Genomic DNA, 55,893 nt, shown 5'->3' with positions numbered 1-55,893 from the left:
CGCAAGAGAAGAATCCCGGTCGACCATCGCCTGCTAGCGCACAAAAATTGTGCGCAAGAGAAGAATCCCGGTCGACCATCGCACGCTAGCGCACAAAAATTGTGCGCAAGAGAAGAATCCCGGTCGACCATCGCCTGATAGCGCACAAAAATTGTGCGCAAGAGAAGAATCTCGGTCGACGATCGCACGCTAGCGCACAAGAATTGTGCGCAAGAGAAGAATCTCGGTCGACCATCGCCCGCTAGCGCACAAAAATTTTGCGCAAGAGAAGAATCCCGGTCGACCATCGCCTGCTAGCGCACATCTTACTCCAAACTATGCAATCGTGCGGTTGCAACAAGAAAAGTCAGCATTTTTGCGTATTCACAAATAAGGAATTGTCCTATATACTCCTAATTATCGATAATGATTATCAGTATCATCTAGGGGGATTTATTATGATTCAAGCAAGAAAATTAGTTAATTTCACAGCAGTACTACTCGTGTCTTCTTTATTTCTAGCCGGCTGTGGTGCCGGTACAGATACGAAAAATGGAGCCGCGCCTGCAAGTACGACCCAAGCCATAGTGACTCCGGCAGCAAAAGCACCGCAAGAGCGTGTCCTGAAGGATGCAATGGGACATGAAGTGAAAATCCCTGGCGAGGTTAAGCGTGTGATTGCACCTTTCCTAGAAGATGGATTAACGGCTATTGGCATCAAACCAGTTGCACAATGGTCAGCGGCTGGTGAACCTCAGCAATATTTGCAAAATGTGTTGAACGGTGTTCCTGTTCTGGCCATGGAAGGTGGACTCAAACCAGAGCAAACGTTAAGTCATAATCCAGATCTCATAATTCTTGCCGCTCCTACTTATATGAAGAATGGCACATATGAAGATTTCTCCAAAATTGCTCCTACTTTCGTCTTGTCTAATGATGAGACCGACTGGCGTGGAAATGTTGCCAAGCTAGGTGAAGTGTTGGGCAAATCAACGGAAGCTGAACAAGCCGTTAAGAAATATGATGAGAAGCTAGCTGCTTCCAAAGATAAGATTCGAACAGCTGTAGGGGACAAATCAGCCGTATTATTCCAATCCGCAAATGAAAAAGGGTTTAAATTGTTCGGAGCGAATTTCTATAGTGGGAAGTTATTGTACCAAGGCTTTGGATTCAAACAGCCGAAATTGCTAAAGGGTGACTATGATACGTATTCCTTGGAAACATTAGCACAACTGGATGATGTTGATTACATTTTCGTCCTCTCTGGCAAAGGTCGTGCGAAGCCTCCTGTGGATAATCCATTATGGCAGCAACTGCCCGCGGTGAAGCAAGGTCATGTGTATGAGGTAGATTCAGGTCACTGGTTCAATCAAAACGTAGTGGCCAATCAATTAATTATCGATGATGTACTACGTAATTTAGTTAAATAGCTCGAGTGAAGACGGGGGATTCCCTCGTCTTTTCCGTGTTTAAATCAGATACATAGGAGCGGAAAAATATGAAGCAAGAAGTTACTCCGCCGGAAGTAGAGGACGAGAGTTCATTGAACTCGATGTGGTATAAGCTGACAACCATTGAACGAATCGTGATAAAGGATCTGCAATGGCCGGTTGAACGAGATTTCATTAAGGCGGACTCGCTCATGCTTGTCGTTTCAGATACGTCGGATGGCCGTTTGGTCATTAATGGTCAGTATTACCCGCTTCGATTAGGCACAGTATTTATTTGCAAGCCGGGACAACTGATTGAAGTAGGTTTGCCTAAAGACGAGGATCACGGCGTTTATGTGCTTAGGTTTCAAGCAGTAACGGTTCTGCAAAAGGAAACCATAGAGGCTAATATTCAGCCTGTCAACACATTCCCAGGTGAAGGTGAGGCCATTCATCTTGCCGTGTCGACCGTCATTCCTCTCGTTAAAATGATCGTGACGTATTGGGGAAATGGTACAATTGCGGATCGCTTCCGGGCAGAGGCGGGATTTTATGAACTGCTCAGTCTAGTCTTACAAAATGAGGAACACAAAACGTCGATCGCTTTGGAATATGCGAAGTTCATGCTGGAGCGGGATTATACGGAAGAAATTACGATTGAAGCACTGGCGGCAAGAGCTGGTTTAAGTCGCTTCCATTTTATGCGATTATTTAAAGAGAAATTTGGTAAAGGCGTCATTGAATATGTGACAGAATTACGTTTAAGTAAATCAAAGGAACTCATGCGTGAGCTCCCGAATGCCTCAATTCGAGAAATTGCATTCCAAGTCGGGTATAAGAATGAAATCTATTTCAGCAATAATTTCAAGAAGCATATGGGGATGGCGCCTGCTGTTTATTTGAAAAATACGAAGATGAAGGTCGCCGCTTATAGTTGGGTGAATATTGGACAGTTGCTGGCGCTTCAAATTATTCCATATGCCGCACCTATGGATCATTATTGGACTGATTTTTATCGGAATAAATATGCCTATGATGTAACGGTCCCATTGAGTCATCATTATGAGTTCAACCTCACAGCCTTACAGCAGTCGTCACCTGATTACATTATAGGAATTGACGCATGGATTCCCAAAGATGAGCAAATGAAGCTATCGGAAATAGCCCCGACCTTATTTTTACCATGGGATCGGAATTGGCGCGAGCATTTGATCCTAATCGGTGATTTCGTTGGGAAATCGAAGGAGGCAGTGAAGTGGCTTCAAGCCTACGACATGAAAGCTGCTGATGTAAGAGAGAAGGTCAAGCTGAAGATGAAAGATGATAAAGTAGTAGTCGTAATTGTCCATCACAATGACTTATTGGTGTTGGGGAGACTTGCCGGCACGGTCCTGTATGATGATTTGGAACTAAACCCAGCGAGTCAATTGCGTGATATTCATTGGACGAAACCGTTTCAAGTAACAGAGTTGGCAGGTTTTGAGGCTGATCATTTGATTGTGAATATTTGTAAGGATCCAATTTCCCAAGCGACTTGGGCTAACCTAAATAAACAGGGGGATTGGCGCGGTTTAACGGCAGTCAAGAAGGGGCAGGTACATTTAACTCCTGGGTATGCTGGCTGGGAATCACCTTGGAATGAACATACGGCCTTCAATCATGAGCGTGTTTTACAGCAGATTGCACAAATCCTACTTCCAGCAACGTAATTGTTGCTGGATTTTATTTTGATTCTATTCGAATCTCCGAAATCATGATAGAATTACTGGAAATTGGAAGAGTCTGTGGGTGAAGGTATGAAAAAATTGATTCTGATTGCGATCATAGCCAGTAGTTTTGTCACGCTGTCATTTTCGTTCTACTATATGCTCAAGATTTACCAAAGCGATTTGAGTATGTCGACTGCAGGGGAACCTATGGAGCATGAACATGCCGAACGCATCGTGATCATCTCACAGGAGCAAGGCAGCTTTATGATGAATGCCATTCAAAAAGGGGCACGTGAGGCCGCAGAAGAACATCATATCCAAATTGATTTCTGGGGTGTTTACCGTTCGAACTTGGAAGGGTTAATTAAGCAAATCGATATTGCAATCGCTTCCAAAGCGAGTGGGATTGTTGTTGAAGGTGTGGATCATCCAGATTTTAATCTAATGGTGAAGAAGGCGACGGAGAAAGGAATACCGATCATTACGATTAATTCCGATGCTCCGAGCAGCTTGCGCAAGTCCTATATCGGTTCCGATCATTATCGAGAAGGGATTATTATGGGGGAGTACATTGCGACCCAGTTGAATGGAAAAGGCGAAGTCGGTGTGATTAAGAGCATATCCTCACCATCAACAGATGACTTGCGTTTGAAAGGTTTGACCGAAGTTTTTAAAAAATATGAAGGACTAAGGGTCGTAATTGCAGCTAATGATCCTGATATGACTCAACCTAAGATGCAAACGAACGATATTTTGAATCACTATCCGAATGTGAAGGCCTTTATCGGACTGTCGTCTGAATCGGGAGAGAGTATCGTTCAAGCGGCGCATTCGCGCTCGCGGACCAAAGAATATCCGATTTTTCAATTCGATGATTCTCCCCAAACCATGATGCTTATTAAAAATGGACAGGTGAAAGCTGGGCTCTCGCAGCATTATGAAGATATGGGTATTCTCAGTGTTAATTTGATGAAACGTTGGTTAGATGCTGCGCAGCTGCCGCTTGAGAATAGCTACTTCACGCCAATTAGCGTGGTGACTTCATCTGGAGAAGAGGAGAAAGCGCCCTGAAAACTATTCGTAGTAAAATGATGATGCTGTCGATCTTGATCTGGGTAATTATGGCGATTATTTGGCTCTCCATGAGCATTTATAATCAGCGAACCGTCGAAAAGTATAATGAAATTCTTCAGCGCTATATGCAAATGAATCAAGCCTCGCAATTAAGCCAACAATCTTTAACCACTCTGAATAAGTATCGAATGTCACCTACGTTAGAAAGCTTGAATCAATATGTCACAGATAACAGCAGCCTACTTCGAACCAAGACAGAGATGAGTTGGTTGCGAAATGCAAGCAACATGATGCTGCTCGATAATTTACAGAATATGCTGGAAAGTCAGTCAGAGGCGATGGATTTGGCCGTTCGCTTCCAGAAAGATAATGATGAAGAAAACGCAGCGAAACAATTTGACGAAGCCTCCAATATCTCCAAATATATTTCAGAAGCGACACTCACCTTAATTAGTGGTGAACAGAACACCTACGATGCCTTCTATAGAAAAATTATTAAGCGAAGTGAAAATATTAAGAAGATGGGACTCTGGACGTTGGCGCTCGTTTCTTTGATGCTTTTGCTGTTTTCCTATCGATTTGTGGATAGTGTGACACAGCCATTGCTGAAATTAACGCTGTCTGCGCGAGAATTGTCACGGGGGAATTTTAAAAATCCCATTGATCTGGGCAATAACGATGAAATATCCTTTTTGGCTAAAACGCTGGACAGTATGCGACTTAAGATCGGTCATTTTATCGATGATATTCAAAGTAAAGCCCAATTGGAATATGATCTTCATCGACATAAGCTCATGCTGAAGGAGAGCGAGCTGAAGAGCTTACAAAGTCAGATTAATCCCCATTTTCTTTTCAATACGTTAAATATGTTGTCGAAGGAAGCTTATTTGGCAGGCGCGGGAAAAACAAGCGAATTAATTAGCTCGGTTGCCGGTATGCTTAGATATAATCTCCGCAAGTTGGATAGCCGAGTGTCTTTAAAAGACGAGCTCGAAGTACTTGAGGAGTATTTAACGATTCAGAAGGCTCGCTTCGGTGATCGTTTGCAAGTCGTTCGTGAAATTGATGAGGATGCATTAGGCATTGAGCTTCCTATTCTTATTTTGCAACCGCTTGCAGAGAATGCGTTTATTTATGCGATTGAACCAGCTGAAGAAGGTGGCACGCTTACGATTCGAGTCAAGCAGGAAGAGAAACACATCCTTGTTCAGGTACAAGATACAGGTCAGGGCATGGATGAAGAGCAGTTAAATCGATTATTATCTCATACGGAAAATTCCATCTATAAAGGCCATTCTACGGGGATAGGCATATGGAATGTGATTCATCGCTTACAGCTATTTTATGGGGTTGAAGAGATCATAGAGATAGAATCCCATCTAGGAGCTGGCACTTGTATTACATTGAAGCTGCCGAGGGGGCATGTCGTTTGATTCGTATGTTAATCGTGGATGATGAACCAATTGAGCGAATTGCGCTGCAACGAATTATCGAAGAAGGTTCTCCAGATGTAGAGGTCGTAGGCCAGGCCGCGAATGGCAGAGAAGCCATTGAAGCCGCAGAGCGGTTACAACCAGACCTGATCACGATGGATATTAAGATGCCCGGCATCAATGGACTACAAGCGATAGAGAAGATTAGAGAGACTAACAAGGCGGTTAAGTTTATTGTTGTCACTGCATTTGACACGTTTGAATTTGCTCAACAAGCCATTAAGTTAGGCGTCTATGACTATATGTTGAAACCAAGCCGAATTTCTGTCGTGCTGGAGACAATTGGCCGGGTAGCGAATGAGATTAAAATGATTCAACAGGAGTTGGCGAGTAGAAGTTTAGAGCAAGTACGGCTGCAGAAGATGACGCCTCTAGTGGAGGCTGATATTGTGGAGCAGCTGCTATTTGATTATGTGCAATCGGCATCACTTGCTGAGATGATTGACTTAATTGGGCTTCCATCTGGGCGAGACGGTTTTGTGATGACCTTGCAATTCTCGCATGATATGGCGGAACCTTCGCATTTACGGGATTACGATGATATGTATCTACAAGTAAGTGAGTTGCATCTGGATGTATCCAATCCGATCTGGCTAGGGAAAATGTCAGGCAATCAAGTACCAGCAATTGTCTTTATGGATGGTGAATTCTCCTATCGCGCACAGGCTATAAGCGTAGCGAAGAAATGGATCCAAGCGTTGGATACGAAGGGTGGATTTCGTCTTTTTATTGGCATAGGCGGATTATGCAAGGACCTGAGGGACTTGCGCAAATCCTATCATGAAGCGTTGTTGGCATCGATGGATAACACACTGCCTGCTCGTTATAGTTTATTTGAGAATCTCACACGAGATGATATCCAGGCAATTGGCAGTCGTACCATTGAGATGGAGAAGCGTGTGCTCGAAGAGATTAGACGCGGAAATCTTGAAGCAGCTGGCGATCAGATTGCCAAAATCATTGATATCTTCGAAGGTGCTCAGCAAGGCGTTGGATTATCGCAGCAACGAGTTTTTGAAGTGTTAATCGTTGTGACCCGCATGTTGCAGGAAATGGGGATGGATGTCCATACTCCTTATTTTCCCTATTCAACGACAAGCTATATGCAATTGAAAGCAGAATCCCGGCAATTAATTCAAAACTTAGTTCAGGTTGGAGACGTCGTTGAGACAGATTTACTCCAAACGATGAAGTTATATATCCAGAAGCATGCTCATGAGGAATTGTCCTTGGAGCGGATTGCAGCTACGGTTGATCGGAATCCTTTCTATGTCAGTAAGCTGTTTAAAGAACATTTCGGAATGAATTATATTGACTTTCTGACGGAATTTCGGATCGAAACGGCCAAGCAATTGATGCAGGAAACGGATAAAAGTCTCAAAGAAATTACGTTTGAAGTGGGATATAACGATCCGAATTATTTCAGCCGTGTATTTAAAAAGCTAGTTGGACATTCACCGACGGATTATCGGAAGATGCTGATTCGACCAACCAACAAGAAGCATAGTTGAATACATGCTTACGAAGTTAGTTTTCTGACGAAAACTTTTAGGAGGGGTTTGCGCTGAAACATGTCAGAAAGAGTAGTGAAGTGGTTGGCTTCACCGTGATTATAGCCTTCGTGCTATCGGCTTGTTCGTTCATCGGAACGAACAGTGCGCCAACGGATAAAGCTAGCCCGCCAATCGAGAGTAAGCCAAGCCCCAATCGGATTATGCAAACTGACAACAAAGTGGTCGTGGGTTTATCGATCGATACGCTGTTGGAAGAACGGTGGCAGAAGGATCGGGATTTATTCAAAGCTGCTGTTGAAAAGCTCGGTGCGCGTATTGAGGTTCAAGCCGCGAATGGCGACGATGCCTTGCAGCTTGCGCAAGCAGAGAACTTGATATCACGCGGGGTAGATGTACTCGTCGTTGTGCCTCACAACGCAGAGGTATCCGCAGCGATTGTGGAGAAGGCACACAAATCGGGTATCAAGGTTATTTCGTATGACCGATTGATTGTCAATTCGGATGTCGATTTATATATTTCCTTCGATAATGAGAAAGCTGGCGAATTGCAAGCGAAAGCGATCGTGAAGAAGGCTCCTAAAGGCAATTATGTCTTAATCGAAGGCGCGGATACGGACAACAATGCGCACATGTTCAAAAAAGGTCAAATGAACATTCTGAAGCCTCTCGTCGAGAAGGGGGACATTACTATCGTTTATGATCAAGCGACGAAAGAGTGGAAGCCTGCGAATGCGTTGGCGAACATGGAGCAGGCTTTGATCGCGAATCAGAATCGCGTAGACGCGGTTGTTGCCGCGAATGACGCGACTGCAGGTGGCGTGATTCAAGCCTTAACAGCTCAGAAGATGGCCGGTCGCATTCCCGTTTCTGGACAAGATGCAGAGCTTGCAGCTGCGCAGCGAATCGTCGAAGGCACACAGACAATGACAGTGTATAAGCCCATTAAGAAGCTTGCAGAAACCGCTGCTGAGCTTGCTGTGAAGATGGCGAAGGGTGAAAATGTTCATGCGGATAAAAAAGTAAACAATAAGAAAATAGATGTGCCATCCATTTTACTCGAACCGATTGCTGTGGATCAGTCGAATATGGATGCCACGATCATTTCAGATGGCTTCCATTTGAGAGAAGACGTATATAAAAACGTGAATCAAGGGCAAATAGCAAAATAGTATAGCATTGTTAAAAAAAGTGCTAATATAAACCGCTTACATTGGAAAATCCCGGTGATATACTCAATTTGTAGTTGGCGCACAGCCAAAACAAATGAGAGGGGTATTACAAATGAAGCGAAGTGTGAAAGCGATTTCTTTGATGTTAGTGGTAATGTTTCTAGCCGTGATGGTTGCAGCATGTGGGAACTCCAGCAGCTCGAAAGTAAGCGTTGGAATTGTATTGCCTACCAAGGACGAGCCAAGATGGGTTCAAGATGAGCAACGTTTCAAAGACGCTTTGAAAGGTTCGAAATATACAACGGAAATCTTATTCAGCCAAGGCTCCTCAGCGAAAGAAAAAGAAAACGTTGATGCTTTGATCGCCAAAGGAATCAAAGTGTTAATCATTTGTCCGCAAGACGGTGATGCAGCAGCAGCTGCTGTTGAGTCAGCTAAGAAAGCCGGTATTCAAGTTATCTCCTATGACCGTTTGATTACCAAAACAGATGCGGTTAACTACTATGTGACTTTCGACAGTATTGCTGTTGGTAAAGCACAAGCACAATACTTAGTAGATAAAGCGAAACCAGGTCAACCTTTGTACTTGTACGCAGGTGCTGCATCTGACAACAATGCGTTCTTGTTCTTCGAAGGTGCATGGCAAGTGCTTCAACCGAAAATTGCCGATGGCACATTCAAAATTGCAAACTCCAGTGAGGCTGCTGCTTTGAAAGGAACTGCCAAATTAACTCGTGAGCAAATGAGTAAAATTATCGGGCAAGTCACGACGAACTGGGATGCGAACGAAGCGAAAAATAAAGCACAAACCCATTTGACAGCTGCAGCAGCAGACATGAAGGGCGATGTTGCCATTCTAGCTCCAAATGATGGAACAGCTCGCTCTATCGCGGATGTATTTGCTTCAGATAAAGCGGTTACGAAGTTCCTAGTTACGGGTCAAGATGCAGAGAAAGCATCGATTCAATACGTAATTGACGGCAAACAATCCATGACCGTGTTCAAAGATGTTCGTACACTCGTTAAAGATGCAATGGGTATGGCTGTTGCCATCCTGGATGGTAAAACACCTGAAACTACAGGATCATATAACAATGGCAAAATTGACGTGAAAGCAAAACAAACGAATGTAATCGTCGTTGACAAAGCAAATGTGAAATCTGCACTTGTGGATTCTGCGTACTATCAAGCATCCGATTTCAAAGGCTTGTAGGTGTAAGATCACATAGCTTGGAAGGAATAGTGATAGATGCGTCTATCACTATTCCTCTATTCCGAGAGTCGGTTGGCTAAGGAGCGCTTGATGATGAGTAAATATATTTTAGAAATGAACAATATATCCAAAGAATTTACGGGTGTGAAAGCACTTGCGAACGTTAATTTTAAAGTGAATACAGGCGAAATTCATTGTTTGGTGGGTGAAAATGGCGCTGGCAAGTCCACCTTAATGAAAGTACTTAGCGGTGTATACCCAAGCGGCACTTACGCAGGAGATATTGTGTTCGAGGGCAAGGTTCAGCAATTCTCGAGGATCAGTGACAGTGTGAAGACGGGCATCGCCATTATTTATCAAGAGTTAGCGCTATTTCCGGATCTTACAGTGTATGAGAACATTTATGCAGGCAACGAAGTAAGAAAAGGCATGATGGTCGATTGGAATCAAACGATTCGTCAGGCCAAAGATATGCTTCATAAAGTGAAGCTGGATGTAAACCCAGAGGTTCTTGTTAAAGATTTGGGCGTAGGAAAGCAACAACTCGTTGAAATTGCCAAAGCCTTAAGCAAGGATGTGAAGCTGCTCATTCTGGATGAGCCGACAGCTGCGCTTAATGAGAAAGAAAGCGAGAATCTACTTGAACTCTTGCGAGAGTTGAAAAAACAAGGCATTACGAGCATTATGATTTCTCATAAGCTCAAAGAAGTGACGGCGATTGCCGATCAACTCACGGTTTTACGAGATGGTAGGACAATATGTACGCTGGATGCTGCAAAAGGTGAGATTTCGGAAAGTGTCATTATCAAAAACATGGTAGGTCGCGAGATCGACGATATTTATCCGAAAAGAATGACGAAGTCATTCGGTACGAACATTCTTGAGATTCAAAACTGGACGGCGTATGATCCTCAATTGGGTCGAGACGTCGTGAAAGATGTGAATTTGCATATTAAAAAGGGTGAAATTGTCGGCATTGCTGGGTTGATGGGTTCAGGTCGAACGGAGCTAGCGCAAAGTATTTTTGGAAATCCCAAAGCGTATAAGCTTCGCGGAGACCTCCTTATGGAAGGTACTAAACAAACATTCGTCCATCCGAAGGATGCCATCAAGGCGGGTATTGCCTATGTAACGGAAGATCGTAAAGGAGACGGATTGTTCCTTATCCAAGATATCAAGCAAAACATTGCTGTTGCCAACCTGCATGAGATTTCGGAGAACGGCATCATTAATCATAATGAAGAAGTGAAAATTTCGAATCATTACAAGCAATCATTAAATATTAAAGCGCCTTCCGTGGAACAAATTGTAGGTAATTTGAGCGGGGGAAATCAACAGAAAGTCTCACTCGGCAAATGGTTATTTGTGAATCCGAGCCTGCTCATCTTAGATGAACCTACGCGCGGCATTGATGTCGGGGCCAAATATGAAATTTATACGATTATGAACAAGCTGATAAGTGAAGGAATGAGCATTATCATGATCTCATCAGAGCTTAGTGAAGTTTTGGGCATGAGTGACCGCGTGTATGTCATGGCTGAAGGTCAAATCAAAGGCGAGCTATCCATCGAGGATGCGGATCAAGAAATCATTATGAAGCTTGCGACGCAATAGGAGGAAGACCCGTGCAATTTTATAGTGAAGCGAAATCGCTAATTAAAGTGAATATCCGAGAATATGGGATGTATATCGCCCTATTCATCATCATGCTGACGTTCTCCATCATGACAGATGGCTTGTTCATGTCATCACGAAATATAAGTAATCTGATTGACGCAACGGGGTATATTGCGGTTCTAGCCGTGGGCATGACGCTCGTCATTGTCATTCGACATATCGATTTATCCGTCGGATTTGCGGCAGGGTTTCTAGGCGCCATTGCTGCTGTACTTCTCTCACAAGCGGGAGTTCCGTTCTATATCACCATTCCCATCATTCTCGTGCTAGGTATCATCGTAGGGTTATTCAATGGGTTGTTGGTCGCTCAGTTCGGTATTCCGTCCTTTGTGGCTTCCCTTGCGGGCATGTTGATTTTCAGAGGCGCGCTGCTGCGTGTAACCGAGAAAACTGGCACAATTATCGTAAAAGATGAGAATTTCAACGCGATCGGAAATGGTTTCATCCCCGCGATTACCAAGGTAGGGGGATTAAATCTACTCTCCTTAATTTTGGGAGCCGTCATGATTATTCTTTATATTTACAGTGAATTTTCAAAACGAAATAACAAGCTGAAATACAATTTCGAAGTTGTTTCTGCTAATATTTTCACCGTCAAGGTTATTTTCGTCTCGGCGATCATTGCGTATATTACATGGATTCTAGCTGGGTATAACGGCTTTTCCTGGACGGTTATCGTAGTCATGATTGTGGTGGCTGTGTACCACTTCTTGACGACTTCAACAGTATTAGGCAGACATATCTATGCCGTCGGCAGTAATCCAGAGGCAGCGAATTTGAGCGGAATTAGTGTGAAAAAGATCACGTATATCGTATTTGGATCGATGGGTATGCTATCCGCACTTTCCGGGATTCTCTTTACGGCGCGGCTGCAATCCGCTACAACGACGGCAGGTACTTTGTTCGAGCTCGATGCAATCGCTGCGGCTTATGTTGGCGGTGTTTCCGCAGCAGGCGGCGTTGGTAAAGTGACAGGCTCCATTATCGGCGCGATTGTAATGGCTTCCCTATCGAGTGGGATGAACCTTATGGGAATAGGCATTTCGTATCAGTACATGATTCGTGGAGCGGTACTCGCAATTGCCGTTATTTTCGATGTCGTAACGAGGAAGAAGAGAGCTTGATGGATGGCGGCGCAAAGGAGAGACAAGGTATGGCTATTTACACGCCACAGGGGCTTAAAATAAGTCTGGACGTACCAACAAGCTTTGGTCTTATGGCGAGATTGTATCCAGATATTAAACCGTATAGCATTCTCAAAACCACGGAATCCATCAGTGTGATGACGTCATCATTAGGTTTTGTCACAGGTATCCTGTGCTTTGCGCTGCAATTAAGCCCTTCGAATATTGCCATATGTACGTTGTTTGCTATGACGATTGGCATTCTACTCACATTTAGTGGCATCGTGTGGTTCCCATTTATTCAGTTAGGTGCTATGTTTTCGCACATATATGGACTCTTTCTCCCGACGTTCATTGCCGTTGTGATTGGATTCGTTTTGACCGGGTGGGCTGGTGTTGCCTCCTACATGGTCTCTCGCATCTTAGCGTCAGTTGTTTCTCTACTTGTTAGCATAGGGTTTACGACGCAATCTGCCATCTATAACGGAAGTCGGATTAGCACAGCGGAAAGAAATTTTTTCAATGCTTATCGGTATCATGCTTTACAATTAGGCAAATCGACGAGTCTGGAACTGTCGAGAGACGAGTTAAATGAGGCTTATTGGGGTCAAATGTATCAGGAATATAACGATGCTCGTAGTTGATGTATTTGTTAACATGGAATAAAAGCGACTCCGACATACCATCCTATGTGTAGCTGTTTAATATTTGTGTAAGCAGTTTACAGTATACACATAGGGGGGATTTACTTGAAATTAACTTCGGAGCAGATGATTACTCTGCATGGCTTTAATAATTTAACCAAATCGCTAAGTTTTAATATGTATGATATCTGTTTCACCAAAACAAGAGAAGAGCGCGAAGCCTACATAGCTTATATTGATCAGCAATATAATGCCGATCGTTTGACAGCTTTATTGAATACAGTTGCCGATATTATTGGAGCTCACGTCTTGAATATCGCGAAGCAGGACTATGTCCCACAAGGAGCAAGTGTAACCATGCTGGTGTCTGAAGGTCCTATTGAGCAAGAACCGAACGAATCGTTCGAAGAGTCGCCAGGGCCTTTGCCAGACGCGGTAGTCATGCATCTTAACACTAGTCACATTACTGTCCATACGTATCCAGAATATCACCCGGATGAGGGAATTAGCACCTTCCGAGCAGATATTGACGTATCAACGTGTGGAGAAATATCGCCGCTTAAAGCATTGAATTTTCTTATTCGTTCATTCGATAACGACATCCTGACGATGGATTACAGAGTCAGAGGGTTCACGCGCGACATTAGCGGGCACAAGCTTTTCATCGATCATGAGATCAGTTCTATTCAAAATTATATTCCGGAGGAAATTCAAGATTTATATCAGATGATCGATGTGAACGTGTATCAAGAAAATATTTTCCATACGAAATGCAAGCTTCGCGAGTTTGATCTGAATAACTATTTGTTCGGATACACGAAAGATACGCTCAGCAAGGAAGAGCAGCTGGAAATTGAGAAAAGCGTCAAATGGGAGATGGATGAGATCTTCTATGGGAAAAATATGGTGTTTAATTGATGTTTAAAAGGGTTTGGATGCAGGGATAACTGCTCCAGACCCTTTTCGCATTTGATCAGAGTCAGAGTCTGGGTGAAATAACGAAACTTGGCTGAATCATAGAGATATCATACTTGGATTATGTTAAAATAAAGGCTGTTTGAGGAGTTGCATTCATCATATATACGTACTGAATGGAAGTGGGGGATTTTATTGAATCGTAACAAAATGTTGTGGACATTAATTATGTCACAACTCGTGTACGTCATATTTGTACTTGTTTGGATGTTTATCGCGGGGATGTCTGTCATGATGTTTGACGATCCCGATGCGATCAGCCACGCAACAACATGGCTTATTTTCATCGCTATCTTGCTATATCCAGTTGGACTACTCGCAGCAATTATCGGCGGATGGGTAACCTTTTCACGTCGGCGTTACAAGGCATCATTGATCTGGAATTGTATCCCGCTTCTCTGGGTTGTGCCGTTAGGCGGTTTCTTAGTCTATTCTATTATCATGTAAAAAGTAGTAGGAGAGCTTGCCCGAGGTGGCAAGCTTTTGACTATTTGGCGATAGAAGCTTCTTCCTCTAACCTCGGAGGCAAATAGATGTATTTTCTCCAGTTAATCGTTGGGAATTTCCTCATTTATTCTAAATAAATGGATTTTATCCATTTAAATTCAAACATTATTGACGAAATGACCGAATGAAGGAGAAATAACTACATATTTTCCATCTAAAATGAAATTTAGGGTGGATTTCGTGAGATTAACTGTACAATTTCCAGTTATTAATTTTAACAAGCCAAGGAAACTAGTTAAACTCACCATCCTCTACGAACTCATTGTCAAACTAACCTCATCATCCTCTGCGAACTCCTTCATCAAACGTATCCAGCCCCCAAAACACCAGCTATTCCAGAGTTCTTATTTAACTTGTTCCAACAGATAGGGGGCCACGGTTTGGCGGAACACATGGAGAGGAATTTTGCTCTTTTTCCGTTGGTCATTGGTCAATACAACGACGGTTTCAATAGAAGGCAGGATATAAATGCACTGGCCTCCGAATCCATACGCATTAAAGTAATGTAACGATTGAATAGGTGAGTCGTTCTCCGCACGGTCTGGGTAAGTATCTGTCCACCAATGCCAGCCATAGCTGCCGCGGCGAGGTGCCTCCGCTCGTATCGCGGGTTGCGTGGAAAGAGTGACAAGCTCTTGGGAAATAAGCTGAGTATTTCCCCATTTTCCTTGTTGGAGATAGAGCTGGCCAAATTTGAGCATATCTATAGGACGAAGTGACAATCCGAAACCGCCCGTATGAATACCTTGAGGGTCCTGTTCCCAACTATACGATTCAATGCCAAGCGGTTCGAATAAAGTCATCTCAGCATAACGAGCAACTGACATGCCTGTTGCTTGGACCAGGATCGCAGATAATAATTGAGAGCCGCCAGAATTATATGACATTTTCGTACCAGGCAAATCGGATAAGGGTTGATCCAACACGAAATCAACCCAGTTCGGTGTTCTTGTCATGCGTGGAAACGAATTCTGTCCTCCAAATTCTGTCCAATCGAGGCCTGATGTCATCGTTAATAAATGCAGCAGCGTTATTTCACTTTTATGTGATGCTGGATCTTTCGCAAGCTGAGGAAAAAAAACGGATGCAACTGTTGCAGGAGCTGGCAACAGTCCCTGATCCATAGCGATACAACAGAGTGCAGAGAGGATGCTTTTGGTGCAGGAATTGATTTTTGCTATAGTTTCAGCTAACTGCGGTTCTCGGTATTGCTCGAAAGTAATTTGACCCCTTTGACTAATAAGGCAGCTTACAAGATTGGCTGGTTCTAGTTCTTCTAATAAATTTGAAAAGTTCATGACATCCTTCTTATTATTACGACATTTTATTTGATTTAGGGAGGATTTACCTTTTGATCGAATAGTTTCATGTGATAAACTACAACTAACTAAGCCCACTCGCGCGCAAAATACGACTTCTAGATAAAGATTCCACCTCAGATGTAGTGTGTAGTCTTTTTATCATACCATTCGACGTTTTTTCTGGAAATGATTGTGTTAGGAGCTGCCGGAATACATGAAAATTTTCAGGAATATAGGACTGATCATCCTCGGATTAATTGGCATTTATGTGATTTATTATGGGATAAACTTTATGCTGGGAGACACCCCGAGATTGCAGCGGCAATCAAGCAGTCAATACGGTCAGACCATGCAAGTGACAGAAAATCGCAACTTATTAGTGGAATTTATACAGGACAAGCTTACAAGCAAGCATGGTATTAATACGAATCTGAAGGATACAGATCAATTGGGTGCTGCTGCTTCTGGTCATGAAGTTCTGAGTGAATCCGCGGGTCTCTTGATGCGTTATTACGCTCTCACGGGTCAGAAAGATAAGTTTGATGGGCAGTGGCAGCAAGCCAAGCAAGTATTTGATACCCCATTTGGATTCAGCTATCGGTATAGTCCCAAAAAGAATAAACAGTATCCGATGAATGCCATTGTAGATGATTTGCGTATCATTCGGGCACTCGATGAAGCTTCCGTCGCTTTTGGAATAAAGAAGTACAGAGAAGAAGCGGAAACTTACGGCAAGCGACTCTATCAATATAATGTTGTGAATGGACAAATGCGAGACTTCTACGATCCAACATATAAAATGACAAATTCATTCCTAACTTTGTGCTATATCGACGCTGCCTCGTTGGAGCTTGTACCGCTATCACGGAAAAAGAAGGCGGCACTTGAAGCTAATATGCTGCAAATTGTCCAAGATGGCTATTTGTCGGATTCGTTTCCATTTTACCAAACTCGCTATGATTTTGATAAGAAGGGTTATCAATCTGAAAGCATAAACACCGTAGAATCGTTACTAACTATTCTAAACCTAGCAGAAGTTAAGCTGGAACAGCCAGCCAGTATCCGTTATATCAAAGATCAGGTTAAAGCAGGAACCTTATATGGTCAATATGATCGGGAAGGGAAACCACTGAACGATGTAAGGTCAACTGCAATCTATGCAATATCAGCCATGATTGGATCGGTTATTAAGGATCATGAGCTTTATGCCGATAGTATTCACAAGATGAATGAATTTCAAATCCATAATCCACAGAGTCCGCTGAATGGCGGCTTCGGAGATGTCAATGCCGCGCAGGCCTACTCCTTCGATAATTTGATGGCACTTCTAGCCTACACGTACTGATCAGAAAGGAGTGCGATCACATGTGGAACAATCGTTTCATCCAAGTGCTGCTTAGCAAGATGTCCCCAGCTGCTTTCGCTGCCATCGTGGTGTTCTTGATCACAGTGATCGCACTATTTACGCCTCCTTATATTGGGATGGCTGATAATGGGGATTATGCTCGAATTTTGAATGGACTTTACGTGAAGGATGCGGACTATACAAGCCAATACTTTGGTTACTTTGTCAAAACCTTTGGTATATTTCAATACTATAATGAGAATAGTGCCTCCATATTTTCCACACAAACATTTTTCATGAAAGCTGCAATTCTCATTAATCAACTTTTTTATAGAGAAGATACCTTTGATATTCGTTTTCAAGCGGGCATGTACTTGATACTTTATGTAGGCGCCATTTATTTACTAGTGGAAGCACTGACTTGGAAATTGTCAAAGAAATTAGGCTATGCAATGGCCGCGATCGTAATTTTCGTATTAGGCGATACTGGATACACGGCATATTTTAGCTCGTTTTATGGCGAGAGTGTTGTACTTATTATGAGTGTTTACATGGTTTCATTTGGCTTATTGCTCTATCGGAAAAGATATAATGATTACCTTATGATGATATTATTTATCCTAAGTGCCATGATTTTGACGGCTAGTAAACAGCAAAATGCTCCTGTTGGTATGATCGCTGCACCGATTGGTGTCTTTTTCATTTATATACGGAAAAATACGCTGTATCGCTCTATCACTTCGATTTTGCTTATTGCATTACTCGGAGTTGGTGTTGGCACGTACATGCTCATTCCGAAAGAATTTGTCAATATTAACAAATACCATGCCATGACGCGAGGCGTACTTATGGGCGCGGTGGATCCAGAGAAGACCTTAAAGAACTTTGACATCGATAAGCAATATGCCATATTAAATGAAACGGAATACTTCGATGCTTATACAACAGTAAATGTGGAGTCGGATATTCTACAAGACGAATTCTATAGTAAATACGGTTTCGTCTCCATTTTGACCTATTATATGATGCATCCGAACCAAGCTGGTCAGATGTTGAACTTGGCTGCACGTGACGGTTTCAGTATCCGACCTAACGCAATGGGGAATTATGAACGTTCTGTGGGCAAACCTTTTGGCGAACAAACCGTGTTCTTCTCGGGTTACAGTTTGTTAAAGAAAGCCATTGCTCCTAAAACGTTTGGCTTTGTTTTATTATGGATTTTAACGATTCTCGGACTCTATCTACCTTCATTTGTCATGGCGATTCGGTCACGATTATGGCGAAATGCAATTAGGTTGCCGTTAATTTTGATGCTTATAGGGATTGGGCTTTCCGGAATTTTTGTATCCATTATTGGTGCTGGGGATGCGGATCTTGCCAAACATGAGTTTTTATTCACACTAATTTTCGATTTAGTATCATTGATTACCATCATAGATCTCATTTCCAAGAGGTTATGGAGCCAAGAGAATTGAGCCTTTACTTGGTTGATTTCGCGGGAGAGGGGGAATAGGTATGTTTAAACGATACCAAATAGGTACTTCATTATTATTATTAGTCAATCTACTGTTCTTCATATGCTTTCCCCAAATAACGTCTGCCGCTCAAGCTGAGACTACGCCTGTGCTAGTTGTTTACGATAGCTTAGCAAATGGAACACCTTTTGAAGGTAATATAGATGCTGTACAACGTATCCTTGCTTCATTAAATGCCCAGGTAACGATAACTTCCTATGATAAATACGAAGCTGGCATGCTCGCCAAATTCAATAAAGTGATTAACATTAGTAATTTGGAAGATGTTTCGCATTCACCTGAAATCTTTAACCGTGATATGAATGGCTACTTTGGGGATTATATGCATATAGGGTATCAACTCCCACAGCATGTTCAACAAGATATGGGTATTGAGGTTCAAAAGCAAGCTACGGACACATTGAAAATTTCAATCGGTCAATTCACTCAAGCATCCATAATTGCAAGTAATATCTCGTATACAACAAAGTTCAAGGGGACCTCCTACGGTACTATTTTTTCTGAAAATAGGAAAGTGAGCTATCCGTATGGGATCATTCACGGTAAAAATGCTTATATCCCTTATTTGTTAAAAGGGAATTTAAGCGAGCTGGCCGCTTCCTTCGTATTGAAGGATTGGTTGCATGTGACTAGTACAGGACAGAACTTTGTTGTACTAAATGAAATCTACCCATTCTCTGATTTGGATTTACTTAATGAAGTTGCAGATCGCTTATATAGTGCTGGCATACCATTTATTGCAAGTGTGCAACCTGTGTTTAGTAATTTTCAATTCCCCGCGATGCAACGATATTTGGAGACACTTAAACATATTCAGTCTCGAAATGGAAGTATCGTGGTGAATGCGCCCGTAGTAGCTTCAACAATTAGCCCCGACATCGCAGGATTAAAAGCACAGTTGAGTTCTTTTCTCGATGCATTAGCTGAATACGAAATTGTTCCACTTGGTATTGGTTCCGAATTATATTGGACGTATGATCAACATTATTCGGAATCTGGCTTATCGATCTTTGATTCAGGCATAATTTATGATAATCAAAACATCAGACACCATACGCAAAGAAATAATTCGAGTGTATTTAATTCCGCGATGTATACAATCAAGGGTAAGGATTTAAACAAATATATAAATTCAAATCAGTCACTTAAATCACTACCAATGAATACTGCATTTGTTTATCCTTTTCCAATAAATCGTCAAGAAATGGAAGAAACATTAGACACTTTATTAACAAGTTGGACGACATTTGCCGATTATAAGAATGAAGAGCATAGTGTGCGTACGGAAAAGAACGAATTAACCTCACATAGCGGCCATTTGCAAATCAATGGACAACCTATCGCTTTAAACAATACGATCGCTGAGATCGACTCTGCTCACACCTATGTGCAAGAAGTGAAGAAGAGCTTTACGACCTTATTTTCGGTGCAAAATAATATCTTCATTGTACTTATTCTAACGACGCTTCTTATTTTTATGGTATTTCTCATCATTGGGTATCGCATGTACAAACGAAAATTCACCCATCAGGAGAGGTCATTATGACAGTTGCAGATATTTTGATGCTAATTTCCGTCATCTGTATTTGGTCACTGTTATTGGTTAATGTGATTCTAATCGTAGCAGGCTACTTGTACTATATTCAAATTGAGAACAAACCGGTTGCACCTATAGAAGGTGAGTATCCATTTGTTAGCATCATGGTTCCGGCACACAATGAGGCAAAGGTAATAACAAAAACGGTGGAATCCTTACTCGCGCTATCGTATCCGCATGATCGATATGAGATTATCGTCATCAATGACAATTCCTCTGATAATAGCAGTGTCCTATTAGGGAATCTCCAAACGAAGTACCCGAACCGCAATTTGATCATCTTAAATACGGATAATGTGATAGGTGGGAAAGGGAAGTCCAATGCTTTGAATTTGGGTTTTAAACTAAGCAAAGGTGAACTTATTGCCATCTATGATGCAGACAATACCCCGGAGAAAACGGCTTTGACGTATCTAGTTTCCGAAATAACGCATGATGCTAGCTTAGGAGCCGTCATTGGGAAATTTCGAACACGCAATCGGGATGCAAGCCTCTTGACTCGTTTTATTAATGTTGAAACATTATCATTCCAATGGATGGCACAAGCGGGGAGATGGAAGTTATTCAAGCTGTGTACGATTCCTGGTACGAATTTTATTGTTCGGCGTTCGATCATCGAGCAAATGGGTGGTTGGGATGTGAAGGCAATTGCAGAGGATACGGAAATTAGTTTTCGCATTTATTTAATGGGATACAAGATAAAGTTCCAGCCTAAGTCAGTCACATGGGAGCAAGAGCCACAAACAGTTAAAGTATGGTTTAAGCAGCGAACGCGATGGGCGAAGGGAAATATTTACGTCATCGTCAAAAACATCCCCTTATTATTCAAACGTTCAGCTCGAAACATTCATTTTGATATTTTATACTATCTCTCGATATATGTATTGTTGTTAACCTCGTTAGTCATGTCCGATTTACTTCTCATATTGCATGCTTTGGGTTATGTAAGTACTACCATTGCTAGTTTTAGCTCATTCTTGTGGGGGCTTGCCATTATCTTATTTATTCTTGGGACATTTATTACGTTAGTAACAGAAAAGGGTGAAATGAAGCTTTCGAATGTTTGGATTATAATGCTCATGTACGTCTCTTACTGCCAGATGTGGATGGTTGTTGCAGCATATGGTATGTACGCCTTTTTGAAGGATTTGGTTTTCAAGCGAGAAGCCAAATGGTATAAAACCGAAAGGTATTAGATAGGGGAGAATTTATGAAGAAACGATGGCTGTTGATTACGACCGTTTGTCTTTTATCCCTGTTTACATCGTTAAGCTCATCAGCAGGGGCGGAAGAGCTTTCACCAACTGGGAATAAACAATATCAAACTAATTTTGCAGATACGTCGTTACTCGGCGGCGTAACTTATACATCACAGTACTTTCAGATTGAGGATTATTGGAACGTAGCTAGTGTTGAAGTTCATCTCGATTATGAGATTTCACGCCTACTTCAGAATGACCGATCAAGTGTAACGTTATCGATAAACGGAAAGCCGTTTCACTCATTTCGTCCGGTCATTCAAGAAACGAAACAACAGCAGTTGACCGTCCTTGTTCCTGTTTCGTATCTCGTGAAAGACGTAAATACGCTAACTGTTCAAGGAAATTTCGAAACAACTGCGCCGCTCGCTGTGAATGCTTGTTTGCCGACAGCTACGCGAGATAATTGGTTGCAAATATCCAAAACCTCCCGTATCTCAGTGAATTATGCAAACTCGGCAATTCAGAAGAATATCCGGGATTTCAATGATCATTTTATCGGATTGGATACGATCAAAGAAGGTCTGAATGCGATCCTGGTCACAGAAGGGGAAAGTAACTTGGCTGTACTTGAAGCGGCTACCTACGCGCTTTCTGGATTCGCTAAGGTGAATCCTCTTTCGGATAAAGGGATTCCTATTGTCGCATACAGTGCGGATAGTATGAAAACAAAGCAAGCCCTTATTCTCATCTCCTTCTATAATGATCTGCCTCAAGAAGTGAAGTCAACGATTCCAACCGATGATTTAGATAATAAAGCCTACATTAAGTTGGTTACCTTTGCGGGAAAACCGACGTTAGTGGTCACTTCTTTGGATACTGCTTTACTGGTGAAAGCAGGACGATTACTAGGCAATCAGTCGTTGCTTAGTCAGCTCGACACGGATACGAAAGTAGTCGACGCCACTACAGAGGTAGAATCCCCGACTGTGAATATTAGCCGAAACATAACATTAACGGAAACAGGCGATAAAATCGTTGGTGACCGTCATCGTGAGAAATTTTATTTCGTCTCACTTCCAGGTAATCGTTCAATCGCGGATGCGAGCAAGCTCAGCATTAAGTATCGTTACGCGAAAAATCTAGATTTCGATCGTTCTATGGTTACGATCCTCATCAATGATACACCAATTGGCAGCAAGCGCTTGTCTACAGAGCTCGCAGACAATGATCATATTGATATTACAATCCCCAAAACATTAAATATTAGCGGGAATTTCACAGTGAAAGTTGCTTTCGATTTGGAACTCAAAAATGCAGGCTGTATTGAGAATCAGGATCAAATGCCATGGGCATTTGTTGATAAGGATTCTATGTTACAGCTTAATACCAAAGATAAAGCGGACATGCTGTTTAACAATTACCCTTATCCATTTCTGCGAGATGGCAGCTACAATCAGTTGGCAGTCGTTCTGCCCAAAGAGCATGATACATACATATACCAAACGATTTCGAACGTTTTTAATTTGTTAGGGCGTTACGCGCAGACCAATACCGGGGAAGTGCTCTTTTACCAAGATAATGTCGCGGCTTCACAACTGAAGAACCGCGAGATCATCGCTATCGGTAGTTATCTGAATAATCAAGTGATCCGTACGAATAATGAGAAGCTGTATTTTCAATATGATAAAAGCGGCACAGGCTTCGTCTCCAATGAAAAAATGAGTATCGAAGCGAAGTATGGCACTCGCATAGGCTCGCTTCAATTGATCGATTCACCTTATGGGAATGGCTTCGGGCTGCTCGCCGTCACAGGAGCTAGTTCAGAGTACGCTTATTTGGCCTCTAAACTTATCGGTTCGGAAGGGACGTTGTGGAAAGTATTCGGCGATGGAGCTGTAACGGACATTGACGGGCAAATTCATGCATTTCGTTTTAAAAAAATAACGACAACTGAGCCAACGACAGTATTGAACGATGTCATGAATCGCAAAGATGTTCTGGGTTTCATGGTTGCTGTTGTCCTTGTTGCCTTATTGGTTATTCTCTCGCTTATCCTGCTCATTCGTAAATACCGAAAGAAGCGGAGGGATCGTGGATGAGGCGTTTACAAAGCAATATGGTTTCGGATGGCGCATTTATTTTCCTGATTATTGTCTGTTTCGTATGTATCGTATTTACCGCGGGTAACCCCAATCTCTATATCCAAAATATTATTTTCTTGAACCTAGCGTTGTTAATTTCAATCGTCACCTACTTTACAAACGTGACAACGGGATTGATTTTAAATATCCTTTTCATCTTCGGGTACGGCACGTTCACGTTGTATCAAACGGTGGTAGTGGGCGGAGTAGTCGGACCTCAGAATTATTTCTGGCTCATCATGACGCCACTTTTTACGATCTCAACGTGGCTGCTTACTTATGGTAATCGCCAGCTTCAGTTGGAAAATGAACAATTGCAGAAGGCGAACAAGTCACTCGCAACAGTAGATGCCAAAACGAGCTTAAAGAATACATTTTCGTTCCAATCCGATGCAACGATCTTCATGGCCCTGTCAGTTCGTTATCACATCCCATTAACACTTCTGGTTTTCAGTGTGAAATACTGGGATGAAATTCGGCGTATTATTGGAGAAGAGCAACTAATGGAGGCCGTACTTGATCTGTCACAAATGAGTCAGACCAGCATCCGTACGAATGATTCACTCTATTTGCTCAATAAGGAAAATCCAATGTGGGGTATGCTGTTATTCACAGATCGACCGGGCGCTTCTATTGTCATTGATCGATTGAGAAATAGCGTGGAGGAGCGAAACCGGGATGAGTTTAGGGAGAAATACCGAGTCGAGCTTATCTTGAAGATGGGCGCGATTGAATATGATGCGAAGGAAATTCCCAACCCATTGGAGTTTATAACGCTGGCTAAGAAGCAATTGGAATTTGATGTCTAAATATCAGGTACAGATCTCAGCTATTGAGAATCTGTACCTTTTTTTATCATGATTAACAAGTCAAAAGTATGCAAATACTACTTGAGAACTATTAGCATAATTGGAAGGGAGGAACTGATTTGTCTATCGTGACCAGGTTGAAATATCATTTTGAACAAGACAGGGAGTATATTTCACGCCAAATATGGATAGGCAGTGATCCTATACTCATTCTAGGACTAAGGACACTCGTTAATTTCCCGAGATCACTTACCATGGTGCGCGAACAGCTTCACACAGTAGATGATATAGATCAACCGATACAAGATAGGCTGAAAGGGCTTGGTCACAATGTTTCCAATTGCACACTGGAAGAACTCATCTCAGAAATATTAGATGGCATGCTCATTGCCATTCATGAGCCATCTGGCACTTATATTAGCATCATACCAGTTGCACAACCGCTCAATCGTTCAGTAACAGTGCCATTAACGGAAAATGTAGTTAGAGGGTCAAGCAGCGCTTTTAACGAGGATATTGAACTCAATGTTGGCCTGCTTCGGAAGCATATTAATTCAAGTGATTTACAGATTGCGACGTATAGATTTGGGGAAGTATCCAAAAATTGCGTGGTTTTGTCCTATCTAAATAAAAAGATTGATCCTACACTTCTTAAATCTATCATTAACGCGATCGAGTCGAATTTACATGTGGAGATTAGTAATGTGCAAGAACTATCCAAAATGTTTGGATTCTCAAACCTTACGCTAGTTACTCGTTACAATACAACGGAGCTGCCACAAAGTGCTGCACGAGCTTTGAAAAATGGTAAAGCGGTACTTTTCATTGAGCGATTGCCCTTTGCATTGGTATTACCCAGTCTTGTTTCAGATCTGTTCGTGATAGCAGATGATTCCAATCATCCGCCAGTGTTTGCTATGATGCTGAGTTTCATCCGCATAATAGGAGCGCTTATAACCCTAATTATCCCTGGTTTATATGTGGCATTAGTTTCTGTAAATCCGGATGTGCTTCGGTTCGAGCTGGCGCATTCAATCGCAAGAAGTCGTGTAGATGTACCCTATCCTGCGATCGTAGAGACCTTGATATTGTTGTTTGTACTGGAATTAATTTTGGAAGCCATTGTTCGACTTCCCCCGAGTATTGGACCGACACTTACCATGGTAGGGGGGATTGTACTTGGACAAGCCGTCGTAGAAGCGAAACTAGTTAGTAGCCTACTTATCATCGTTTTAGCGGCCACGACCATCTCCAGTGCGACAGTTGTTGGATATCAAAATGGTTTATCCATCCGATTGTTTAAATATGTGTTATTAGTCCTTTCTGCCATCTTTGGCGTCCTGGGTCTTTTATTCGGGATCGTCATTATCTGCTCCTATTTAGCAGGCGTCAAATCACTTGGCGTTCCTTATTTGCAATTCAAGCATCCAGAAGGTGAATGAATGTTTAAAAATATGCAGGTTGCAGTCGTTTATATCATTACGCATCTCGGATTGATCTTCTTTCTATATCCAACGGATATCATAGCGAGTACCCAGGAAGCACATTGGGCACCAGTCTTAGTAGGGTACGTAATTCATATTACCGTTGTTTTTATTTATCTGAAGGGACTTAGCTATTTTGGCAACCAAAACATCATTCAAATTTTGATCAACAAGAATAAAGTCATTGCTTGGCTGACATTATTTCCAGCTTTTCTATATTTGTCATTGGTTATCGTGATTACCATAAGGGCTTATGCGGAAATCATTTCGATTGTGATTCTTGCGGATACGCCGATCTGGCTCCTCATGTGTCTATTACTGGGTGTTCCTGTATTTATGGTCATGCATGGAGGAATTAAAGCGCTATTGAGAACTGGGGTATTATTAGGTATCTTATTTCTGCCGCCCATGCTTTTCGTCATGGTGTCATCTTTCCAAAACGTTGATATGTATTATGCGCTTCCAATTATCCCAAAGGATCCTACGAAGCTTTTCTCATTTCTAACCCATTTCTCCTATTATAAAAGCTTGTTTGCATTTGCAGGTGGCTTTCTATTTTTGGGTTTTATTCCTTCTTCCTTGACGTTTAAACCCAAAACCATCTATATCAGCAGCGTAGCAGTCTTCCTGTTTTTTCTTCTTTCCATCTATATTCCTATAATGACATTAGGTGGAGAAACCTCGCGGCAGCTCGCTTTCCCATTCATTTTCGCAATAGACACGATAGAAATAAACTGGCTGATGTTTGACCGGATTACGATATTTTTTTTATTGAGTCTCATTGCGTTTGTCATGCTTTTCATCGCGTTAACTCTGTGGCAAATTGCCTGTTTAATTAGGACTAATGCACAAAAAATGCCGAACAAGTACCTTTTATCAGCCATCGCACTTGTCGTGTTTCTCATTTGCTTATGTATTCCAGAGTGGGAGGACATTGAAAGACTATTGCAGTGGAATTCAATTCTTCGGTTATATGTTTCCCTTGTTATTCCGTCTGTTATTTTCATAATAGGGTACCGACAGCATAAACAAGTCAGAGAAAGTTGATGTGAAACGCATGTTGAAATGGATCGTTGCTACACTTTTGCTATTTATCCTTAGCGGATGTTGGGACAACAAGGATATTAATCATCGTTCTTTACCGATTGCAATGGGTGTTTCGTACAATCAAGGCAACTATACCGTTTTTTTAGATATTCCAAAAGTAAGTGAAAAGGATAGTATCCAAGTTGTTTCGGAAAGTGGGGACACCATTAACGAAATCATTGATCACATCAGCATGAACATGGAAAGCGAAATCGATCTACTTCATTTAAAAATCATTATCGTCGATAAAGAGTTCGCCAAACACGGTCTCAATGATGGTGTTGCCAGTTTGATTCGTTCGAGACATGTCTCCCCGAAAACATTATTCGTAATCTGCGATGAATCGCCAGAACGGTTTTTTCATAAAATGGATCAAGATTCCCATGATGGAACCATGATTTATGATTTTTTTCAAAGGAATAGTGGTTTAAGCCCAGAGATTGCCTACACGCAAACGTGGAAAATATTTCGGAGTATTCATTCCTTCACGAATGATGTTGTGATTCCGATTATCAAATCTGGCAAAACGACAGCTATTGAAAGCACAGGTTCGGCCATTATGAAGAATGGCAAAATGGTGGGGCGACTTACGAATGAAGAAACCTTGCTGATTAATGTGTTTAATGGGAAGCAAACACAGGGTAAAATCGAAGTGATGGGCAAGGCTACGATTCAAATTGTAAGTAACGAGCTGAGCTACAGAAGTTCATTTGAAAATAACCAACCTCTGTTGAAAACCAAGCTAAGATTAAAGGTAATCTTACTGGATACGCAAGGTGATCTATCCTCAGCAGCTATTAAGGATGAACTGAGCAAGTTAGTGATTGAACGATTTGAAACATTATTTGAGAAAATTAGGCTCGGCGGAGCTGATGTTCTTGGGATAGGCCAATATTTCCGTCATGAATTGACGCGGTCTCAATTGGAGGATTGGCGAACTAAATATTTTCCAAATCTAAAAACTGATTTGGAAGTTTCAACATCGATTCGAAATACGGGGAACTTGAAAGGAACTTAAACTTACTTATAAAGGAAAACAAACACGGAGGCTGCGAATGTATTCGCAGCTTCTATTTCCGTATTGTATGGTAAACCCCTTGAGCAAATAAACATCTGATGATAGGATGAATGTACAAGGAATTGGAAGGAGAAATCATTAAATGACACAAGTGATTGAAATGAACAAAATAGGTTGGTCTAGGGACAACAAAATCATCCTGGACGATATAAATTGGCATGTTGCCAAAGGCGAGCATTGGGCTATACTTGGACTAAACGGTTCAGGTAAAACAACGCTCCTCAATATGATTAATGGCTATATTTGGCCTACGACAGGGCAATTGTCTGTCTTGGGGCATCCTTTTGGCAGCGTAGATATAAGGGAATTGCGTAAATCGATCGGTTGGGTCAGTTCCTCCTTGCAGGAAAAATTGTACGCTTCAGATAAAACACAGCACGTCGTTATCAGTGGCAAACATGCGTCTATTGGGTTGTACGATAAACCGAGTGAGGAAGATTTCGAGCGAGCAAGGGGATTTATGCAGCGGCTCTCTTGCCTGCATTTGTATGATCGTACTTATCAATCCTGCTCGCAGGGAGAGAAGCAAAAACTGCTCATTGCCAGAGCATTAATGGCATCACCCAAGTTGCTTATTTTGGATGAAGCTACGAACGGCCTGGATTTTCTTTCAAGAGAAGCCTTATTATCCAGTATAAGCGAGCTGGCCGTGGGGCCGGATGCTCCGACTTTGATATTTGTCACCCATCATATTGAGGAGATTCTCCCGGTGTTTGGTCAAACATTACTCATTCGTCGTGGCGGTGTGTTTGCCAAAGGAGATACGCGTGAAGTGCTGACAAGTGACAGTTTGTCATCCTTCTTTGAGACCTCAGTAGAAGTGAAATGGCAGAATCAGCGTGCTTGGATTTCGATTCCGTAGGTTTGTAAGGAGAATGTTCTCAACTGCTAGCGTAGCATTAATTATCTTTCTTTTGTATGCTAAACGGAGCACATTAACATCCATATTGTCCAACAACCAAGGAGGTGTTGCCCCATGACAACTCACAACAAACCTAATAGATTAGCCAAGGAAAAATCTCCTTACTTGTTACAACATCAATACAACCCAGTCGATTGGTTTCCTTGGACAGAAGAAGCTTTTGAAAAAGCGAAGCAGGAGAATAAGCCTGTGTTCTTATCTATTGGCTATTCCACCTGTCACTGGTGTCATGTCATGTCACACGAATCGTTCGAAGACCAAACGATAGCCAATATGTTAAATAAAGATTTCATCTCGATCAAAGTAGACCGGGAAGAGCGCCCCGATATCGACCATATCTACATGGCGGTGTGCCAAGCAATGACCGGACAGGGTGGCTGGCCACTGACGGTGTTCCTAACACCAGAGAAGAAGCCATTTTTTGCAGGGACTTATTTTCCACGCAGTCGCAAATATAATCGAGCAGGCATGGTTGAGATCATTGCACAGCTTGCAAGCAAGTGGAGGGAGGATCCTGAACGAGTTCGCGAGCTTGGTGAGCAAGTGACTACGGAAACGTCACAACGGTTGCTAGAGAATCAAACCGGAGGCACGTTGGCAGAAGAAACGCTACATGAGGCATTTCGCTTATATGTGTCCAATTTTGATGCTGAACATGGTGGGTTTGGTACGTCTCCGAAGTTTCCAACCTCCCATAATTTGTCTTTCTTACTCAGGTATTATAAGAAGACGGGGAATGAGCAGGCGCTTGACATGGTTGAAAAAACGCTAGACGCTATGCATCGTGGGGGTATGTATGATCATATTGGGTTCGGATTCGCCAGATATTCTGTTGATGCCCAGTGGTTAGTGCCGCATTTCGAGAAAATGCTGTATGATAACGCACTACTGGTGATGACGTATATGGAAGCTTATCAGGTGACTGGGAAAGATCAGTACGCCGAGGTTGCCGAGCAAATTATTACGTATGTTCTTCGTGATATGACGGACGAAGGCGGCGCATTCTATTCCGCGGAGGATGCCGATTCGGAAGGCGAGGAAGGCAAGTTCTACGTCTGGACGATGGACGAAATTGAGGACGTGTTAGGCATGGACGAGGGAGATCTCTATAGCGAGATCTATGGTTTGACGGAGTCGGGGAATTTTGAGGGGAAAAATATCCCGAATTTACGCGACACGACGCTGGCGTCTGTGGCAAGGCGGAAGCAAATTCCTCTGGATGAGCTGAAGCAGCGGTTGGAGGCGGCCCGCGTCAAGCTGTTCGCGCATCGCGAACAACGGATTCACCCGGGCAAGGATGATAAGATTCTGACCGCGTGGAACGGTCTGATGATCGCTGCGCTGTCCAAGGCGGCACGCGCCTTGGACAAGCCTTCCTACGCGGCCGCCGCGACGAAGGCCGCGGACTTCCTGCTTCGCGAGCTGCGTCGCGAAGATGGGCGCTTGCTCGCTCGCTATCGCGATGGCGAAGCTGCGTTCCTGGGCTACGTGGACGACTACGCGTTCCTCGTATGGGGACTGATCGAGCTGTACGAGACCACGTTCGAGCTGCGCTTTCTCCGTGAAGCGGTCCAGCTGAACGCAGAGATGCTTCGTCTCTTCGGAGACGAAGAGAGGGGCGGGCTCTTCTTCTACGGCAGCGATGCCGATCAGCTGCTCACCCGCCCCAAAGAGATCTACGACGGCGCGATGCCGTCGGGGAATGGTGCAGCCGCGCTCAACATGCTGCGGCTGTCCAGGCTGACCTACGACGCGAAGCTGTCGCAGGCAGCGGAAGAGCAGCTTCAGGCGTTCGCCGGAGCTGTCAGCAAGTACCCGCCGGGCCATGCGCTAACGCTGGCCGCGCTTGATTTCGCTTATGGCGCAGCCAGCGAAATCGTGATCGCCGGCGACCCGGCGAAGCCAGAGACACAGCACATGCTGCGCACGGTGCAGCGGCAGTACCTGCCGAATGCGCTGGTGGTGCTTCATCCGCCGGGTGCGGCAGGCGAAGAGGTGCGCCAGCTCATTCCGCTGGTACAAGACAAACTGCCCCTCGGAGGCCGAGCAACAGCGTATGTCTGCGAGAATTTTGCCTGCCAAGCGCCAACACAAGATGTGGAGGAGCTTGAAAATCTCTCTTGACTCTCTCTTATCTCGAAATGTTTTCCTCACTCGAAATCTCCACTGAAAATCTCTTCTCCGATGACTGATAATAATTATCATTATTGGTTACAATAGTATTAGATACATAAAAAGAGGCCCTAAGGCCTCTTTCAAACTCTCTTCTCAACTCTTTAGTTATCTCACCGATGATCTAAACCTTGGATTCAAATGTTTTACAATCCGTTTCTTCCGAATTGCGCGCTTGATCACTACCGTGGTGGCTCACGATTGAAATCGAGCTAGCTTTGCATTTGTTCTCATTTGCCCAGAATTTACAGGAATTCACTTCACACATTACATCTTTTGCCATGTCTCTTTCACCTCCCTTACGTCTTAGGGTGGGCGAAAGAGACCTCTTTTTATACATAGCGCTACAAATAACTTTGGGGAAGGGAATGTAAATCCCCTATTTATGTGAAAAGAGCGAATTCCAACGAGAAAGGGAACGTCATTCCTCTATTTTTCCTCAATACACGGCTTAAGCACTAAAACCCAACGAATAGAGGAACCACGTTCCCCTTCACCGCTCAAACTCTCGTTTATCCTAATATAGTGCACCGACGTTCCCTTAGACATATAAATTTGTTGGAGTAGAATCTAAGTTGACGCTGATGGGCAGGGGGAAATTGTTTGGTGTAAGTTAGCGACAAGGTACAGGAACAAATGTCCCAGCTGTCCGAATATACTTGAAGTAACGCATCAACGAACTTCAAGGGGATGAAGAGATGGCCGAGAAGAATGAGTTACAAACCTGTGTCAGATGCAAATACGTTGCTGTGAAGGAAGACAGGTATTGCATACGTTGCGGGGCGCCGCTCAAGAACAAATGCACCAAAGAGAAATCCCTTATGCATAAGGGATGCTATAAGGTTAATAAGGCGGATGCCAAGTACTGTGCGGATTGCGGCACGGAAACGACGTTCAGCCAGCTGGGACTCATCTAGATGGCGTAGGGGTTTCATTGAATAAAAAACCTGAGACAAGGACGAAGTCCTCAGCTCAGGTTTATTTGTTTCTTACCTAACAGGTTTTTGTCTTCCTACCAATCAGTTCCTTTGTCTTCCTACCTACTTCTTCTGCAACACAGCCTGCCATAGATCCGGTGTATCATAACCTAGGCGCCAAGCTGCGACACCGGCGATATCATACTTTTTAGCGATATCCATACGAGCCGTGACGGTAGTCTGATTCTCCAACCAGAATACGTACGTATAACCATTTTCTTTGTACTCGACCCGATATTGCCCGAATTCGTTGTCCCACGTTTGCGTGGTCGATTTGGCAGCCATAAGCGCAGGAATGTCTTTCATGAGAACGGTGCGATTCCCGACTAAAGCTCCTTTGGCATCCAACTGCCATTCGCGTACATAATACGGGATGCCTAGAATGATTTTATCCCGCGGAATACCGTAGGAGAGGAACTCTTGAACGCCACCATCGGCCCAAGGAATACCAGCGACCGAACCAGGTGAGGTGCTTCCTTTCCAGAACTGATCGTAGGCCATGATCACCATGTAATCGACAATGCCACCAAGCTTCTCATGATCGAAAGCGGAAAGATGATTCCATTTCACGCTGCCGCGCGGTAAGTCAATGGAAATGACTAATCCTTTCGCATGCGCAGCGTCTGTCAATTTGGAAATAAACGCCGTAAAGGCATTGCGATCAGAACCGGCTAAGCTTTCGAAATCGACATTGATCCCCGGAACCCCCAATTGCACGGAGCGATTAACCAAAGCCGTTATGAACTTATCTTGCGCAGCACTGTTTGCAAGGAATTGTGTAGTTAAGGTAGAGCTGAATTGATTGCTAACCAATGGATATACGGTGTAACCGCTTTTTTGCAACCATCTGACCGTATCAGCATTCGACGTATCCTTCAAATTACCTGTGTTATCTGCCAACTCGAAATAAGAAGGAGAATCGACATCAAGTCCAATCGTATTGGAGACATGAGCTTTAATAACCTCTGCACCAGAGCTGCCGTTCCAGCCCCAGACTTGCAGCTTTTTGAAATTATCCCAAAGTGTACGATTCTCCAACGTTTGAATGGAAGCATTACTGTACAGTTTCCCGTAGGATAGGGCTTCGGGAAGGGTTCTAAACTCACCAATTAGATTGGCGCTTTGATACACTTGATAAGAAGCATAATTGTTCCAAATCTTACGGCCTTCGCGGTAAATGGCGCTGTGTCCCCATAATTTTGCATAACTAATGGCTTCATCAATGGATGTGAATTCCTGAAGAAAAGCGTCATTTTGAAAAACTTTATATGGTTTAAGATTGCTGTAAACCGTTTGTTTGGAGTTACTATTTACGACAGTGGAATTTCCCCATTTGAGAGCCTCTTGAATCGCATCCTCTAAGGAAGCAAATCCCCAATTTGGAGCTGAAAATGTACCTTGATATACTGTATATACTAGGCTGCCTGAACGATTGGCCTCTTTCACATCTTGGGAGATGTTATCCCAAATCCATCCGTTCGAGTTCAAATCGATAATATGCGCATTTCCCCACTTTTTGGCTTCCGCAATGGCGTCTGTGAGACTCGTAAACTTCCACGAATCCTGCGTAATTTCATTTTGATAGAGTTGATACCGCGCATAATTGTTCCACACCCAGCCCGTGGATTGTAAATCCCGAACACTTGCGTTGGTCCATTTCTTGGCTTCTGCGATGGCCTCATTCAGTGTGGCGAATTGCCACTCCGGCAGGGTAACATCTTGCTGATATACCTGATAACGAGGGAGATTGCTCCAAACCCAAGTCCGTGAGCCTATTTCTTCTACGTGGCTGTTCGAAAACCATTTGGCATACGCTTCTGCCTGTCCATACGTTGCAAATTCCATAAGGACTTGATTGTACTGGTAGACGCGGTATTTCGTCGTTTTGTCTATGCTGGAAGGACTATTGCTAGCTGCAAGAACGGTTGAAGGTAACGTCATGGAGAGAAGTAAAGTACCGCTAAGTAACCATTTTCCGATTTTCATTCTTTCGCCTCTTTCTAGTAAGCTACTCTATTGGACGCATGAACTAGTAGAATGGTTGCGCTTCCGACTAGTTGGAAGTTCATGGGTGTCCGCGCGAAATTGGACGGTGACCCGACTTTTTAGTAACATGAGAGATATTGGTTTACCGTGATGAACTTAAGGTGAGGGGAATACAAATGACGCAATATCCAGAGGCATACACCGATTATTTATGTTATTTTCACGGAGCGCGGGATTATTTCGAATGTCATGAAGTGATGGAAGAGTACTGGAAAGAGCATCCCAAGGATCCAGCAAGATTAACGTATGTTGGGCTTATTCAAATCGCCGTGGGGATGTATCATAGCCGAAGAGGGAATTATGCGGGTGCTGTGAAAATGCTGCAAAGTGCAGCAAATAACCTCCAAGCGGAGGATGTTCGCACGTTGGGACTAGACGAAGTGGAGCTCCAGGCACGTATTGCGGAGGCTTGGCAAGCGATCGGAACCGAGAACTATCAATTTGAAGATATGAATTTGCCTATAGCGGATCCTGAGCTGTTGAATTTATGTTTAGAATTATGTCAGCTCAAAGGGTGGAACTGGCAAACGCCAAGCCTGATGTCTGATGAGATGATTATTCATAAGCACACGCGAAGAGATCGGTCCGAAGTGATTGAAGAGCGAGCGAGACAACAAGTTATTCGAAAGGAATTAGGTGAAAACCGATGAATTCGGAAGGTAAAATTTTAGTCGTTGAAGATGAACCCAATATTTCTGAGGTTGTTAAGTTATATTTGGAGCATTCGAATTTTGAAGCCATTCAATTGTTTCGCGGCGGTCAAGTACTGAAGACCATCACAAATGAGAGACCTAGCTTGGTGCTGCTTGACATTATGCTGCCGGATATTTCAGGCTACGAGTTGTGTGAGGAAATTCGAAAAATGGACGCTCCTTTTCATCATACTCCGATTATTTTCTTAACTGCGAAAGGGGAGTCCCTGGACAAGCTGAGAGGTTTTAATTTGGGTGTAGACGATTATTTAGTGAAGCCTTTTGACCCGAACGAGCTCATTGCGCGGATTAAGGCCGTACTTCGGAGAACGATGCAACCGCCTGCTGAGATGACAGGTCCGCAAAGCTCTCCGCGTAAATGGTTGGAAATGGGTAATATTATGATCGACTTAGAGCAATATCGTGTTACGGTTGGAGGCAATCGCATTGAATTAACGCCTAAGGAGATTGAACTATTGTTTTTCTTAATGAGCAACCCTGGTCGTGTATTTACTCGTGAAGATTTACTGGGGTATGTGTGGAATTTTGACTTTACAGGGGGCACGCGTACTGTAGATGCACATGTGAAAAACCTTAGGAAGAAGTTAGGCCAGCATGAGACATGGAATATTCAAACCCTATGGGGGATTGGATACTCATTTGAGGTTGTCCAGCATGTTTAAGCGTTGGGTCATGGGGAAATACAATAGCTTATATATTAAACTATTCCTCTCTTTTCTCGCGACCTGCGTGCTTTTTTTTATTGGGCTTTTCGTGTTTTGGAATTCTTATTTTACGGATCTTTTCTATAAGGATAAAATCGAACTTCTTGACAAAAGAAATACGGAAATTATCCGATTATTGGATTCGGTTCAGGATGGTACGATTTCTACACGTGAGTTGAAATATACGGTTCGGATTTTAGCTAGAAGTATTAATGGACAAGTCTGGCTCGTAGATGAGAAAGGGAACATTTCTACTGGTTCCTCGGATAGTGAAGGAAGAGCGATTCCGAAGCAGATGGATGCTTTATTCATTGATGGTTTGCACGGCCGTTCGGGACATAGCATGATAAGTTTAGTAACGCCGGATGGGACGCGAAATTTATTTGCTTACTATGCGCCCTATCAATTGAATGAACAACCGATGGTTATCATTCTTCATTTCCCTGCAGGTGATATTCGTGAGGTTATCTCTGCCGTACGTCTGAACCTCTGGTTACCTTTACTGTTTTCTCTCATCGCAGTTGGCATTATCCTGTTCGTTGTTTCCAGGAAACTTGCCGGGCCGCTGCAACAAATGAACCGTGCAGCTTTAGAATTGGCTCATGGAGATTTCAAGACGCGTGTACCTGTCAATTCACAGGATGAAGTTGGGCAGCTGGCTAGAAGCTTTAACTTTATGGTGGAGAAATTGGAGGAGTGGGAGGAGACGAGGCAAGAGTTTCTGGCTAATGTCTCTCATGAGCTCCGATCACCTTTGACCTCCTTACGTGGTTTCATCGTTGCCATGAATGATCATATTATTCCGCAAGAGAAGTATCCGCATTATTTACATATTTGTGATCAAGAGGTACAGCGGCTGCAGCGACTTGTCACAGATCTTCTGGACCTTGCTCAGATACAAAATGGGGTGGATGTATTTCGATTACGCCCTGTTGACATCATCGAATTGGTGGAGGACTCACTCGAGTTATTGAAGCCTGCTATTGCGGAGAAGAACATTTCCTTACATCTCATTTTGCCTGACGAAAATACGGATGGTTGTTTCGTGCAGTTAGACCCCGATCGATTTGCCCAAATCATTCGTAATTTAATGTATAATTCGTTGAAATTCACCCCAGAAGGCGGGACTTTAACTGTCGCATTAGAAGAGCATGAGAAAGCGGTCCATTTGTATATTAGAGATACAGGGACTGGGATGACGGAAACCGAATTATCACGAATCTGGGATCGATTCTACAAAGCGGATGAAGCTAGAACATCCGATTCGGATGCTATTTCGGGAACAGGGTTAGGACTTACCATCGTCAAACATCTGGTCACGGGGATGAAAGGTAACGTTTCCGTTCGCTCCCGAATTGGGGAAGGAACGGAGTTTCGAATCGTTTTTCCAAGGAAAAAAGAAATGTTCACAAAATCGTCACAATAGTATCATACTTCATACACAATTTTCGCCTATCCTTTTGCTGATGGATAGGTTTTTTTGTGGAGGTGTATGTTGGTTGATCATTCGTACTCGCAGTAGTTTGCTGTGTTTGATCCTCACGACCTTCTTGTTAGTCGGTTGTACCAAACAGGATATTGGACAAGCCGAATCCTCTGCAACTGGGAACCCGACTATGCCTGCTTCCACCCAAGTCTCGCAAGAGCTCCCTATGGCTGAAGATGTACAGAATGCAACAGAACAGCGGCTGGTTATGCTATTTCAAGGGTTAATCGTGATGGATCGACAACCGTTATTAGCATTGACTGCAGAGCAATCTCGATCCATTTTGCCCATCGTACGCAAAAGTGAAGAAGAAGGCAGCATTGACGAATCCGAACGTAAAGCAATCATCCAAGTATTAACGAATGAACAGAAAGCTTACCTGGATGAACAATCGAAACTATTGAGGCAACGTATCGCGGAACGAGTGAAAACTCACAAGGAAGCGTTATCGGCGGCGGAGAGGGAACGATTTGTAAACGCTTTCGAAAAAAGGAGGAAGTCTGAGCAGCGGGTTGAAGCTGGTGTGACAGAGACTGTAAACAATGTTGTGCCATCTCTGGATACACGAGGAATGGGGACCAGTATTGAACAGCAATTAATCGATTTGCTGATCTCGAAGTTGTAAGGTCATGTACAAGCGCACAAATGCTAAGGGGGAAGTAACAGAATGAAATTTTTTCGCAGTAAATGGTTCATTTTGATTGTGGCAATTCTCGTTTGCGCTGGTGGTTCCTATGCGTATCTAGCCAAAGGGAAGAAAACGAAAGCAGCAGAGACCAAAGAAGTTACATTTGATGTTAAAAAAGGGAACATTCGCTCCTCCGTTTCGGGAACTGCCCAATTTGAGCCGAAGGATACCCAAACGATTTCGTCTACAGAAAATGCTCTCATAAAATCGATTAACCTGACTCGTAATCAAACGGTTAAATCGGGAGATGTTCTGATCGAGCTGACAAGCTCAAATTTGGAAAATGATCTTCAAGATGCCAAAACGACTTATGAGCAATTGGAGAAGGATTTGAAAACGAAGGAGCAACAAAGAGGAATAACTGGCGTAACGGCGCCAATAAGCGGGAAATTAACGTATGCCAATATTGATGTTGGCGCAACGATTAATAAATCTACGAAAATCGCTACGATTGGCGATGCAAGTACGCTAACAGTAACCTTGCCATTTTTTGTGGAGGATGCTGCACAACTACATAAAGGCGATATCATAGACATAACCGTAGATGGTTTCATGATTACCAAAACAGGAACGATAGCGGCCATTTCCAAAGACCCGAAATCAGATGGTAAGGGTGGCAAGCTTGTCGATATCGATATTCAAATTAAGAATGACAATTCCATGGATGCAGGATTGAATGCCATGGGATCTGCAACGATTGGCGGACGTACGGTTGATTCTCAAGGGAAAGCCGCACTTCAGTACGTGCAGGTTGCTACAATATTGGCTGGTACAACAGGAAGTATCTCCACAATGCCTTTCAAAACAGGGGTAATTGTACATCAGGGTGATCTGCTTGCCTCCTTCCTGAATGATACTTTAGACGATGATATAACGACGGCGCAAGCTGCGCTAGAACGTCAGAAGCTGAAGGTGGATGCGGCACAGGATCGCGTAACTGCTTTGAAAATTCTCGCTCCTTTCGATGGTGTATTCTCCACGGATTTCGTGAATAAAAAAGTGGATATTCTTAGCAACTTCCGACCAGGAACAAGGGTTACAAGCGGAACTCAGTTTGGTACAGTAGCAAGTTTTGCTAAAATGCAGCTTCCTGTCCAAGTGGATGAGCTTGATTTGCCGAACATTAAAGTTGGAATGAAGGCGGAAATTAAAGTTGACTCCTTCCCAGGTCGCACATTCCCAGCAGAAGTGACACAAGTTTCTACGGTAGGTACAACGACGAATGGTGTAACGTTCTACGATGTTATCCTAGCCACAGAAAATAAAGATAATGTGTTGAAATATGGGATGACGGCAACAGGCGAAATTCTGATCCAAGATAAGAAAGATGTTATTTATATCCCGCCAGAAGCGCTTCAGCTGCAACGAGGTAAACGTGTTGTAACGGTGAAGAAAGCGGATGGAACATCAGAACCAGAGCATGAAGTGAAAATTGGTATTCGTTCGACAACACAAATTGAAATCACGGATGGTCTTAAAGAAGGCGATAAAGTCGTATTGCCTGCGGCTGTTAAAAGACAGCAAAATTTAAGTACAGATGAGATCAATCGCTTAAGACAGCAATTCCAGCAAGGCGGCGGTGCCGGTGGAGCAGGTGGCTTTGGCGGTGGTGGAGCTGGTGGCTTCCAACAAGGTGGTGGCAATGCCGGAGGCGGAGCTGCCGGTGGTGGCAATGCCGGAGGCGGAGCTGCACAGCGTACGCAAGTTGGCGGTAATGCTGGTGGCGGTAACAGATAAGGCTGCCCCTGAAAGGAGCTATTGCTTTGAAGAATATCATTGAACTGAAAGATATAACGAAAACTTATAGGCGCGGTGAGGAAGATCTTCCCATTCTGCGTAACATATCGTTAACAGTTGCCGATGGCGATTTCGTTGCCATTATCGGTCCCAGTGGATCCGGCAAATCGACATTAATGAATACGATCGGCTTGTTGGATGTGCCTACATCAGGCAGCTATACTCTGGACGGTGTCGTAACGGAGCGTATGAGTGATAATGAATTGGCTGAGCTTAGAAATCAGAAAATCGGCTTTATTTTCCAACAATTTAATCTGCTTCCTAGACTAACCGCGATGGAAAATGTTGAGCTCCCGATGATCTATGCTGGCATTTCAAAGAAAGAACGTAAGGAACGTGCGAATGCGATGTTGAAAATGCTCGGCATGGGCGAACGTGGTCATCACCGGCCAAGTGAGCTGTCAGGCGGTCAACAGCAGCGGGTAGCCATTGCACGTGCGTTGGCCATTTCACCTTCGCTGATTCTAGCGGATGAGCCGACAGGGGCTTTGGACTCGCGGACAGGTGAGGAAGTACTGGAGCTTATCCTGCAGCTGAATGCACAAGGTAACACCATTGTTCTCATCACGCATGATCATCATATTGCGGATAATGCGAAACGTGTCGTTGCCCTTCGCGACGGCGTTATTGTCGATGACTACCGGAATGACGCGAAGAAGGCTCTGTTGCAGCAAGAGGTGAGCGTATGAAGGTAAGTGAACTGATCCGGATGTCGCTTCGGACGATCATTTCAAGTCCGCTGCGTACATTTCTGACCATGCTTGGCGTTATTATTGGCGTAAGCTCAGTTGTCACACTCGTTTCCATCGGACAGGGAACTTCGGAAGCTATTGCGAAGCAATACGAGAATATGGGAACGAATTTGCTCGTTGTAACGGCGACGGGGAATGGGCGTGCGACACAGCTCAGTTACGAGGATTTGATGAATTTTGAGAATTTCCCAGAATTCAAATCCATTGCGCCAACGATGTCCAAGAATGGTTCGAATGTCAAATATGATCGTACGCAAGAAAAATATAATGTTTTGGGAACGAATGACCGCTATTTCGACATCATCAAAGCTACAATTGACAAGGGTCGAAATTTGTCGCCTACAGACCTTGAATTTCGTTCGAATGTAGCCATTCTGGGCAGTGAGGTCACGAAGAAATTTTTTGGGACATTGAATCCAGTTGGCGAGAATATCAACATTGATGGTGTTGTTTTCAACGTGATCGGTACACTCAAGGAAAAGGGATCCAATATTGGTGGAGCTTCCGTAGACAGCTCTGTGATCGTGCCGTTAGAATCTGCTAGACGTCAATTCAAACTGGGTCAAATTCGAACAACGTATGTGGAAGCACCTACGAAGGACGATATTTATACAGCGCAAGAGACGATGAAGCAGTACCTGACGTATAAATTCAAGAGCGATACTGGGTTTGTATTAACGAATCAGGACGAACTGTTGAAAGCACGGACTGAAGCAACGAATACCCTTACGAATCAATTAGTGGCGGTTGCCTTGATTTCCTTGCTTGTCGGTGGAATTGGAATCATGAATATTATGTTAGTTACGGTAAGTGAACGAACACGTGAGATTGGGATTCGCAAATCAATTGGCGCTAAGCGTCGTAATATTTTGCTTCAATTCCTGGTGGAAGCGGTCGTTATTAGTGGCATGGGTGGTTTAATTGGACTGCTGCTAGGTATCGGATTCTCCTATGCCTTGCCATATTTTAGTCCGAAGCAATCGACCAGTCTTTCCTTTAATGTAGGCCTTTATTCTTTCTTATTTTCGGTATTAGTCGGAGTGATTTTCGGTTTATATCCAGCAAACAAAGCATCTAAGCTGCGTCCGATCGACGCATTGCGTTCTGACTAAATGTAACTACAAGGAGGACTCCAAGTGATCCAACAACGTAAGATGAAACGACTGCTCAGCCGTTCGGCTTTATTGCTAACCGCTGCAAGCTTCTTAACTCTTCCTCTGGCAACATCAGCTTTCGCAGGCAAGGAAGGGGTATTTCTCAGTGATTCCGTCTATTTTACTTTGGATAAAGTGTCGTTATCGGTTGGCGCCGAGGATGGCTCGCTTCGATTCTCATTAGGCTTGAACAATCATAGTGACGGGATCGTCGATTTCAATAACTATGGCGTAAAAGTCATTGGTGGTAATGGTATTACGTATACAGCGAAGCTAAATGAGAAGGTTGTTGCGCGTGTGAAGGCAGGAGAGACGGGGACGTTTAAATTTACGTCGGAAGTTCCGAGCAATCTGACACCTTCCGATTTGAAAGTTGATATTTTCCGATGGAATAATAACTCGACATCCGATATCGGTGCGCTTTCTGTCGAATCAGCGATGGTCGAAACAGGTCAAACGTTGGAACAACAAGCTGTTATTAATTTAAAAGAGATTGATACGACGCTTGTTGAGGAAACGTTAGTTACCGCTAAATTAGGAAAAAGCTATAAGGCGTACAAAGATGGCGTGTGGATGGTATATACGGATCTGACGTTGTCCAATGAAAGCAATGCCAGCGTGAAGCTGCCTGACGGATTAGAACTCAATTTCCAAGATAACAAAGGGTTGACGTATGGCGCTCAATTTGTTGCTAACGTAGGCGCCTTGCTTCCTGAACAACCTGTGACAGTAACGCTCCAAGCAGCTGTTCCTGCTTCACTGGATACGAATCACTTGTCATTGCTTTTCTCTCCAAAAGGAAAAGTGAAAACGACACTTCTGGGTACACTGAATGCAGCGAAAACTTTCTCAGTAGGCCGTCTTAATGATAAGATTGCTTACCCGAATAAAGATGCGAGTGATGCTTTAAACGGACTAGTTATGTCGACCTCATGGGCATCAGCTGTTCAGCAAACAGATGGGTTACATGTGCAAGCGAATGTGACTTTGACGAACGAAAGTGATGGCATTGTTACAGTTCCTAACTTGACTGGAGAATTCCAGGCGAGTCGTAGTAATGTAGGTGTGACATCGAGCGACAATGCAGTTCGTTCTGCCTACTTATCTCCGAATGAGTCGACGACGTTCCATTTCCAAGGTGTTGTACCCGCTTCGCTAAATGCAGACGCGTTACAACTGGTTGTGCTGGAGAAGCAAAGCGCGGCTGCTTCGACAACAACCGGAACAGGTACAGGTACTGGCGCTGGCACCGGTGCTGGTGCAGCAGGTAACACGGATAATTCGAAGCAAGTTGCATCGCTGCCCGTTTCCGTGACTTCACTTGCAGGCGCAGGCGTTGCTGGCGAAGCGACAACTTATGCTGCTGCGTCAGCGTATAAGATCGGTGATCCATTTAAGCTAGCCTCGACGAATAGCATTGATTCGAATATGGACATGTCGCTCGTTGAGCTAGGAATGAGTGTGAACACAGACTTCGGGTATAAGACAGTTGTTGCGAAATATAAATTAACGAATAAAAGCACGACAACATTGACTTTGCCGGATTTCCAAACTGATCTGACGAATGAAGATGGCTACACCTATACAGGTGTGCGTCAAACCAATGTGGCCAAAAACATTGCACCAAACACGAGCTATGTGTTGAATTACTCCTATATGGTGCCAGATAGTGAGGATGCAGATAAACTTGCATTAAATCTCTATGATACGAATCGTTTGGCAATCGGTTCATACAAAACGGAAGTGCAGCCAATCCCAGCAACAGGACCTATTTCTGTGTATCCATTTACGATCGACTTCGACGATTACTCACTAAGCGCTACCTATAGCAAAGATAATTCCTATAGCTATCGTCTGCGATTAGATCTAGATGTACAGCGACAAGCTCAAGTCATCACGGATGCGAATTTCTCTTCCCTTGTGTTTGAGGTTGTGGATACGGAAGGACGTCTACTGAGCTCCAAACCAATGACCTTCACTGGTCAGCAACGTATTTTGTCCGGCGTTCAGTTCCTCGAATTTAACAATATTAGGTCTGAGCAAATTACTTCGGACTCGTATTTCAACATTTATGAGGTTATTACCACGCCAAATGGTGAAGCGAAACGCTTGATTCGTACGATTAAGCCATAACGGTTGCAAATAAAAAAGAGTAGGTCCAGTAAGTAACTGGATCTACTCTTTTTCTATTCTTGCTCTGATACGAGCGGATATGCCGAATCGATAAGATCTATGCGACCTGTTTCTGGGTCGATGATCATGCCGTGCACAGGTAAATTTTTGGGAAGTAAAGGATGATTCCGAATGATATTAACACTTTTCTCGATGCCTTCGCGCACATGCTCGAAACCAGTGAGCCAGCGTTTAAGATCAATACCAGCATGTCCCAATGTTTCAATGACATCGTCCGAGATTCCTCTACTTTTTGCGTTGGCAATGACTGTTTCCGAGTTAAGACCTGTCATACCGCAATCATAGTGCCCAATGACGAATACTTCATCCGCTTCCAGTTGATAAACAGCGACGATAATGCTGCGCATCAGACTACCAAAGGGGTGAGAAATGATGGCACCGGCATTTTTCAAAATTTTGGCGTCCCCGTTATGTAGATTCATGGCTTTAGGGAGTAATTCAACCAACCGTGTATCCATACATGTGACAACGACCATTTTCTTGTCTGGAAACTTCGTGGTTAGAAATTCTTGATATTGCTTCGTTTCTACGAAATCCTTGTTGTAGCTCATAATCTCATTGACTAAAGACATGGTATTCCCTCCAAGTAAGTTGATGTGCTGCATGTCTATGTTTGTGCAGCTTTATCGTTTATCGACTAAGCTCATACCCGCATTGTATATCTGATTATTACTCTTCAGTATATAGGATTTATTGCCTTCATGGAAGTCGATTTTCATGTTGTCTTCGAAAAAGATCTCATCCTTCGCTTTATATATCAAAGGAAACGTATCGGTTACAGCGGAAATATCATCAGCATTTGCCTCAGAAACCAACCACAAAGTAGGTACACCATTCACGGAACAGCCACAGCCTTCGGTATCAAAAACGAGCTTAAGTAAGGTGTTATTTTGCTCCATCCAAGGAGTTAATCGTTGTCTAGCTGTATCGGTAAATGTAATATTCATAAAGTCATCTCCTCACTTAGTTGCATACAAACAGCCTGTTACATGAAGGCTAGTCCTTATTCTACCACATTCAGCTTGGAATTTGATTCTAACCCTCGTTGGAAGTATGATATTTATGAAACATTTGGGAGCGATTGCTTCCGAAGTTAGTTTTTCTTACGAAAAACTTTAAGGAGATGAGCACATGAGTGTTAGTGTTGTAAATGCCAAGTTGGCATCGTTCAAAGCTTATGTTCGTAAAATGAAGCAGTACGAAGAGGCAATCTCTTTGATCTATTGGGACATGCGGACAGGTGCTCCGAAAAAAGGGATCGAAACGCGTTCTGAGGTTGTCGGTGAGCTCTCTACCGAAGTATTTCGCATGTCTACATCGGAAGAGATGGGCGACTATGTCAATTTCTTCATGCAGCCGGCTGAGCTGGAGCAATTAGATCCCATTTCCCGCAAAATGGTGCAGGAATGCAAAAAAGAATACGATCGCAGCAAAAAGATTCCAGCTGACAAATATCAAGCATATGTCGTGTTAACCTCACAAGCGGAATCCGCATGGGAAGGCGCGAAGCATAATTCGGATTGGGCGTCTTTTCAGCCATATTTGGAGAAAATCGTGGCGGCTACACAGGAGTTTATTGAGCTGTGGGGCTATGAAGGGCATAAATATAACACCCTGCTGGATATGTACGAGCCAGGGATGACCGTTGAGAAGCTGGATGAAGTATTCGGTACCCTCCGAGAAAAAGCTGTGCCACTCCTTACGCGGATTAGTGCATCGGCGAATCAGCCGAATCGTTCCTTCTTAGATCAACAATTTGATATTGGGAAGCAGAAGCAATTCTCGCTCGCCATTTTGAAACAGATGCAATATGACTTTGAAGCGGGTCGCTTGGACGAAACGGTTCACCCGTTCGCAACAGCTTTGAATCCTGGAGATGTGCGGATTACGACGCGATACTTGCCTAATGACATCACATCAGCCTTATTCGGAACGATTCATGAAGGCGGACACGCGCTGTATGAGCAAAATATTTCGACTGACCTCGTCGGTACGAATCTCTGCTCGGGTACATCGATGGGGATTCACGAGTCGCAGTCTCGCTTCTGGGAGAACGTCATTGGCCGAAGCAAACAGTTCTGGGATCGCTATTACGGTGAACTTCAGACGACTTTTAGCGGACAAATTGATGAGGTTGGCGTAGACGATTTCTATCGTGCGATTAACCATATCGAGCCTTCCTTGATCCGAATTGAAGCGGATGAGCTTACGTACAACTTACATATCATGATTCGCTATGAGCTGGAAAAAGGGTTATTCAGCGGTACGATCGCTGTAGCGGATTTACCTGCAGCGTGGAATGCCAAATACGAGGAGTATTTGGGTGTTACGCCTCCGAACGATGGCGAAGGTGTCCTGCAGGATGTACATTGGTCTGGCGGTGCGTTCGGCTATTTCCCATCCTATGCGCTTGGGAATATGTACGCGGCGCAATTCACGAACACGCTTCGCAAAGAATTGCCTAACTTTGATAGCTTAATTGCTGAAGGCAACTTAGCACCGATCAAAGAGTGGTTAACAGAGAAGGTGTACCAGCACGGTAAGCTGCTGACACCGAATGAAATCATTCAACAAGTGACGGGCGAGCCGTTGAATCCGGATTACTTGGTGGCGTATCTGGAAGAGAAATATTCGGAAGTCTACGGTATCTAGTAATAACAGTGCTCAATGGTCTAGTCTATAAGAGTGTGAGATAAAACAGCTTTTCCTGACGGTTTTTTCGTCGGGAGAAGCTGTTTTTGCGTTAGGATTGCGAGACGCTTAAACACTTCATGCATTTCCTCAACATGTCTTCGTGCGCACGCCACAAACAGATCGGCATCTTCGTCATTAATCCCAAATTTTATCAACTCCATTAGCTTTTCTGGAAGAACCATTAACCGACGTCTGGGCTCCTGCATAGGATACATTACAATTCAATTCGGGGGGACGTCCTATGAATAATCGGAAAAGATGGGGATTCACATTATCCGTCGTTCTGCTCTTAAGCTTAATCGCTTCAGCGTGTGGAACCAAAACGGAAGAAACAACGAAGGTGCGCATTGGTGAGGTAACGCGTTCCTTGTTCTATGCACCGCAGTATGTCGCGCTATCGCAAGGATTTTTCAAAGATGAAGGGCTCGATGTAGAACTGACAACAACACCTGGCGGAGACAAAACGATGACCGCGCTGCTCTCGAATGCCATTGATGTTGCGCTTGTTGGGTCAGAAACATCGATTTACGTGTCACAACAAGGCTCGGATGATCCCGTTATTAATTTTGCACAATTGACTCAAACGGACGGCACTTTCCTGGTTGCCCGAACAAAAGTCGATAAGCTGGATTGGAATGCACTCAAAGGGAAAGTATTCCTTGGGCAACGTAAAGGCGGCATGCCGCAAATGGCTGGCGAGTTCACGCTGAAGAAGCACAACATCGATCCGCAGAAGGATTTGCAGTTGATTCAAAACATTGATTTTGCCAATATCGTATCGGCCTATGCTTCGGGAACTGGTGAATACGTACAGCTATTCGAGCCGCAAGCTTCGATCATTGAGAAAGAAGGCAAGGGCTACGTACTTGCATCCTTCGGTGTGGAGAGCGGGCAGCTGCCTTATACCGTGTTTATGTCAAAGCAAAGCTTCATCAAAGCAAACCCGGCCACCATCCAGAAGTTCACGAATGCGATTCAACGGGCGCAGTTATGGGTTGCAGCGAAAAGCGTAGATGAAATCACGGAAGCGGTACTGCCTTATTTTAAAGATATCGATGTCGCGATTGTGAAAAATGTTGTGAAACGGTACAAAGATCAAGGCTCCTTCGCTACGGATGGGATAGTGGATGAGAAAGAATGGAATAACTTGCTTGACGTGATGACATCAGCTGGAGAACTGAAAGAAAGAGTGGCATGGAGCAAACTCGTGAATAACTCTTTTGCAGAAAAAGCGAAATCAACCGTTAAGAAATAATCACATGAACGATCTAGTCACCACAGGATGAAGATAAGAGGAGGTTAGGTGCCATGGACACAGCTGTTCAGATTGGAGATGTCACACAGGTTTACGTAACTGAGGAGCGGGCAACACTTGCCCTTCAAGGAATATCGTTTGACATCGCGAATGGCGAGTTCGTCAGTCTGATTGGACCTAGTGGTTGTGGCAAAACAACCCTCTTATCCATCATTGCGGGACTCCTTCCACCGACATCAGGTCGGATTATCGTGGCAGGGCAACACGTTCAGGGACCATCGCCCAAAGTGGGTTACATGCTGCAGCAGGACTACTTATTTCCTTGGCGTACGATTGAAGCTAATGCTTGTATGGGATTGGAAATCGCAGGCACGCTGACGAAAGAGAAGAAGCAGGCGGCGCTTCACTTATTGGAGGAAATGGGTCTGCTGGCATTCAAAGATTATTATCCCGCACAGTTGTCTGGTGGCATGCGACAGCGCGTAGCACTCGTTCGAACGTTGGCAACAGAACCCGAGCTGCTTCTATTAGATGAGCCTTTCTCGGCACTGGATTATCAAACGAAGCTGCAGCTAGAAGATTTGGTTGTAGAGACGTTGCGCGCCAAGAAAAAAACAGCGATTCTGGTCACGCATGATATTTCAGAAGCGATTGCGATGAGTGATCGCATTATCGTACTGGCTCCGAATCCAGGGCGTATTCGCAGGTCCTTCCTAATGCCAGAGGCGGTAAGGGCTGCTGTGCCTTTTGAAGCGAGAGAATTGCCTGAATTTCACACACTATTTCGGCAAATTTGGCAGGAGTTTGGGGGTGTGCAGCATGGATAATCGTGATGACCACCCGTCCATCCAAACCAATCAACCGAATGAGAAATTAAAGCTGGACGTACATCAGCGTTTTCTGAAGGCGAGGAAGAGAGAGACGAAGTGGGTCCGACTTTTTCAAGCGGCTATTTTAGTTCTATTTTTATCTCTATGGGAGCTAGCCTCACGCTTAAAATGGATTGATGTCCTGCTTTTTAGCTATCCAACTAAGGTATTCGCACTGCTATGGGAGAAACTGCTCGACGGTACGCTGCTTCCACATGTAGCGGTCACCGTAGAGGAGACGATTATTGGATTTTTCTTGGGGACGATTATGGGAACCGCATTAGCGGTTGTGATTTGGTGGTCGCCATTTCTGTCGCGTGTACTGGATCCTTACATTGTCGTGTTGAATAGCATGCCTAAGGTTGCACTGGGACCTTTATTTATTGTCGGTTTCGGGCCTGGCTTACTGTCTATTATTGCAACAACACTGTCGATCACGGTCATTATTACGACGCTTGTTGTTTATGGCAGCTTCAAGGAAGTAGATCATAACTACATCAAGGTCGTTAAGTTATTTGGAGGCAATCAGCGAAAAGTATTTCTCAAAGCGATTCTGCCATCATCGTTTCCTGCTATCGTTTCTACGCTGAAAGTCAATGTGGGCTTGGCCTGGATCGGCGTCATCGTTGGCGAATTTCTAGTGTCCCAGAAGGGGCTGGGATACTTAATCATATATGGTTTTCAAGTCTTTAATTTCACCTTAGTGATATCTACCTTGTTCGTAATCGCAATCGTCGCAACGGTGATGTATCAGCTCGTAGCCAAACTAGAGAAGAAATTAACGAAGCATCGATAGTTAAGAAAGGCTTGCCACCACCCATGCAAAATGAAATAATGAGCCCATAGAAAAACCTGTAAAGAGGGGAAAATACTATGGGCTTTCGTGTGCTCAAAACAGCTATTGCGGTCATAATCGCTATGTATCTGGCGTATATATTAGGGGTTTATACGCCCGGAGCAGCGGGACTTCTTGCCATTCTGGGCATTGAAGTGACGAAGAAGAAAGGCATCCAAAGTGCCTTGCACCGTATCGCGGCATCCATTCTGGCACTACTCATCGGTTCGGTCTTATTTAACTTGCTTGGGTTCCATATTTGGGTCGTTAGTATATTTATTCTGATCGTGTTTCCAGTGCTAGTTCGGTTGCGGATTACCGAGGGTGCTGTAACCGGCGCGGTTGTGATGCTGCATCTTTTTGCTTATGAATCAGCGGACTGGCCGTCTGTACTTAATGAGCTAATCTTGCTGGTTATTGGACTAGGTTCTGCTACTTTGATTAATATTGCTTATATGCCGAAGGCTGATTCCACACTTATCGCACATAAACAACAAATCGAGGGATTGTTTTCCGACATTTTTGTCAACATAGCGAAGCATCTTCGGGATAATACGGTGATTTGGGATGGAAAAGAACTTCTCGAAGTCAGTGAGGAAATTGAACGCGGGGCGAGTTTGGCGAAACGGTCGATGGAAAATACGTTGTTGTTTGGCTGGGACCCATACTGGCGTGTGTATTTCTACATGAGAGGCGAGCAGCTGGAATCCATACACCGGATGATTGATCTCGTTGCCGGCGTGTATCAGACATTACCGCAAGGTGAGTTGGTCGCTGCGATCTTCGAAGATATTAGCCAATCTGTGAAGGAAGACTATTATACAGGGGAAGCAGAGAAAGAATTACAAGAGCTGAACGCTCGCTACAAGGGAATGCCATTGCCCGAGAGCCGGGAAGAATTCGAAGTGAGATCAGCGATTTTACAGCTTAACAGAGAGTTAATGCAGTACTTAGCTATTGCCAAAAAACAAAAAAAACACCGTCCTGAAGCGGGTTGACTCTGACAGATATCAGTATTTTCGAATCTCAAAAATAATATAAAATAATTGTCACTCTAGACTACTGTCCTGCATACACTTGTAATGAATGATTGTATGGAGGAGGTTGAAAGGATGTCATTAGATAAAGATTTGCAATGCAGAGAGATCATTACAAAGGCTGTCTGCGGTAAAGGTCGCAAATTTTCTCATGTAAGTCATACCGTGACTCCGCCTTATTCTCCAACCAGTATTTTGGGCGCTTGGATTATTAATAACCAATTCGAGGCTGTCCATTCTTCTGGAGAGGGCGTAGAGGTAGTTGGTACTTACGATATCAACATCTGGTATTCTTACGATCGTAACACCAAAACAGACGTAGCAAAAGAAACCGTATCGTATGTAGAAATCGTTGGACTAAGCTACTTAGACAAAAAACATAAGTCGACGACAGCCGAAGTTTCAGCTGTCGCGACGCAAGAGCCGAACTGTGTAGAGGCCAGCATCTCTTCAAGCGGCGACAGCGTCATCATTCGGGTGGAACGCGAGTTTCAAGTTGAGCTCATTGCCGAAACGAAAGTCTGTGTAGTCGTTTGCACCAACGGCTGCAATGACTTCGACGACAAGCACGTGGATTTCGATGACAGTGGCGATGGTGATTTTGAGGATCTGGACGCCGAGCTGCTCGAGGATGAACTGGATTAGGGGATCTTTATACGCCATTATATGCGGGCTAAAGAGGTTCGGCAGAGGGCATTTGCCCTCTTTTTTGTTGTATTCGCACAATTGGGCATTCGCGTATATAAAGCGGCAAGAACGTTGGGCATAGGTGAACAGGAGGTGTTAGAATGGAAACCTTCTTCCTGCACGCACAGGAGAAAGATGCACGGGAGCTGGCCGAACGAATCCGTATTCCGAGTGGAAGCAGTCTTCCCGTGGATTGGCAAGGGCAGCTCATCATTCATTGGGGAGCTGCACATGATGAATATCCCCAGAAGCTTGCTCTGCAGCCTATTATAGCGATCATGCGCGCTCAGAATCGAAGGAAGCGGGATGCGCTGCTACAACTTCACGGTATGAAAACGGTCGCCTCACAGGCTGCCTCAGCACGAGGGAAACTGGAACCCGTGCTTTTTACACATAAATATAAAGTGGCGGTGTTTCATCTCCAATCACTTCTTATCTATGAGAAAAAGGAGACGGTTCTGCTTTCGGAGAAGTCCTTACAGCAGCAAAGACAAGTGAATGTGAATGCTGCTTACATAGAAGTAGGTCCATCTCAAATCAATTTCCACTCCCGGAGGGCGAGCCGTGAATCCGTCAAAGCCATCTATGCCCTTGGCTTAGACTATGGCCTCGTGACCATCGGCATCACGCCAACGGGGCATACGCTCGTGCTGGACGTCGATCCCGTTCCGAAGCTGAACGGGAGATTGGTGCAGCTCTTCGCGCAAGCGATCGATCAATATGATCAATCGCTTGAGAAAGAGCTAGAACGTAAAGAGAGAGCGATGCTCGGCTGCGATCCAGAGTTCCTGCTCGTCAACTCGCAGGGGAAGGTCGTCTTCGCCGACCGCTTCCTCACCCGCGATGGCGCTGTAGGCAGCGACGCCATCGTACTGAGCGGGCATCGCGTGATTCTGCCGCTCGCAGAGCTGCGCCCGCAGCCTAGCGTGGACCCGCTGCAGCTCGCAAAGAACGTGCGTGTAACCATGGGGCTTGCCGCACGGAAGATCACAGACCATAGCCTCGCCTGGTGCTCGGGCGGCATGCCTGTGCGCGGCTACCCGCTGGGCGGTCACCTGCATTTTAGCCGCTGCTGGATGAATGGGCATCTGCTGCGTGCGCTGGATAACTATCTCGCGCTGCCGCTGATCTTGATCGAGGATGAGTCCACGCGTGGTCGGCGCCCCCGATATGGTTATCTAGGCGACTTCCGGAAGAAGTCGCATGGGGGATTCGAGTACCGTACGTTGCCGAGTTGGCTGGCCTCTCCCGTCATCACGCGCGGTGTATTCGCATTGGCTGCGCTGATCGTGAATAACTACTGGCGATTAACGCAGAAACCACTGCAAGAACCAGATATTCAAGCTGCGTATTACAGCGGCGATAAGCGGAGGCTGCAGGATGAAGTAGCGAAGCTATGGAAGGAGTTAGAGCAGCTTAAGGGGTATGAGGTCCATGCTGGATTGTTGGAAGGTCTTCGTTCACAAATGACTTCCTTGACGTCGTGGAACGAAATGGCGGACATTCGGACCGCTTGGAAAATTGCACCCGGGGTGCTGAAAGAAGCATTTGATGAAGGAATCATGTTATAATAGATTATCTATCTCATCATAGAGTTAGTGATAGTTAAGAGATGATTAGTAGTTGGAAATTGGTTGGAAAATGAGTGGGATGTGAAAGCTGTACACGCATTTCGTTGTTCTGCTTGCTTAAGCCAATTGGGCATGCTGCAAGCAGAATGACTTCTATTAATCTGTGTATGGATGAAAATAAGAATGATAGTTTCAAAGAGTTCACCTTTAATTATGGAATAGGTTGGAGGAACACAAGTTGGCTACATATACGCCGATGATTCAGCAGTACTTAGCCGTGAAGGCACAGGTTCCAGATGCTTTTTTATTTTTTCGTCTGGGCGATTTTTATGAGATGTTTTTTGAAGATGCCATTAATGCATCACGCGAATTAGAGATTACGTTAACAGGCCGTGAAGGCGGCGGTGAAGAGAAAATTCCGATGTGCGGCGTTCCTCATCATGCAGCGGACAACTACATGTCTCGGTTAATTGAGAAAGGCTACAAAGTTGCCATCTGTGAACAGGTGGAAGACCCTGCTGAGGCCAAAGGCGTTGTACGCCGAGAAATCGTACGGATCGTTACGCCAGGTACCGTGATGGATAGCAAACTCCTTGGAGAATCCGTCAACAACTATATCGTCTCTTTGGTAAACCAAGCAGATGGATATGCCTTTACAGCTTGTGATATTTCAACAGGGGAGCTTTATACTACACAGCTTGCTAATTCCTGGGAGCTCGTCGTTGATGAGTTGAATGTCTATAATCCATCTGAAATTGTGACCAGTCAAGCGTTGCTGACAACGATTCGCGAGTCTGGTGCTGCGTGGGGCCGGAATATGGTGCTAACGGAGTGGACCAGAGCGGATGAAACGCTGCTTGATGAGCATTTTGCAGAAGATGCCGCGTTATTGAATTTATCTAGCATCAGTCGACAAGGTGTCGCTTCGTTGCTTGCTTATTTGAAAGAAACACAAAAAAGAGCGCTAACGCACGTGAAGCACATTCGCATCTATGAACCGGATCAATTTATGACGATGGACCCGTTTACACGTCGAAATTTAGAACTGGTTGAAACGGTTCGTGAGCGTGCCAAAAAAGGGTCGTTATTGTGGCTGTTGGACAAAACGGTAACGGCCATGGGTGCACGAATGCTGCGCCGATGGATTGAGAAGCCGCTTATGAACGTGGCTCGAATTGAGGAACGATTAGAAGCAGTCAATCTGCTCTACAATCAATTGATTGTGCGAGAAGATGTGAAGCAAGCCCTGAAGGAAGTCTATGATTTGGAGCGTTTGGTGGCTCGAATCTCCTATGGCAATGCCAATGCCCGCGATATGATTGCGTTGAAGCATTCCTTGCAGCAAGTACCGATGCTGCAGCAGTTATGTGCGACATCGGGATCCGAAACGCTGCGGAAGCTCGTTGAGAATATGGACGTCTGTGATGACGTCATGTCCTGGATTGCCAATGCCATTGAGGACGAACCGCCTGTATCAATTCGTGACGGCGGTATGATTCGCGAAGGGTATCAGCCTTACTTGGATACGCTTCGTGAAGCTAGCAAGAACGGGAAGCAATGGATTGCCGAGCTGGAGCGTCAAGAACGCGTAGCAACGGGCATTAAGACGCTCAAAATCGGCTACAACAAAGTTTTTGGATACTTTATCGAAGTAACGAAAGCCAACATGTCCGCTCTGCAGGAAGGGCGCTACGAGCGTAAACAGACGCTTGCGAATGCCGAGCGCTATGTGACGCCAGAGCTCAAAGAGAAAGAAGCGCTCATTCTGGAAGCGCAGGATAAAATGATTGATCTGGAGTATGAACTGTTCACGGAGCTGCGCGACCGGATTTCGAAGCATATCTCCAGATTGCAGAAGCTGGCGGAGGTTATTGCCACCGCCGATGTGTACCAATCGCTGGCGACGGTCAGCGCGGCGCATCACTTCCGCAAGCCGGAGATCGGCGAAGGCTTCGATCTTGCGATTGAAGACGGACGCCACCCGGTGGTGGAGGCTGTCATCCAGGATGGCTCGTTCATCGCGAACGGGACGAGCCTGCTGCAAGAGCAGGGCCGCATCCTGCTCATTACCGGGCCGAATATGGCCGGTAAGAGTACGTATATGCGGCAAGTAGCCGTGATCTGCCTCATGGCGCAGATCGGCTGCTTCGTGCCTGCGAGCTCCGCGCGCATCCCGGTCACGGACCGGATCTTCACGCGGATCGGCGCTGCTGATGATCTGATCGGCGGTCAGAGTACGTTCATGGTCGAGATGATGGACATCCAGGTCATGACGGAGAAGGCGACGAGCAGAAGCCTTGTCATCATTGATGAGCTGGGCCGCGGCACCTCGACAGGCGAAGGCATGGCGATCGCTCAGGCCGTCATCGAATTCCTTCACGATCGGATCGGCTGCAAGACGCTCGTGTCGACGCATTTCCATGAGCTCGCACATCTGGAAGAGAGCCTTGTGCATCTGCGCAATCACTGCATGGCCGTGAAAGAAAGCGGCAGGCAGGTGACCTTCCTGCGCAAGCTCATCCCTGGGGCAGCAAGTACGAGTTACGGCATCTACTGTGCCGAAATCGCCGGGCTGCCAGATGCAATCATTCAGCGCTCGTATGTGCTGCTGAATGGCTTTGAAGAGCGCGCGGCAGCGTCAGCTGTGCCGCAAGCCGCAGCGACTGCTGCGGTTGCCACAATTGCAGCACCCGTGGCAACGCCGATCCGGCAGCTGTCCCTCTTCGAGGAGGAGAGCCCAGCTGAAGTTGCCGTAAAGAAGAAGCCTGACGGCAAATCCCAACTGGTTCTAGACCAGTTGAAGGGGATTGATCTCATCAATATGACGCCACTACAGGCGCTCAATTTAGTCTATGAATGGAAGCAAAAACTACAGTAAACCAAGTCGCCAGTTTCAGTTATTTTTAATTGCACACTTCATTATTTGACTTTATATCACTACTGGAACGGAGATATGCATATGAGTTTCTCACCATTGAATAAGAAAGCAGTTAAAGCAACTCTGGCACTCGCATCGGCACTAGCCGTCGTTATGCCTGCAAGTGCCATGGCAGATGAGGATCTACAGACCGTTCTCGTACGAAAGACACTTGTCGAAAACCATGTGAGCGGCGTTTCCCTAGAGTCTTTGGCAAATCAGAGCATTGAGCAGATGATTGCTGGTTTGAAGGATCCGTATACGGTACTCTTCACACCTCAGGATTACGGTCAATTCTCGAATAGCCTTGAAAATAGTTTTGAAGGCATTGGCTGTGT

The 55,893-nt window shown here is 44.4% G+C and carries 46 protein-coding genes (1 of these 46 cut by a window edge); 41 read left to right on the top strand and 5 right to left on the bottom strand.

Annotated features, from left to right (window positions below):
- Positions 1-437 precede the first annotated feature (437 nt).
- The 12 genes from GC096_RS14045 (at position 438) to GC096_RS13990 (ending at position 14,448) form a co-directional block, all read left to right on the top strand.
- Positions 438-1,409, top strand: a complete 972-nt coding sequence (locus GC096_RS14045) for an ABC transporter substrate-binding protein (RefSeq protein ID WP_171630947.1) — start codon at positions 438-440, stop codon at positions 1,407-1,409.
- A 68-nt stretch (positions 1,410-1,477) separates the two neighbouring features.
- Positions 1,478-3,118 (top strand): AraC family transcriptional regulator, encoded by a 1,641-nt coding sequence (locus tag GC096_RS14040; RefSeq protein WP_171630945.1) that lies wholly within the window; start codon positions 1,478-1,480, stop codon positions 3,116-3,118.
- Positions 3,119-3,205: 87 nt separating this feature from the next.
- Entirely contained in the window at positions 3,206-4,189 is a 984-nt protein-coding gene (locus GC096_RS14035; RefSeq protein ID WP_171630942.1) for a sugar ABC transporter substrate-binding protein, read from the top strand.
- A gap of 35 nt (positions 4,190-4,224) precedes the next feature.
- Positions 4,225-5,625: a sensor histidine kinase gene (locus GC096_RS14030; RefSeq protein WP_171630941.1), complete on the top strand. Its 1,401-nt coding sequence runs from the start codon at positions 4,225-4,227 to the stop codon at positions 5,623-5,625.
- A gap of 5 nt (positions 5,626-5,630) precedes the next feature.
- Entirely contained in the window at positions 5,631-7,196 is a 1,566-nt protein-coding gene (locus GC096_RS14025) for a response regulator (protein WP_246302752.1), read from the top strand.
- Between the two features lie 80 nt (positions 7,197-7,276).
- Positions 7,277-8,368 carry a D-xylose ABC transporter substrate-binding protein gene (gene xylF, locus GC096_RS14020; protein ID WP_312886265.1) on the top strand — a complete coding sequence of 364 codons (1,092 nt, stop codon included), beginning with the start codon at positions 7,277-7,279 and terminating at the stop codon, positions 8,366-8,368.
- A 112-nt stretch (positions 8,369-8,480) separates the two neighbouring features.
- The gene (locus GC096_RS14015; RefSeq protein ID WP_171630937.1) at positions 8,481-9,581 is read left to right on the top strand and encodes a sugar ABC transporter substrate-binding protein; all 1,101 of its coding nucleotides are present in this window, start codon (positions 8,481-8,483) and stop codon (positions 9,579-9,581) included.
- 93 nt (positions 9,582-9,674) lie between these two features.
- A complete protein-coding gene (locus GC096_RS14010) occupies positions 9,675-11,195 on the top strand; it encodes an ATP-binding cassette domain-containing protein (protein ID WP_171631002.1) in 1,521 nt (506 codons plus the stop codon).
- 11 nt (positions 11,196-11,206) lie between these two features.
- Entirely contained in the window at positions 11,207-12,382 is a 1,176-nt protein-coding gene (locus tag GC096_RS14005) for a sugar ABC transporter permease (RefSeq protein WP_171630935.1), read from the top strand.
- A gap of 29 nt (positions 12,383-12,411) precedes the next feature.
- Positions 12,412-13,026 carry a hypothetical protein gene (locus tag GC096_RS14000; protein ID WP_171630932.1) on the top strand — a complete coding sequence of 205 codons (615 nt, stop codon included), beginning with the start codon at positions 12,412-12,414 and terminating at the stop codon, positions 13,024-13,026.
- Positions 13,027-13,131: 105 nt separating this feature from the next.
- Positions 13,132-13,944, top strand: a complete 813-nt coding sequence (gene speD, locus GC096_RS13995) for an adenosylmethionine decarboxylase (protein ID WP_171630930.1) — start codon at positions 13,132-13,134, stop codon at positions 13,942-13,944.
- A gap of 192 nt (positions 13,945-14,136) precedes the next feature.
- Positions 14,137-14,448, top strand: a complete 312-nt coding sequence (locus GC096_RS13990) for a hypothetical protein (protein WP_171630928.1) — start codon at positions 14,137-14,139, stop codon at positions 14,446-14,448.
- Positions 14,449-14,852: 404 nt separating this feature from the next.
- Here the strand turns inward: GC096_RS13990 and GC096_RS13985 are convergent, their stop codons facing one another.
- On the bottom strand, positions 14,853-15,806 hold the full coding sequence (locus GC096_RS13985; RefSeq protein ID WP_171630926.1) for a serine hydrolase domain-containing protein: 954 nt from the start codon (positions 15,804-15,806) through the stop codon (positions 14,853-14,855).
- A 217-nt stretch (positions 15,807-16,023) separates the two neighbouring features.
- On the opposite strand from GC096_RS13985, the gene GC096_RS13980 reads away from it, so the two are divergent.
- The 11 genes from GC096_RS13980 to GC096_RS13930 all read left to right on the top strand — a co-directional run bounded on the left by GC096_RS13980 (position 16,024) and on the right by GC096_RS13930 (position 31,132).
- A complete protein-coding gene (locus GC096_RS13980; RefSeq protein ID WP_171630925.1) occupies positions 16,024-17,154 on the top strand; it encodes a hypothetical protein in 1,131 nt (376 codons plus the stop codon).
- 20 nt (positions 17,155-17,174) lie between these two features.
- The gene (gene wsfD, locus GC096_RS13975; RefSeq protein WP_171630923.1) at positions 17,175-18,629 is read left to right on the top strand and encodes a glycan biosynthesis hexose transferase WsfD; all 1,455 of its coding nucleotides are present in this window, start codon (positions 17,175-17,177) and stop codon (positions 18,627-18,629) included.
- A 40-nt stretch (positions 18,630-18,669) separates the two neighbouring features.
- Positions 18,670-20,235 (top strand): hypothetical protein, encoded by a 1,566-nt coding sequence (locus GC096_RS13970; protein WP_171630922.1) that lies wholly within the window; start codon positions 18,670-18,672, stop codon positions 20,233-20,235.
- On the top strand, positions 20,232-21,482 hold the full coding sequence (locus GC096_RS13965) for a glycosyltransferase family 2 protein (protein ID WP_171630920.1): 1,251 nt from the start codon (positions 20,232-20,234) through the stop codon (positions 21,480-21,482). Before GC096_RS13970 ends, GC096_RS13965 begins: the two co-directional genes overlap by 4 nt.
- A 14-nt stretch (positions 21,483-21,496) precedes the next feature.
- A complete protein-coding gene (locus GC096_RS13960; RefSeq protein ID WP_171630918.1) occupies positions 21,497-23,587 on the top strand; it encodes a cellulose biosynthesis cyclic di-GMP-binding regulatory protein BcsB in 2,091 nt (696 codons plus the stop codon).
- A complete protein-coding gene (locus GC096_RS13955; RefSeq protein ID WP_171630916.1) occupies positions 23,584-24,438 on the top strand; it encodes a GGDEF domain-containing protein in 855 nt (284 codons plus the stop codon). The genes GC096_RS13960 and GC096_RS13955 overlap by 4 nt, the downstream gene beginning before the upstream one ends.
- A 128-nt stretch (positions 24,439-24,566) precedes the next feature.
- Positions 24,567-25,880: a spore germination protein gene (locus GC096_RS13950; RefSeq protein WP_312886266.1), complete on the top strand. Its 1,314-nt coding sequence runs from the start codon at positions 24,567-24,569 to the stop codon at positions 25,878-25,880.
- Positions 25,881-26,969 (top strand): GerAB/ArcD/ProY family transporter, encoded by a 1,089-nt coding sequence (locus GC096_RS13945; RefSeq protein ID WP_171630912.1) that lies wholly within the window; start codon positions 25,881-25,883, stop codon positions 26,967-26,969.
- Positions 26,970-26,979: 10 nt separating this feature from the next.
- The gene (locus GC096_RS13940) at positions 26,980-28,026 is read left to right on the top strand and encodes a Ger(x)C family spore germination protein (protein ID WP_171631001.1); all 1,047 of its coding nucleotides are present in this window, start codon (positions 26,980-26,982) and stop codon (positions 28,024-28,026) included.
- A gap of 142 nt (positions 28,027-28,168) precedes the next feature.
- The gene (locus GC096_RS13935; RefSeq protein ID WP_171630910.1) at positions 28,169-28,948 is read left to right on the top strand and encodes an ABC transporter ATP-binding protein; all 780 of its coding nucleotides are present in this window, start codon (positions 28,169-28,171) and stop codon (positions 28,946-28,948) included.
- A gap of 114 nt (positions 28,949-29,062) precedes the next feature.
- Positions 29,063-31,132 carry a thioredoxin domain-containing protein gene (locus GC096_RS13930; protein WP_171630908.1) on the top strand — a complete coding sequence of 690 codons (2,070 nt, stop codon included), beginning with the start codon at positions 29,063-29,065 and terminating at the stop codon, positions 31,130-31,132.
- 172 nt (positions 31,133-31,304) lie between these two features.
- On the opposite strand, the gene GC096_RS13925 is transcribed toward GC096_RS13930, so the two are convergent.
- Complete coding sequence (locus tag GC096_RS13925; protein WP_171630906.1) at positions 31,305-31,463, bottom strand: DUF1540 domain-containing protein; 159 nt, start codon at positions 31,461-31,463, stop codon at positions 31,305-31,307.
- A 415-nt stretch (positions 31,464-31,878) separates the two neighbouring features.
- On the opposite strand from GC096_RS13925, the gene GC096_RS13920 reads away from it, so the two are divergent.
- Complete coding sequence (locus GC096_RS13920) at positions 31,879-32,097, top strand: hypothetical protein (protein WP_056620823.1); 219 nt, start codon at positions 31,879-31,881, stop codon at positions 32,095-32,097.
- Positions 32,098-32,220: 123 nt separating this feature from the next.
- On the opposite strand, the gene GC096_RS13915 is transcribed toward GC096_RS13920, so the two are convergent.
- Positions 32,221-34,143: a glycosyl hydrolase family 18 protein gene (locus tag GC096_RS13915; protein WP_171630904.1), complete on the bottom strand. Its 1,923-nt coding sequence runs from the start codon at positions 34,141-34,143 to the stop codon at positions 32,221-32,223.
- Between the two features lie 176 nt (positions 34,144-34,319).
- Here GC096_RS13915 and GC096_RS13910 point away from each other — a divergent pair, with 176 nt between their 5' ends.
- From GC096_RS13910 to GC096_RS13875, 8 genes are all read left to right on the top strand, one after another.
- Positions 34,320-34,853: a DUF309 domain-containing protein gene (locus GC096_RS13910; RefSeq protein ID WP_171630902.1), complete on the top strand. Its 534-nt coding sequence runs from the start codon at positions 34,320-34,322 to the stop codon at positions 34,851-34,853.
- Positions 34,850-35,578, top strand: coding sequence for a response regulator transcription factor (locus tag GC096_RS13905; RefSeq protein WP_171630900.1), 729 nt, complete (start codon positions 34,850-34,852; stop codon positions 35,576-35,578). Before GC096_RS13910 ends, GC096_RS13905 begins: the two co-directional genes overlap by 4 nt.
- Positions 35,571-37,046 (top strand): sensor histidine kinase, encoded by a 1,476-nt coding sequence (locus tag GC096_RS13900; protein ID WP_171630899.1) that lies wholly within the window; start codon positions 35,571-35,573, stop codon positions 37,044-37,046. The genes GC096_RS13905 and GC096_RS13900 overlap by 8 nt, the downstream gene beginning before the upstream one ends.
- 73 nt (positions 37,047-37,119) lie before the next feature.
- Positions 37,120-37,731 carry a hypothetical protein gene (locus GC096_RS13895; RefSeq protein WP_171630897.1) on the top strand — a complete coding sequence of 204 codons (612 nt, stop codon included), beginning with the start codon at positions 37,120-37,122 and terminating at the stop codon, positions 37,729-37,731.
- A 42-nt stretch (positions 37,732-37,773) separates the two neighbouring features.
- The gene (locus GC096_RS13890; protein WP_171630895.1) at positions 37,774-39,531 is read left to right on the top strand and encodes an efflux RND transporter periplasmic adaptor subunit; all 1,758 of its coding nucleotides are present in this window, start codon (positions 37,774-37,776) and stop codon (positions 39,529-39,531) included.
- A gap of 26 nt (positions 39,532-39,557) precedes the next feature.
- Positions 39,558-40,280 carry an ABC transporter ATP-binding protein gene (locus GC096_RS13885; RefSeq protein ID WP_216626113.1) on the top strand — a complete coding sequence of 241 codons (723 nt, stop codon included), beginning with the start codon at positions 39,558-39,560 and terminating at the stop codon, positions 40,278-40,280.
- Positions 40,277-41,455 carry an ABC transporter permease gene (locus tag GC096_RS13880; protein WP_171630893.1) on the top strand — a complete coding sequence of 393 codons (1,179 nt, stop codon included), beginning with the start codon at positions 40,277-40,279 and terminating at the stop codon, positions 41,453-41,455. The genes GC096_RS13885 and GC096_RS13880 overlap by 4 nt, the downstream gene beginning before the upstream one ends.
- Before the next feature lie 24 nt (positions 41,456-41,479).
- A complete protein-coding gene (locus GC096_RS13875) occupies positions 41,480-43,630 on the top strand; it encodes a hypothetical protein (protein ID WP_171630891.1) in 2,151 nt (716 codons plus the stop codon).
- A gap of 53 nt (positions 43,631-43,683) precedes the next feature.
- Here GC096_RS13875 and GC096_RS13870 read toward each other — a convergent pair whose 3' ends face one another.
- Together GC096_RS13870 and GC096_RS13865 are read right to left on the bottom strand one after the other, a co-directional pair.
- Positions 43,684-44,262 (bottom strand): beta-class carbonic anhydrase, encoded by a 579-nt coding sequence (locus GC096_RS13870; RefSeq protein WP_171630889.1) that lies wholly within the window; start codon positions 44,260-44,262, stop codon positions 43,684-43,686.
- 51 nt (positions 44,263-44,313) lie between these two features.
- The gene (locus GC096_RS13865; protein WP_171630887.1) at positions 44,314-44,637 is read right to left on the bottom strand and encodes an iron-sulfur cluster biosynthesis family protein; all 324 of its coding nucleotides are present in this window, start codon (positions 44,635-44,637) and stop codon (positions 44,314-44,316) included.
- Between the two features lie 184 nt (positions 44,638-44,821).
- On the opposite strand from GC096_RS13865, the gene GC096_RS13860 reads away from it, so the two are divergent.
- The 9 genes from GC096_RS13860 to GC096_RS13820 form a co-directional block, all read left to right on the top strand.
- Positions 44,822-46,342: a carboxypeptidase M32 gene (locus GC096_RS13860; protein WP_171630885.1), complete on the top strand. Its 1,521-nt coding sequence runs from the start codon at positions 44,822-44,824 to the stop codon at positions 46,340-46,342.
- Between the two features lie 283 nt (positions 46,343-46,625).
- Positions 46,626-47,639 (top strand): ABC transporter substrate-binding protein, encoded by a 1,014-nt coding sequence (locus tag GC096_RS13855; protein ID WP_171630884.1) that lies wholly within the window; start codon positions 46,626-46,628, stop codon positions 47,637-47,639.
- Between the two features lie 53 nt (positions 47,640-47,692).
- A complete protein-coding gene (locus GC096_RS13850; RefSeq protein WP_171630882.1) occupies positions 47,693-48,466 on the top strand; it encodes an ABC transporter ATP-binding protein in 774 nt (257 codons plus the stop codon).
- Positions 48,459-49,304 (top strand): ABC transporter permease, encoded by an 846-nt coding sequence (locus GC096_RS13845; protein WP_171630881.1) that lies wholly within the window; start codon positions 48,459-48,461, stop codon positions 49,302-49,304. The genes GC096_RS13850 and GC096_RS13845 overlap by 8 nt, the downstream gene beginning before the upstream one ends.
- Before the next feature lie 77 nt (positions 49,305-49,381).
- Positions 49,382-50,341, top strand: coding sequence for an aromatic acid exporter family protein (locus GC096_RS13840; RefSeq protein ID WP_171630879.1), 960 nt, complete (start codon positions 49,382-49,384; stop codon positions 50,339-50,341).
- Between the two features lie 114 nt (positions 50,342-50,455).
- Entirely contained in the window at positions 50,456-51,025 is a 570-nt protein-coding gene (gene cotE, locus GC096_RS13835; protein WP_171630877.1) for an outer spore coat protein CotE, read from the top strand.
- 143 nt (positions 51,026-51,168) lie between these two features.
- Entirely contained in the window at positions 51,169-52,638 is a 1,470-nt protein-coding gene (locus tag GC096_RS13830) for a putative amidoligase domain-containing protein (protein WP_171630875.1), read from the top strand.
- Between the two features lie 238 nt (positions 52,639-52,876).
- On the top strand, positions 52,877-55,516 hold the full coding sequence (mutS, locus tag GC096_RS13825; protein ID WP_171630874.1) for a DNA mismatch repair protein MutS: 2,640 nt from the start codon (positions 52,877-52,879) through the stop codon (positions 55,514-55,516).
- An 81-nt stretch (positions 55,517-55,597) separates the two neighbouring features.
- Positions 55,598-55,893, top strand: the beginning of a protein-coding gene (locus tag GC096_RS13820) for a S41 family peptidase (protein ID WP_171630872.1). The gene runs 1,144 nt beyond the window's last position; only the first 296 of its 1,440 coding nucleotides appear in the window; its start codon is at positions 55,598-55,600; the stop codon falls past the right edge of the window.

Source organism: Paenibacillus plantarum (assembly GCF_013141695.1).
Taxonomy (GTDB): Bacteria; Bacillota; Bacilli; order Paenibacillales; family NBRC-103111; genus Paenibacillus_E; species Paenibacillus_E plantarum.
This window is presented reverse-complemented; position numbering and strand designations above follow the sequence as displayed.

Coding starts and splice junctions, on each gene's coding strand:
- GC096_RS13925 (WP_171630906.1), bottom strand. CDS start 31,463: ATGGCAAAAGATGTAATGTGTGAAGTGAATTCCTGTAAATTCTGGGCA.
- GC096_RS13865 (WP_171630887.1), bottom strand. CDS start 44,637: ATGAATATTACATTTACCGATACAGCTAGACAACGATTAACTCCTTGG.
- GC096_RS13890 (WP_171630895.1), top strand. CDS start 37,774: ATGAAATTTTTTCGCAGTAAATGGTTCATTTTGATTGTGGCAATTCTC.
- GC096_RS13915 (WP_171630904.1), bottom strand. CDS start 34,143: ATGAAAATCGGAAAATGGTTACTTAGCGGTACTTTACTTCTCTCCATG.
- GC096_RS13970 (WP_171630922.1), top strand. CDS start 18,670: ATGTTTAAACGATACCAAATAGGTACTTCATTATTATTATTAGTCAAT.
- GC096_RS13910 (WP_171630902.1), top strand. CDS start 34,320: ATGACGCAATATCCAGAGGCATACACCGATTATTTATGTTATTTTCAC.
- GC096_RS13985 (WP_171630926.1), bottom strand. CDS start 15,806: ATGAACTTTTCAAATTTATTAGAAGAACTAGAACCAGCCAATCTTGTA.
- GC096_RS13880 (WP_171630893.1), top strand. CDS start 40,277: ATGAAGGTAAGTGAACTGATCCGGATGTCGCTTCGGACGATCATTTCA.
- GC096_RS13840 (WP_171630879.1), top strand. CDS start 49,382: ATGGGCTTTCGTGTGCTCAAAACAGCTATTGCGGTCATAATCGCTATG.
- GC096_RS13940 (WP_171631001.1), top strand. CDS start 26,980: ATGTTGAAATGGATCGTTGCTACACTTTTGCTATTTATCCTTAGCGGA.
- GC096_RS13900 (WP_171630899.1), top strand. CDS start 35,571: ATGTTTAAGCGTTGGGTCATGGGGAAATACAATAGCTTATATATTAAA.
- wsfD (WP_171630923.1), top strand. CDS start 17,175: ATGTGGAACAATCGTTTCATCCAAGTGCTGCTTAGCAAGATGTCCCCA.
- GC096_RS13845 (WP_171630881.1), top strand. CDS start 48,459: ATGGATAATCGTGATGACCACCCGTCCATCCAAACCAATCAACCGAAT.
- GC096_RS14025 (WP_246302752.1), top strand. CDS start 5,631: ATGTTAATCGTGGATGATGAACCAATTGAGCGAATTGCGCTGCAACGA.
- GC096_RS13855 (WP_171630884.1), top strand. CDS start 46,626: ATGAATAATCGGAAAAGATGGGGATTCACATTATCCGTCGTTCTGCTC.
- GC096_RS14010 (WP_171631002.1), top strand. CDS start 9,675: ATGAGTAAATATATTTTAGAAATGAACAATATATCCAAAGAATTTACG.
- GC096_RS14040 (WP_171630945.1), top strand. CDS start 1,478: ATGAAGCAAGAAGTTACTCCGCCGGAAGTAGAGGACGAGAGTTCATTG.
- GC096_RS13960 (WP_171630918.1), top strand. CDS start 21,497: ATGAAGAAACGATGGCTGTTGATTACGACCGTTTGTCTTTTATCCCTG.
- GC096_RS13980 (WP_171630925.1), top strand. CDS start 16,024: ATGAAAATTTTCAGGAATATAGGACTGATCATCCTCGGATTAATTGGC.
- GC096_RS13870 (WP_171630889.1), bottom strand. CDS start 44,262: ATGTCTTTAGTCAATGAGATTATGAGCTACAACAAGGATTTCGTAGAA.
- GC096_RS13905 (WP_171630900.1), top strand. CDS start 34,850: ATGAATTCGGAAGGTAAAATTTTAGTCGTTGAAGATGAACCCAATATT.
- GC096_RS13920 (WP_056620823.1), top strand. CDS start 31,879: ATGGCCGAGAAGAATGAGTTACAAACCTGTGTCAGATGCAAATACGTT.
- GC096_RS14045 (WP_171630947.1), top strand. CDS start 438: ATGATTCAAGCAAGAAAATTAGTTAATTTCACAGCAGTACTACTCGTG.
- GC096_RS13945 (WP_171630912.1), top strand. CDS start 25,881: ATGTTTAAAAATATGCAGGTTGCAGTCGTTTATATCATTACGCATCTC.
- GC096_RS13850 (WP_171630882.1), top strand. CDS start 47,693: ATGGACACAGCTGTTCAGATTGGAGATGTCACACAGGTTTACGTAACT.
- GC096_RS13965 (WP_171630920.1), top strand. CDS start 20,232: ATGACAGTTGCAGATATTTTGATGCTAATTTCCGTCATCTGTATTTGG.
- GC096_RS14035 (WP_171630942.1), top strand. CDS start 3,206: ATGAAAAAATTGATTCTGATTGCGATCATAGCCAGTAGTTTTGTCACG.
- GC096_RS13860 (WP_171630885.1), top strand. CDS start 44,822: ATGAGTGTTAGTGTTGTAAATGCCAAGTTGGCATCGTTCAAAGCTTAT.
- GC096_RS13955 (WP_171630916.1), top strand. CDS start 23,584: ATGAGGCGTTTACAAAGCAATATGGTTTCGGATGGCGCATTTATTTTC.
- GC096_RS13935 (WP_171630910.1), top strand. CDS start 28,169: ATGACACAAGTGATTGAAATGAACAAAATAGGTTGGTCTAGGGACAAC.
- GC096_RS14000 (WP_171630932.1), top strand. CDS start 12,412: ATGGCTATTTACACGCCACAGGGGCTTAAAATAAGTCTGGACGTACCA.
- GC096_RS13930 (WP_171630908.1), top strand. CDS start 29,063: ATGACAACTCACAACAAACCTAATAGATTAGCCAAGGAAAAATCTCCT.
- GC096_RS13830 (WP_171630875.1), top strand. CDS start 51,169: ATGGAAACCTTCTTCCTGCACGCACAGGAGAAAGATGCACGGGAGCTG.
- GC096_RS14015 (WP_171630937.1), top strand. CDS start 8,481: ATGAAGCGAAGTGTGAAAGCGATTTCTTTGATGTTAGTGGTAATGTTT.
- cotE (WP_171630877.1), top strand. CDS start 50,456: ATGTCATTAGATAAAGATTTGCAATGCAGAGAGATCATTACAAAGGCT.